This is a genomic window from Nocardia sp. PLKS1-43 (assembly GCF_059510335.1).
Window position 1 is genome coordinate 509,038 of sequence record NZ_JCAJZQ010000004.1, and the last position, 56,391, is coordinate 565,428.

The following is a 56,391-nucleotide window of genomic DNA, read 5'->3' on the forward strand; positions in this document are numbered from 1 at the left end:
TAGTCGGGTTCGGTACCGATAGTCTGGTGTGGTGCCGCACATCCACTCCGCCCGCTCGCCCGAGGTTTTCCGGGCCCGACCCGGACGAGGGTGCCGGTGAGCGTGCAGAGCGACGATATGGACAGCGGCTGGCCGGACTCGCTGCACCCCCGCGCCGAGGCGGCCCGCCCGCGGCCGAATCTGGTACCGGCTCCGGTTCCGCAGACGGCCGAACCGGCCGCGGTGCCGGTGCTGAACATCGCGAACATCCTGACCGTGCTGCGGATCCTGATCGTGCCGCTGTTCCTGGTGGCGCTGTTCACCGGGACCGGACACGATACGGGGTGGCGGATTCTGGCCGCCGCGCTGTTCGGGATCGCGGCCATCACCGACCGGATCGATGGCCAGGTGGCGCGCAAATACGGTCTGGTCACCGACTTCGGCAAGCTCGCCGATCCGATCGCGGACAAGGCGCTCATCGGCGCGGCGCTGATCGGATTGTCGGTGCTCGGAGACCTGGCCTGGTGGCTCACGGTGGTGATCTGTGCCCGTGAGATCGGAATCACGCTGCTGCGTCTGGCCGTGGTGCGGCGCGGCGTGATTCCGGCCGGTCGCGGCGGCAAGCTCAAGACACTCGTGCAGTCGCTCGCCATCGCGGTACTGCTGTTGCCGCTGTCCGGCGCGTTCGCCACCGCGGGGCTGTGGTTGATGTACGTGGCCGTCGTGCTGACGGTCGGGACCGGCCTGGACTACGTCGTACAGGCCGCGCGGCTCTGGTCGCGCTCGGCCACCTCGCGATGACCACGCCCGATCCGTTGACCGCGCGGGTCCCGGCGGCCGATCTGGTGCGACGTCTGCTGGCTGCCCGGGCGACGGTCGCCACGGCCGAATCGCTCACCGCAGGTCTGCTGTCCGCCACCATCGCGGGTGTGCCCGGCGCCAGTGCGGTGCTGCGCGGCGGCCTGATCGTCTACGCCACCGACCTCAAACACACCCTGGCCGGAGTGGACGAACATCTTCTGGCTACCGAGGGCCCGGTCGCGGCCGGAACCGCCGAACAGCTCGCGGCCGGGGCGCGGCGCGTGTGCGCGGCGGACTGGGGGATCGGCCTGACCGGGGTGGCAGGGCCGGATTCGCAGGACGGACATCCGGTCGGCACGGTGTTCCTGGGGGTGTCCGGCCCGGAAGGCACCGAGGTTTTGCGGTTGAAACTGGCCGGTGACCGGTGGACGATCAGATTGGGAGCGGTACACGCGGCCGTGACCGAACTCGCTCGCGGCCTGGGCGAGGGATGAGCGAGGCGGCGCGGGCCCGGTCCGTGTGGCACTCGTGACGCCGGGGCGCCGGCGAGCAGCGGCCACGGATGGGAACCAGCCGAGGGCATGTGACGTTGTCACTTGCATAGGCTCGGTCCGGCCAGGCATGAACCGTTAGGAGAACGAGATGACGCTGCTACGAGAGGCAATCGGAGACAGTTTGCGGCGTGCTCGGATCGCGCAGAGCCGGACCCTGCGGGAGGTGTCGACGTCCGCCCGGGTGAGTCTGGGATATCTGTCCGAGGTGGAGCGCGGCCGCAAGGAGGCGTCCAGCGAGCTGTTGGCGGCGATCTGCCAGGCCCTGGACGTGCCGTTGTCCGAGGTGCTGTCCGATGTGAGCATCACCATGGCGGAGCAGGATTTCGCCGCCGGGCGCACCCGGCGCGAACCGGCGGTGGCCGAGTCCGCCGCGGTCGCCGCACCGGCCGAGTCCGCCGTTCCGGCCCCGTCGGCCTTCGCCCGGATCCCGGGCGAGACCAGGATCGTCATTCCCGCGCCGAGCGCCGACAAGCTGGTGCTGGTTCAGGCGAACTGACCCGCGGGAAGTCATTCGATCGGCAAAGGTATGTGATCGGTATCGGCGAGGCTGTGCGACGGAACGGAAACGGATAGATTCTGTGATGAGCATCGGTCCCGGGCGAGTTCGCTTGCCCGGGGCGTCGGGCCATGGAGGATAGATACCACAGGGGTGCGTGACGGTCGCGCACTACAGTCGCGTTGGAGCGCGGCGCGTCAGATGGAGGCGGGATCAATCGATGGCTAATCCGTTCGTCAAGGCCTGGAAGTACCTGATGGCCCTCTTCGACTCCAAGATCGAGGAGCACGCGGATCCGAAGGTCCAGATCCAGCAGGCCATCGAGGAGGCTCAGCGGCAGCACCAGGCACTGTCGCAGCAGGCCGCATCGGTGATCGGAAACCAGCGTCAGCTGGAGATGAAGCTGAACCGTCAGCTCGACGAGGTGGAGAAGCTCAACTCCAACGCCCGTCAAGCGGTCATGCTCGCGGACCAGGCGACCACGGCGGGTGATACCGACAAGGCGATCCAGTACACCAACGCGGCCGAGGCATTCGCGGCGCAACTGGTCACCGCCGAGCAGGCGGTCGAGGATCTGAAGGTGCTGCACGACCAGTCGCTGCAGGCCGCCGCGCAGGCCAAGAAGGCCGTCGAGCAGAACGCGATGCTGTTGCAGCAGAAGGTCGCCGAGCGCACCAAGCTGCTCAGCCAGCTCGAGCAGGCCAAGATGCAGGAGCAGGTGTCCGCCTCGCTGCAGCGGATGGATTCGACGCTGTCCGCCCCGGGCAGCACACCGAGCCTGGACGCGGTGCGGGAGAAGATCGAGCGCCGGTACGCCAACGCGCTGGGTGCGGCCGAGCTGGCCGGTAACTCGGTGCAGGGCCGCATGCTCGAGGTACAGCAGGCCAGCGTACAGATGGCCGGGCACAGCCGGCTCGAGCAGATCCGCGCCTCGATGCGCGGTGATTCGCTCACCGCCGGAGATGCCACGCCGCAGGTCGCCGCTCCGACCCCGAATCCGGCCGCCGCGCAGCCGCAGACCAACCCCGGTCAGGCCGCGCAGCAGTAGTCCCGCAATCGGTAGTACCCGTGGCGCTCGCGGGGTTGGTTCGAAAGGCATCGAGGTGATGGGGAGATCGCGGGCAGACGAGCCTGCGACGGGCCGCACCCGCGGCCGGTCGTCCGGAGCGGTGCGCGCGCGGGTGGTTCGAGAAGTGTTGTCGCAGTCCGGGATCGAGCCCGAGCAGCTCGACCGGGCGCGGCGGCTGCCCGACACCCTGCGCGAGGCCGGGGAGACCGCGATGCACGCCGTGCGGGCGTGGGCCGATCCCCGCGAGCGGGAGTTGCGGCGGCGCAGGCGCGCCCGGCGGCGCAGCCTGCGGTGGAGTGCCGCCTCCGGCATCACGGCCCTGGGCGCGGCCGGGCTCGCCGTCGTCTCGGCTCCGGCGTGGGCGGTGATCGTTCTCGGCGGCGGTGCGGCGGCCATGGTGACCGGGGCCGCCGTCAGCACCCGGAATTATCTGCAACTGCGTCGAAATCCATTGCCGCGGGCGGCATTCGTGCCGCGCCGTCTGCCGCCGGTCCGGTCGGCGGCGCGCGCGCCGATCGCCCGCCTGGTGCGGGCCGAGGCGGCGTTGCACGCCCTGAGCGGCCGCATCGCGCAGGGGGGCCGGATGCCTGCGGAGGACCTCGTCGACACCGTCGAGACCGCGGCCTCCTGCGCCGCGGCGTTGCACGCCCTGGCCGCGGATGTCGTGGCGATGGAGAAGACGGCCGAGGCGGTAGGTGCGGCTGCTTCGATTCCGGGCCTGGATTTATCCGGTCGGGTGCGCGCGGAGACCTCCCGGCTCGATTCGGGCGTCACCGAGTACGAGGCCCTTGTCGCCGCCGCGGGCCGCATCCTGGCGGTGCCCGAATCCGCCGCCGTCCTGTCCGAAACCGATTGGGCGCTGCTGAATCTGCGCGAATCCGCCGACCGGCTGGACGGCTGGGCACAGGCCTTGACCGACCTCGCGGACAGCCGGTTTCGCGGATAGTCACCGGACCCGGTCCACCAGAGGCGACGAGGAGTTGCTGCGCTCGGATGCCTTTCAGCCGACGCGGCCGGCAGTCGATCGGCCGAGGCGGTGACGCGCACCCAGGCAAGCGCGGCAGTTGCGCGCTGGTGTCGGCCGACGGCGGTGTGCTGTCGAAGAATTCGGTGGTGATCTCGCATAGCTCGGGCCTCGTAGGCAGCCGGTCACACGGCCGGCTTTCGGGGGACAGTGATCAGCGGCCCAGGCTCGGTCGGCATCGAAGCCGATCGATCGGACCGATGCCGGCTGCGCGCTGATCGATCGGTTGGATGCAAAACGTTTGGGCGGCAACGTATCTCGTGTGCAGCCCATTCGGGTCCGGCATACCCGTGGGACGAGCTGCGACCGCTAGTCCCCGGCGGCCGTCCCGTGCTCGCGGTCGTATGCCGCGCGGGCGGCGGCGACGGTGTCGCGGTGACGGGTGGCCCATCCGGTGAGGCCCTGGAGGGAGTCCAGGAGTTCGGTCGCGATCTCGGTGAGGGTGTATTCCACGCGGGGCGGGACCGTGGGATACACCGTGCGAGTCAGCAGGCCGTCGCGTTCGAGTCTGCGGAGTTTGAGCGTCAGCATGCGGCGGCTGATTCCCGGCATGGCGCGATGCAGGTCGGCGAAGCGAACCGGACCCTGTGCGGCCGCGGTCAGGATGCTGATACTCCATTTGCCGCGTACGTGATCGATCACCTCGGCGACCGGGCATGCGCGACTGACCAGGACGGGTACATCGATGTGACTCCGGGACACGAAAGTGCCTTCTTCCGCTCGTACTGAACCGATACCACCATGGTCGCTGATACCGGAGAAGGAGCACTATGCGCATAGGCGTGAACATCGGTGGCACACCGCCGTTCGAAGAGATGATGGCCACGGTCCGTGCGGTCGCGGCGGCCGGTCTGGACGGCGTGTACTTCAATCAGGTGCTGGGCTGGGATGTGCTCACCCTCGCCGCGCTGGCCGGTCGTGCGGCGCCCGGACTCGAGGTCGGCACGGCGGTGGTGCCGACCTATTCGCGGCATCCGGTGGCCCTGGCGCAGCAGGCGCTGACCGTGGCGGCGGCCACCGGTGGACGCCTGGTTCTCGGGGTCGGGCCGAGCCACGCCGCGGTGGTGGAGCGGGTCTACGGAGTTCGGGCCGAACGGCCCGTGCGGCACCTGCGCGAATATCTCGCCGTGCTGCTGCCACTGTTGCGCGGGGAGAGTATCGAATTCCGCGGCGAGACGATGAGATCGACCGCCGCGGTGGCGGTTCCGGATGCGGTAGCGCCACCCGTACTGCTGTCCGCGCTGCGTCCGGCGATGCTCGAGCTGGCGGGCTCGTCCGTCGACGGCATCGTGACCGTTTGGGCCACAGCTGATTTCGTCGCGACGAATATCGCGCCCCGGCTCGCCGCCGCGGCCCATGCGGCCGATCGCCCACGGCCGAGAATCGCCGCCATCGTCACCGCCGCCGTCGCCGCCGATCCCGGCCGGGCCGCCCGGCAGTTGGCCGAACGCACCGCCGCCGCATCCGATCTCGCCAATTACCGTGCGCTACTGGAACTTCAAGGACTGACCGGCGTGCACGAGACGGCGTTGATCGGTACCGAATCGGCGGTGGCCGAAGGGCTGCGCGGCTACGCGTCGGCCGGTGTGACGGATCTGCTGATCAGTCTCGCCGGCGACGCGCCGGACCGCGCCCGCACCCTCGCGTTGCTCGCGGACCTGCGTCGCGACCTCGCGGCATCCGTCGATCACCAGGGCAACGGCCCGGAGATGTCGAAGTAACCTCCGGTCGGGCCGTCCGGCGGGGTCTGCGCCATCCGGACGACGATCTCGGCGGCCTGCTCGACGGTCTGGTGGCCGGAGTGGCCGTTGAGATCCGTCGCGGTGTAACCGGGTTCGACGACGTTGATGCGCATCGCCGGAAATGCCTTGGCGTACTGCACGGTGAGCATGTTCACCGCGGTCTTGGACGTCGGGTAGGCCAGGCCCGGATAGGCGTGGGCGGGGCTGTCCGGGGTCGAGACGGCGGTGAGCGAACCCAGACCGCTGCCAAGATTCACCACCACCGGGGCGGCGGAGCGCTGCAGCAGCGGCAGGAAGGCGTGCATCACCCGCACGACGCCGAATACGTTGGTGTCGAACACTTCCCGGATCATCTCGCCGGTGATCTCGGCCGCGCCGGGCACGCTGTTGTCCGGATTGCGGGTCTCGATGCCCGCGTTGTTGATCAGCACGTCCAGCCCGCCGTCGGCCTCGACGGTCTTCGCCGCGGCGGCGACCGAGGCGTCATCGGTGACGTCCAGTTGTACCAGCCGCGCACCGATCGGTTCGGCGGCCCGGCGGCCCCGCTCGGGATCGCGTGCGCCGATGTAGACGGTGTGTCCGGCGGCGATGAGCCGCCGGGCGGTTTCCAGTCCGATGCCCTTGTTCGCTCCGGTGATCAATGTTGTCGTCATGGCTCCAGCCTGATCCGGCCGTTCCCACTCAGCCAGTCGTCCGGATGTCCTGGGACTGGCGGTACCAGGCACGATGCGACCGGTTGCCGCAGACTGGAATCATGGCGACCTCGGAGTTCGGTGCGGCGATGCGGCGGTGGCGCGACCGGCTCGAGCCCGCGGACGCGGGGTTGCCCGCGGGCGAGCGGCGGCGTGCTCCCGGACTGCGCCGCGAGGAGTTGGCCCTGCTGGCGGGCATCTCGGTGGATTACATCACCCGTCTGGAGCAGGGGCGCGCGTCGAATCCGTCGGCGCAGGTGGTGGAGGCGCTGGCGCGGGCGTTGCGGTTGTCCGGCACCGAACGGGCGCACCTGTTCCGGTTGGCGAAGCTGCCGCTGCCGGATCCGGATCTGGTGCCGCGCCACATCACCGCCAGCGTGCAGCGCGTACTGGATCGTCTGACCGGAACGCCGGTCGCGGTCTACGACGCGACCTGGCAACTTCTGCTGGCCAATCCGCAGCATGCGGCATTGGTCGGCGATCAGTCCGGGCTGACCGCCATCGAGCGCAACGGGGTGTGGCGGCATTTCCTCGGGCCCGGACCCAACGCCCGCCGCAGCCCGGAGGCGCTCGCCGCCTACGAAACCGCGCTGGTGACCGATCTGCGCACCGCCGCGGCCCGCTATCCGGCCGACCGTCGGCTCCAGGATCTGATCACCACCCTGCACACCGGAAGTCCGCGATTCGCGCGGATCTGGGATTCGGGCGCGGTCGGCCGCCGTGACGCCGCGCCCAAGATCATCGATCACCCGCTGGTCGGCCCGGTGACCCTGGACTGCGACATCCTCACCGTCACCGGCAGCGATCTGCGCATCATGATCTACACCGCCGAACCGGGCACCGAGGACGCCGAACGCCTGGCGCTGATCACCGTTCTCGGGACGCAGACACTCACGAGATGAACGTGTTCCGCCGCCGCGGAAACACGGCGCACGGCCTCGCGCCGGGCTCGCGGCCGGGTTGTGAAGCGGGTCGTCCCAGCCGTCGGCGCCGAGCCTATCGTGCGGATCCATTCCCGAAGACGCCCCGTGCCGACAGCCCGGCCGTCCAGGATGAAGCCGTTCGGGCGCAACCACATTGCCGGGACTATCGGTCCACGCCGTGCGTACGGCGTGGCCGTGCGGAATCGCGGCCGGCAACGGGTAGGGTCCGCACCCGTCGGTGTCGTCGAGGGTGGGAGTGGGATTCATGCACGTCAGAGGAATACTCGCCGGAGTGCTCGTGCTCGCCGGACTCGCGGCGCCGGCCGTGACGGTGGCCGCGCCCGCCGCCGATGCGCGACCGGTCGCGCTGCAGCGGTACACCTGCAACGGACTGGACTGGTCCGGAAAGCCCTTGCGGCCGGTCACTTTCCAGATCCGGGGCAACGAGTACCGGGCGGCGCACCGGGCCCAGGCCGCCTGGCGCGGCGTGGCGAGGTTCGCCACCATCGTCTGCCGGCCGAGCTGAGCTCCCGGAGAACCGTGGCCCCCGGCGACCGCCGGCGGCCCGCCTCCTCGGGAAGTACCCTGATTTATCCCTGATATCGGGGTTGACCTGGTGATTTTCCTCGGCGGGATCGGCAGTATGGAGGGTGTCGGATGACGTAGCGGAGGTTCGACGGAAACCTTCGGGAGGAATGGACCAATGAGCATGTTCTGGAAGATTCTGGGCGTGGTCGCAGTCGTATGGCTCGTGTTGATCGTGGTCGGGGCGCTGGTGAAGGCGCTGTTCCCGATCCTGATGATCAGCCTGGTCGTCTTCGGACTCTACCTGCTGTACAAGGCGGTTTCGGGCTCGAAATCGACGGTCGACAAGCTGTAGATCTCGCTGCGCGGGCCGCACGGAATCCATTCCGTGCGGCCCGTTCGCATGTGCGGTGATTCAATGGGGGCCATGGATCAGGTACCCGAGGATTGGCAGACCGGACTCGTCATCGTCGCGCATCCGGGCGACATCGAGTACGAGGCTGCGGCCGTGGTGCACCGATGGGCCTTGCAAGGCAAGCGGATTCGCTATGTGCTGGCCAGTCGCGGTGAGGCCGGGATCGCCGGGCTGCCCCCGGCGCAGACCGGGCCGCTGCGCGAGCGAGAGCAGATCGCCGCGGCCCGGGCCGTGGGCGTGCAGGACGTGGAATTCCTCGACTACCCGGACGGCCGGATCGAGGAGAGCCTGATGCTGCGCCGGGACCTGGCCAGAGCGATCCGCCGCCATCGCCCGGAAATGGTCGTATTGTTCAACTTCCACGACACCTGGGCGCCCGGGCGCGCCAACAGCGCGGATCATCGCGCGGTCGGTCGTGCCGCGCTGGATGCGATCGCCGATGCCGCCAACGAGTGGATCTTCACCGAACTGAGCGGTCTGCCGATCTGGACGGTGCGCTGGGCGGCGGTGACCGGATCGGCCGTCACCCATGCCGTCGATGTCACCGATTCGATCGATGCGGCGACGAAATCGCTGCTGGCTCATGGTCGTTACCTCGCGGCGCTGGGCCCGGCGCCGGTTCCGGCACAGGCGCAGGCGATCGTGGCGGACGCGACCGCGCCGATCGAGGGGTTCCCCGCCGAGCGTGCCATCGGCTTCGAACTGTTCTACATCCGCGGCTGAGCCGCCGCGACCCGCTCGACCACCGGCCGCCAGGATTCCAACGGCGCCACCGCGAGCCCGACCACCTTGCCCGAGTCATCGGCCCGGCGCAGCGCCAGCGCGGCGGCGAAGTCCGGATCGGCCTCGAATTCGGTGGCCTCGGCGGCGGTCATCGGGCCGCCCTGGGCCAGGAGTGTGCGTCTGCTGGACGCGGACAGATTCGCCGTGTGCGCGGAATCGGTCGCCGCCAGATAGCGTTTCGCGACGACGTGCAGTTCGACCAGCCGCGCCACTCGCGCGCCGAGCAGCTCGCGCACGGCGTCCGCTCCGGTGCGTCCGTGGCCGGCGTCGTCGCCAGGGGCGAGCAGATGGCCGATATCGTGTACCAGGCCCGCGATCTGGAGTTCCTCGTCGTCAGGGTGATCGCGGCGCAGCAGTTCGGCGCATTGGCGGTCGTGATCGAGGATGTCGATCGGGTCGCCGCTGCGATCGGGCATATCCCAGACGTCGGCGCAGGCCGCCAGCAGGGATATCAGCTCGTCCACGGTGGCGGGAGCCGTTCGCATCACACGGTCGGTCTGCTCGGCCACGTTTCCTCCTCGCCGCGGTAGCTGTCCTGCCTGCCCGCGAACCCGCCCCGGGCGGTGCGCGGTGCGGCCATCGGACAAACGTCGTTGTACCACTGGCCGGTTCGCGACGGAATCGGGTACGGGTGCCCTCGACTCCCGGAATCGGTGTCGCAGCGAGGTGAGATGTGACCCCTGGTGTGCGTACCGCGGGAGCGCCGTCGCCGGACCGGCTGCCTGCCCCCCTCGCGACGATATGGCAGGCTGGGCGGATGCGAGTTGCTGTGGTCGCGGGACCGGATCCGGGACATGCGTTTCCGGCGATCGCGCTGTGCCTGCGGTTGCTGGCGGCGGGGGACGAGCCGGTGCTGTTCACCGGCCCGCGCTGGCTCGACGCGGCGCGGGCGCAGGGAATCGGGGTGCGTCGGCTGAAGGGGCTGGCGCCGCGGCCGCAGGACGACGACCTCGATGCCGGACAGCGCATCCACGAGCGCGCCGCGCACATCTCCACCGAGATCCTGCCCGAACTCGGGGCGATGCTGCCGGAATTGGTGATCGCCGATGTGCTCACCGTCGGCGGCGGTATGGCCGCCGAGCGGATCGGGGTGCCGTGGGTGGAGTTGTCCCCGCATCCGCTGTACCTGCCGTCGAAAGCGTTGCCGCCCATCGGAAGCGGACTCGCGCCGGGGGAGGGGTTGCGTGGCCGGGCACGGGATGCGGTGCTGCGCGGTATGACCGGCCGGGCGATCGCCCGCGGTGAACGGCAGCGCGCGGCGGCTCGTGCGGGAGTCGGCCTGCCCGAACAGGATCCGGGCCCGGCTGCCCGGCTGGTCGCCACATTGCCCGCGCTCGAGGTGCCGCGCCCGGACTGGCCGCGGGACGCGCATGTGATCGGTCCGCTGCTGTGGGAGCCGACCGCCGAGGTGCTGCCGTTACCGCCCGGGGACGGTCCCTTGGTCGTGGTCGCCCCCTCGACCGCGCACACGGGCGTATCCGGCATGGCGCAGACCCTGCTCGAAGCATTGGACGGGGCGGGTGTGCGGGTCGCGGTATCGACCCTGGACGCGCCGCCCGCGGATCTGCCGCCCTGGGCGACCGCGGGGCTGGGCCGCCAGGACGAGCTGCTGTCGCACGCATCGGTCGTGGTCGGCGGCGGCGGACACGGGCTGCTGGCGAAGTCGCTGCTGGCCGGTGTGCCGATCGTGACCGCCCCCGGCGGGGGAGACCAGTGGGAACTCGCCAATCGTGCTGTGCGCCAGGGCAGTTCGATGCTGGTGCGGCCCTTCACCGGGGAGGCCGCGCGAGACGCGGTGCACACCGTGCTCGCCGAGCCGTCCTTCACCGCCGCCGCCCGGGCCGCCGCGGCGACCGCCGGCCAGGTCGCCGATCCGGTCGAGATCTGTCATCGGGTCCGGGACCGCGCCCGTTCCCGCTGAGCCGTGGGGCGGCCTGTAGCCTCGGCACAGTGCGGTTGACGGAATTCCAGGAACTGTTGCATACCGAATTCGGGGTGTCCCGCGGCGATGTCCTGCTGTCCGACCACGTGCTACCCGCCATGGGCGGCCGCACCGGCGCCCAGGCCATCGAGGACGGCGTCGATCCGCGCGATGTCTGGCGCGCGCTCTGCAGCGAATTCGACGTCCCGCGCGCCCGCTGGTAGCGCCGAGGTGACGACCGCGCTGTAGCGCCGAGGCGACGCCGGCTGCCATCGCGCGTGATGTTCCGGTGGCTCGGGCCCCGGCTCTGCCCCGCACTTGTGGGGACGGCTTCGGTCGCACCGGCAGTCCGGATCGTGGCATAGACGGGTTCAGGATGTTCGATCTCGCCCCGGCCGCTCGATGACACGCGGATGTCGGGTGCGGACGGTGACGTGACGCGCTGAGCGCCCGTACCGGTGATGTTCGGCCGGGTTTGCCCAATAGCCGGGTGCTACGCGACCGCGGGGTGGATCATCATCGGCGGATCGGCCCGCATGTGCTGCCGACAGTCGTGTTGCCTTCGACATCGTCCGGGTAGTGCCGGTGCGATGCGCGGCGGCGGCCCGCGGCTCCGGCATGCGGATCGATCCGGTGTCGAGACGAACTGCGCACGGCCGGTGGTGGGCATCGGCGGGTAGTGAACGGACGGGGCAGCCGCGGCGTTGCCGAAGCCGTCCGGATGCCAAGCGCTGACTCGGTCGGCTGCAAAGTGAAAATGGAACTTCCCTCATGCGGAAATGGTACTCTCGTCGCCGATTCGAACTGGAAAACGTGCATGTTTGGTACTGGATGTGCATGCCGAGGTCTCGGTCGGGGGTTGGCGGGTGGATGTCGAGGGTGTTGCCCGGGGCCGAATGTTGCTACAGTAACTGTGTTACGGAGGTAACATTCTCGCCTGAGGAGAATGGCGCTTCCTACTCCAGGAGACGGAACGCCGGGGCAACCCCGGCGGATCCGCCTCACCGATGCCGGGCGAGTACGCCAGCCCTCGTGCTGCCCGAGCGCTCGGCATGCTGCGTCGGTCGCGCAACCCGCGGTTGCGGCATGGAAGTACGCCGGATCAGGGAGGAATCGATGACCGACAGTGCCGAATCCGTTGCGAGTGAAGCGAGGCCGTGATGAGCGCATCAGCGGCCGGGATGAATGCCGCCGGGCAGTCGGCGGTCGATGAGGTCAAGCGCTGGACGGGCGGCTATCTGCGCCGCCATCCGCTCGCGTCGCTGGAAACTGTAGGCGGACAGGTCATTCTCGCTGTGCAGGCCGTGCGGTATCTGTGCACGGACATCGCCACCGGGCAGTTCCCCTTCCGAGAGTTCGTGCAGCAGGCCACGTTCATGGCCAAGACCGCCTATGTGCCGACCGTCGCGGTGGCCCTGCCGATCAGCGCCACCATGTCGATCCAGTTCGGTCTGCTGGCCGGTCAGGTCGGCGCGACGTCGCTGGCCGGCGCCGCGGGCGGGCTCGCGGTGATCCGCCAGGTCGCCCCGCTGGTCACCGCCATTCTGCTGGCGGCCGCGGTCGGCTCGGCGATCTGCTCGGACCTCGGCGCGCGCACGATCCGCGAGGAGATCGACGCGATGGAGGTCATGGGCGTCTCGGCGCTGCGAATGCTGGTGGTGCCCAGGCTCGCGGCCGGGATCCTGGTCGCGATGGGTTTGACCGGTTTGAGCTGCTTCGTCGGATTCCTCGGCGGATATCTGTTCAACGTCTACGCCCAGAACGGCGTTCCGGGCAGCTATCTGGCGACGTTCTCCTCCTTCGCCACCATCGGCGATCTGTATCTGGCGATGGTCAAGGCGATCACCTTCGGGGTGATCGTCACGATCGTCTCCTGCCAGAAGGGATTGAGTACCAAGGGCGGGCCGGGTGGTGTGGCCAATTCGGTGAACGCGGCGGTGGTCGCCTCCATCGTGCTGCTGATGATCGTGAACGCCGGATTCACCGAGCTGTACACCCTGCTGTTTCCGAGGACGACACTCTGATGGCATCGCGATATTATTTTCCGGGCACGAAACCGGTGCTGGTCGCCGGGAACGCGGCGGCGGTCCCGGTCATGCGACTGGGCTATATGGCCACGTTCCTGTTCCGGATGATCGGCGGAATTCCGGTGGTGTTGCGGCATTATCGGGCCGAATTCCTGAAGATTCTCTCCAATGTCACCTGGGGTAACGGCTCCATCGTCGTCGGCGGCGGCACCGCGCAGGTGATCCTGGTGCTCGGGGCCGCGGCGGGCGTCGTGGTCGGCATCGAGGGGTTCAGCGCGCTGAAACTGCTGGGTATGGCCCCCGCGACGGGCATGATCGCCTCGACCGTGGCAACCCGCGAACTCGCGCCGATCATGGCCTCGATCGCGTTCGCCGCCCAGGCGGGCTGCCGGTTCACCGCGCAACTGGGGTCCATGCGGATCGCCGAGGAAATCGACGCGCTGGACGCGATCGCGATCCGGCCGATTCCCTATCTGGTGACAACTCGGATGCTGGCCTCGATCGTGGCGATGATTCCGCTGTACCTGGCCTGTCTGGCGGTCAGCTATCTGGGTGTGGAAATCGTGGTCGGGGTGGCGGGCGGTCAGTCGCCGGGCACCTACGAACACTATTTCCGGCTGGTGCTCAGCGGATCGGACATCATTTATTCCCTGGTGAAGGCGATCGTATTCGTCATCACCACCACGACGATCCAATGCTATTTCGGCTTCTACGCCTCGGGCGGCCCGCAGGGCGTCGGGGTGGCGGCCGGACGGGCGATGCGCGCGAGCATCACCGTGATGATCTTCGTGGATCTGATGTTGACCCTGACGCTGTGGGGTTTCAACTCCGGCGCGAGAATCAGCGGGTAGCCGATGTCCATTGCATTCGAATCCGACGGCAAAGTACTGGCCAACTGGAAATTGTTCCTGCGCGGACTGGGATTCCTGCTGGTGCTCGGGGTGATCGGGGCGGCGATGATCGCCCGGTCCCAGGGCGTGTTCGACAAGACCGTGCAGGTCACCGCCGACCTGGTCAACGTCGGCGACGGCCTGCCCGCCAAATCCGACGTGAAGTACGAGGGCGTGCTGGTCGGCATGGTGGACAGCGTCACCCCCGCGACCGACGGCGGCCCGAACCACGTGCACATCTCCCTGCTGCCGCAGTACTCCTCCGGGATTCCCGGCACGGTGACCGCGCGCGTGGTGCCCAGCAATGTCTTCGCGGTGCCCTCGGTGCAGCTGGTCTACAACGGCCAGGGCAAATCGCTGGCCTCGGGCGCGCACATCCCGGAGGACCGCAGCCTGGCGACGGTGCGGTTGCAGACCTCGCTCACCGCCCTGGACAAGATCGTCGCGGCCGCCGGGCGTTCGCAATCCGATCCCGTACTCGGCATCTTGACCACGGTCGAACAGGCCACCGCGGGACACGGCGCCAAGGCCGCGCAGGCCGGTGCGGATCTGACGCGAATCGCCCAGGCGCTCAACGGAGTAATGGCCCCGGACGGCACGGCCTCGACGCTCGGCACCCTCTCCGAGGCTCTGGCCGGACTGCGCGATTCGGCGCCGGATCTGCTCAGCGCCGTGCACAACGCGGTGGCCCCGCTGCGCACCGTGGCCGAACAGCGAGATCAGTTGACCGCCTTGCTCAGTGGCGGCCTGACCACTACGGGCACGATCGCCGCGGCGCTCGAGCACAACACCGGAACCATCACGAACCTCACCGGTGAGTTCTCCCCGGTTCTGGATGTATTCGCCAGGGGCAGTTCGAATTTCACGCAGATGACGACATCGGAGACGATCCTGTCGTCGAAGTTCCGCACACTGTGGCATCCCGACGTGCAGAACATGACCGCGAAGGTCGTCATCGAATTCACCCCGCACAAGCAGTACACCCGCGCGGACTGCCCGCGATACGGCAATCTGGCCGGCCCGAGCTGTGCTACCGGCCCGGCCGGCGCGCCCACCATCGTCGCGCCGCACACCGCGCCGGCGAGCTATACCGGCGGCAACGTCGGCGATACCGGCAGTGCCCGCGAACAGCGGCAGATCGCCGCGATTCTGGGTGGAAAGCCCAATGCCGCAACGGATCTGATCGTCGGACCGCTGGTGCGGAACAACTCGGTGACCGTCACCCCGGCCTCGGATACGCAGCCCGCCGACCCCTCAGGAGCGCATCGATGAGCTACCGCAAACCGTTGATCGGGCTGATCCTGTTCCTGACGGTCTCGATCCTGCTGACCTGGACGGTCTACATCACGTTGGCGCGCAGCGTATCCGGGCGCACCGACACCTACTCGGCGGTGTTCACCGACGTGTCCGGGCTGCACTCGGGCGATGACGTGCGGATGGCGGGTGTACGGGTCGGGCGCGTCAAGTCGGTCGAACTCGACGGGGTGAACGCCGCGGTGACCTTCGAGGTGCAGCACGATCAGGTGCTGTACGGCAATACCTCGGCGTCGATCACGTACCAGAATCTCATCGGGCAGCGCTATGTCGGGCTGTCGCTGGGAAATTACGGCGATCCTTCGGTGCTGCGGCCGGGCGGGCGGATTCCGCTCGCGCACACCGAGCCGTCCTTCGACATCTCCAAACTGCTCAACGGATTCGAGCCGTTGTTCAGCGTGCTCGATCCCCAGCAGGTGGACAACATCACCGCCGCGGTGGTTCGCGCGCTACAGGGCGACAACGGCGCGATCACCTCGCTGATCACCCAGACTTCCGCACTGGCACAAGCGTTTTCGGGTCCGGACCAGATCCTGGGGCAGATCATCGACAATCTCTCCGGGGTGATGTCGGATCTGGCGAGACAGAGTGGCAATCTGCAGACCGTCGTGCAGCAGACCCGCCGCATCTTCGACGGCCTCTCGCAGCACCGTGACGCGCTGTTCGGTGAGGTCAGTTCGATTTCGGCGGTGGTGGGCCGAGCGGCCACGGTGGTGCGCGGCGCGGCGCCGTCGATGAACGACTTCATCGTCCGCCAGCCAGGATTCGCCCAACACTTCATCACCAACAAACAGAAGTTCGCGTATCTGGGATTCAACCTGCCGTACATGCTGAAAGGTCTGTCCCGCATTACCAACACCGGTGCCTATCTGAACGCGTACGTCTGCAATGTGCAAGTGAGCGCCGTGCCGGGAATCGATCCGCTGATGTCGGAGATCCTCGGCGCGACGACACCGAGTGGCAAGGCCGAGAATTCGGCGATCTGTCGATAGGGATCATGGTGAGACGACTGAGGCAAATGTGGCAGCGGATGCGCGGGCGTCCGCTCGAGGAGTACGGCAAACTGCGTATCGGCGTCGCCGCGATGGTCGTCCTCGCGGTCGTCGTCGGCATCACGGTCTTCGTGAACTCCCTGCATGTGGGCGATGACACCTACACCGCGAATTTCGCTCAGGCGGCGGGCGTTTCGGCCGGTGACGCGGTGACGCTGGCCGGTATTCAGGTCGGCACGGTGACCGGAACCCGGCTCGACGGGGACCACGTCGTGCTGACCATGAAACTGCAGCCGAACCTGCCGCTGGGCAAGGACACCAAGGCCGCCATCAAACTGACCACGCTGCTGGGATCGCGCTACGTCGAGTTGCGGCCGGCGGGGCAGGGGCATCTGCACGACAACGTGATTCCGTTGTCCGACACCGAAGTTCCTTACGATCTGCAGACCGCGCTGGCCAATGCCACGACCACTTTCGGCGGTATCGACGCCGACCGGATCGCCGCATCCATGCAGGATCTGAGCACCCAATTGCAGGGGACGCCGAAGCTGGTGCCCGAGGTGTTGCGGAACGTCCAGGACCTCGCGACCGTCATCGCGGATCGGCGCAATCAGCTGGGCTCACTGCTGGCCAGCACCCAGCAGGTGACCGACGTGCTGGTGCAGCAGAAGGCCGAACTGGCCCGATTGATCGAACAGGGCCGGGATGTGTTGTCGCAGATCATCTCCCGGCAGGCGGCGGTGGTGAATCTGCTCAACGCCGCCACCACGCTGATCCAGCAGCTCGAACCGATCGCGGTGGGCGACCGCGCCGAAATCCAGCAGCTGCTCACCAATCTGCGTCAGATGACCGGAATGCTGGCCGGCCACGACGATCTGCTGCGCAATCTGTTCCAGATTCTCCCGGTGCCGTGGCGACTGTTCGCCAATGCCACCGGAACCGGTCAGGAATTGGTGGGCAACGGCCCCGACGGCGCGTTCATCGACTCGTTCATGTGCGCACTCAGCGGATACGCCCAGAAGGTCAATCGTGCTCCGTACCTGAAGGATTGCCGGTGAGTTCCGTGAGTCGCGTGCTGAAGTTGCTGATCGTCGTGATCGCCGGTGTCGCGGTGGCCGGGTGCTCGAGCGGCCCGGTGGGCGGCCTGGTGGACTCCTCGATCACCGTCACCGCGCAGTTCACCTCCGCCAACGGTCTGTACAACGGCAATACCGTTGCGGTGCTGGGGATGAAGGTCGGCAAGGTCGTCTCGGTCACGCCGCATCCGACCCACGTCGACGTGACGATGAAGGTGGACAAATGGGTCAAGATCCCGTCCGACGCGATGGCGGTCACGGTCTCGGATTCGCTGCTCACCGATCGGCACGTGGAATTGACGCCCGTCTACCACAGCGGCCTGACCCTGCGTGATCACGCAGTCCTGGGCACCGACCGCACCCGCACGCCGGTGGAGTTCGACAGCCTGCTGGCGATGGCCGACAAGCTGTCCCAGTCGCTGGGCGGGGACGGTGAGGGCAACGGGCCGGTCGCGGGTCTGCTCGACGTCAGCTCGCAGATCGCCACCGGTAACGGCAAACAGATGCGCGATGCGATGACCGAGTTGTCCCGCGCGCTGCGCCTCGGTTCGGACAACGGCGCCGCGACCCGGGATGCGGTGACCACGATCGTGCGCAATCTGGACACACTGAGCTCGGCCGCGTCCCGCAACGATCAGCAGATCCGCCAATTCGGTTCGGGCGTGGACCAACTCAGCGCGATTCTCGCCGACCAGCACCTCGGCAGCGGGGACACCGGCAGGAAACTCGTCGAGATCCTCGTGCAGGTCACCGATCTGTTGCAGCGCAACCGGGATAATCTGCACGGCCTGGCGACCAATGCGAACACCGTCACCAAGTCGATGGCCGACTACAACGACAACCTGGCCGAGTTCCTGGACATCTTCCCGATGGTCACCGACAACGTCTACAACGCGCTGGACACGAAGAACGGCGCGTTGCGCGGCACCGTCGGCCTGGACAAATTCCTGCTGGACGGCCAGATGGTCAAGTCGGTCTGCAACCTGCTGCAACTGCACAATCTGGGCTGCGCGACCGGCACGATGCGCGATATGGGGCCGGACTTCGGCATCGGCCAGATGCTCACCGCGATGGCTGGAGCCCCGGCGAAATAGCAAGGGATACCGAGAAAAATGATGACATTCGGACCGAGACGACGCGTCGCCGCCCTCGCCGCGGCGGTGGCGTTGTCGACCACCGCGTGTTCGGTGAGCCTGGACAGGCTTCCGCTGCCCGCCCCGGGCGTCGGCCCCGATTCGTATTCGCTGACAGCCACTTTCGCCAACGCGCTCAATCTGCCGACCAAGGCGAAGGTGCGGCTGAACGGCGCCGATATCGGTGAGGTCGAATCGATGCAGGCGAAGAACTACACCGCCGTGGTGCACATGCGGATCAAGGCCGGGGTGCTGCTGCCCACCGGCACCTCGGCCGAATTGCGTTCCGCCACACCGATGGGCGATGTCTTCGTCGCGCTGACCCCGCCCGCGCATCCGGACCCGGACGCGCCCCGGCTGGCCGACGGCGCGAGCATTCCCGAACAGTCGACCGCCGCGGCCGCGACCATCGAGGAGGTGCTCACCCGCGCCGCCCTGCTGGTGAACGGCGGGGCGATCGAGAACGTCACCACCCTGGCCAACAGCCTCGGCGAGGCGGTCGGCGGGCGCGGCGATCGCCTCGCCACCATGATCCAGCAGACCCGTCAGCTGGTGGACAGTCTGCTCGCGCGCACCGATCAGATCCGCCGGACCCTGGCCACCACGAAGGAGTTGAGCGCGACCCTGGCCGCGCACCGGCCCGATGTGGACGGGGCGGTGGCCGCGGCCGGACCGGCGTTGCAGGTCATCGGCGACAACACCCAGCAGATCGTGGACCTGGTCGGTCAGCTGAACCGGATCAGCGCGCAGCTGTCGCGGTATCCCTCGGTGCGGGGCACCAACGACCTGAGCCTGATCAAGTCGGTCAACGAGATGGCCGCCAATATGAATGCCGCGGCGAACAATCCGAAGGCGAATCTGGATCCGCTCATGGCGATCCTGCCGATCGTGGTGAAGGTGACCGACGCGCAGTCCGCGCACGTGAACGTCGACGTCGCCCGCCTGGCGGTGGGTGCGGGGGCGGACCCGGGATATCCGGGCGATCCCGGCGCCACCGCGCCGACACCCACCGATTGGACGAATTTCGTCGGCTCGCTGGAGTACAGCCTGAACAGATTGAAGGACCGCGTGACGCCACCTGGGCCGGCGCCCGCACCCGGGCCGGTGGCGGGGCCGGGACGAGTGACGGGACCGGGAAGATGAGTACCTCCGCAGTGTTCGAACCGCCCGCGCGAGTTCTGGTGTTCGGCGCGCGGCAGCTCGCCCGGCATCGGCTGCTGACCTCGATGATCGGCCTGACGCTGGTGTTCGTGGTCGGCGCGGGGTATCTGCTGCTGGGGTCGCTGCAGATCGATCCGCTGCATTCGCAGTTCCACGTGCGGGTGGAGCTGGCGCAGTCCGGCGGCCTGCTGCCCAATCAGGACGTGACGTTGCGGGGTGTGCCGGTCGGGCGGGTGCAGTCGGTCGGCGTGGACGGCGACAAGGTCGTCGCCGTCGTCGATATCGACGCCGGGGTGCGCATTCCGGTGGGCGGGGACGTGCGGGTCGCGGCCCTGTCGGCGGCGGGGGAGCAGTATCTGGATTTCCTGCCCACCACCGACAAGGGGCCCTATCTGACCGACGGTGCGGTGGTCACCCCGGAGCGGACCACGACCCCGGTGCCGTTGGCGACCCTGCTCGATCACCTCAACGGCCCACTGCGACAGCTGGATCCGGCGAAACTGAAGGCCATCGAGGCCGAACTCGGGGTGGGGCCGCAGGGGCCCGAGAAGTTGTCGGCGATCCTGGACGGCGGCATGTTCATGCTCTCGACGCTGGATTCGGTGCTGCCGCAGACGGTTTCGATGCTGCACAACAGCAAGACGGTGCTGACCACGATGAGTCAGGTGAGCCCCGGGTTGCGGGCGACGTCCCGGAATCTGGCCCAGATCATGGCCGGGGTCGGCTCGATGACCGGCGGCTACCGGACCATGGTGAACACCGTGCCGGGAATGACGACCGCACTCGATCAGATCATCGCGGACAATTCGCCGACCATGGTGCAGCTGCTCGGGAATCTGACGACCACCGCGCAGATGGCGTACGTGCACATTCCGGCGCTGAACGAGTTCTTCTGGCCGCAGCAGCGCGCCGGCTCGGCCCTCGACGCCATCTCCTCGGCGTTCCACGACGGCGGGGTCTGGGCCGAAGTCAGCATCTATCCCCGGACCCCTTGCGATTACAACGTCCCGCGGCTGCCGGGATCGGTGCCCGATTCCCCCGAACCGTACCTGAACGTGCGGTGCACCAGCGCGGCTCCGAATCTGGTGCGCGGCGCGGCCAATGCGCCCCGGCCGCCGGGCGACAACACCGCCACCGCACCGCCCGGCTCGAATCCGTTGCAGCGATCGGATCCGACTCCGACCGGACCGCTGTCCATTCCGACCCCGTACGGCGGCCCGCACGCGTAGGCCGAAGCGTCGCAGGGTGACCCGCACGAGGCCCGTCGATAGGAGATTGAGATGAACGAGCGAACCACGGTGGTGACACCGGACGAGGACACCGAGCTGTCGGGGCGGGTCGACGAGGCCTCGGCTCCCGTCGGCGAGCCCGCCTCCGGACCCGTTCCGGCGGTGCCGGATTCGGGCCTCGAACAGGACCGCGAGACCGCCGGACCGTCGACGAGCGCAGACGAGGAGCCGGAGAGATCGGCGGTCGCGAAGCGTTCGGCTCCTCAGGACGAGAAGGGGTCCGCGAGCACGTCGGTGGCTGCGAAAGAGCCCGCCACCGTGGAGAAACCGAAGGCCGAGGAGAAAGCCTCGGTGGACGAGGAGCCGGAAAGCGCCGCTGGGGAAGATGATTCGGACCGAACCGCCGATACCGGTGCGAAATCCCGGTGGCGCACTCTGATTCCCCGGCCCGTGACCGCGGTGCTGGCGGTGCTGCTCGTGGCCGCGGTGGTATGCGCGGCGGTATTCGGCTGGAAACTGAAGGCGCGCAACGACGACGAGGCAGCCGGGCAAGCCGCCATGGCCGCGGCGAAGGATTACGCCGTCGCGCTGACCAGTATCGATTCCGCACATATCGACGCCGATTTCGCGACCGTGCTGAACGGGGCGACCGGTGAGTTCAAGGATATGTACAGCCAGTCCGCCACTCAGCTCAAACCGCTTCTGTTGCAGGCGAAGTCGGTCAGCAAGGGGCATGTGGTGGCCGCGAGCGTGCAGTCCGTATCGGGCGATCACGCCGTGGTGATGCTGTTCGTCGACGCGCAGATCACCAACGTGACCAATCCGGATCCCCGGGTCGACCGCAACCGCATCCTGATGACCATGGACCGGGTCGGCGGACGCTGGCTGGCCAGCAAGGTGGACCTGCCCTGACAGCTGCTCGTAGCCGGAAAACCGTTGCGGTCAGCGGGCTTTCGCGTAGGGTGCGCTGACGGCGGGGGTGGCGACGCCCACCTCCACGCGCACCCGGTCCTGATAGAACGCGATGTGCCCGCGGATCAGCTCGACCTCGGGATAAGGTTCGGCGTATTCCCAGGCGATCGGCTCGTCACCGTCGATCGCGCGCCAGTACCGCGCGGTGCCCTTGAACGGGCAGCGGCTGGTCGTCTCCTCGTCGGCGACCAGCTGATCGAAACGAACGTCGGCCCGCGGCAGGTAGAACGCTATGCCGTGATCCTGCTCCGCGACGAGCAGCCCCGCGCTCGTCTCGGCCAGGACCCGGTCCCCGGCGGTGACCCGGATCAGATTGCGGACCCGGCGCACGTCCACGCGGTAGTCCGGCCAGTCGGCATACCCCGATGGCTCCATGATCGTGCCTTTCTCGTGGGTGATCGCGGTGCCGGGCGGCACCGGACAACGCGGGAACCCGGCACCGGAGTTTCCGGTACCGGGTTCACGATAGCTGTGCGCCCGGGTCAGCTCGCCCGCTGCGCGTAGGCCGCCGCGTACTCCTTGCGCGAGGTGGTGGAGGTGTCCACGTCCTTGGCCTGGGCGCGCAGCGCACCGACGGTCGCCTGCTCCTTCGGGATGTGCGCGAACGGATCCCAGTTCAGGAAGCGGCAGGCGTTCTGCCAGGTGATCTTGTCGATATCCGAGTCGTCGGCGTCCACGGCCTGCAACTCGTCCAGCACGAATTCGGGCGCGTTGGGCCAGATCGAATCCGAGTGCGGGTAGTCGCACTCCCACGCGATGTTGTCGATGCCGATCTCGTGCCGCAACTTCAGCGACGTCTTGTCGGTGACGTAGCAGGCGACCGTGTGCTCGCGGAACACCTCGCTGGGCAGCTTGCCGCCGAAGTCGCGGCGCAGCCAGCGCTGGTTGGTGTAGTGCCGGTCCGAGCGGTCCAGGAAGAACGGGATCCAGCCCACGCCGCCCTCGGAGAAGGAGACCTTCAGACCCGGGTAGCTGCGGAACGCCGGGCCCCACAGCAGATCCTGGGCGGCGATCAGCGAGACGCTGGGCGCGAGCACCATCAGATTGTCGATCGGCGCGTTGGGCGCGAGGTTCAGCACCCGGAAGCCTTGTCCGATATGCAGATTCATCACGGTGCCGTGATCGGACAGTGCCTGGAACACCGGGCCCCAGTACTCGATGTCGTGGTAGCTGGGCAGGCCGTCCAGATGCGGCAGCTCAGGCATGGACACCGAGTGACAGCCCTTCTCGGCCACCCGCTCGATCTCCGCGACGGCCAGCTTCGGATCCCACAGCGGCAGGATCGACAGCGGGATGAACCGCCCCGGGTACGCCCCGGCCCAGTCCTCGATGTGCCAGTCGTTGTAGGCCTGGATCATCGCGACGGTGATCTCGTCCTTGAAGTAGGCCAGATGTCCGGCGCTGAACCCGGCGAAGGTGGGGAAGCACATCGAGGCGAGGATGCCGTTGGCGTTCATATCGCGGACGCGCTCGTGCACGTCGTACACCCCGGGCCGCATCTCGGCGTAGCCGGCCGGATCGTAACCCCACTCCTCGGCCGGCCAGGAGACCACGGCGTTGAGGCCGGTGACGCCGGTCGGGCGGTCACGGTAGACCCACCTGTCGATGCCCTTGTCGTCGACGATCACCTTCGGGGCCAGGTCGGCCCACTTCTTCGGGACATGGCCGTCGAACATGTGAATCGGCTCGACCACATGGTCGTCGATGCTCACCAGGATCATGTCGTCGATATTCACGGGACTCCTCGCTAGTTCGTGCGGAATGTCGTATGGGTCGACCTCGGCTGACCTGACTATTGGAGACTAGCAATCTCCATTGGAGAGAATGATACTCTCGCGCACCGCCCGGCCGCCAGGGTGGCCGGACGATGGGCCGGACGGAGCGCGTGTCCGATCGTGGTCGAAACCCTCCATTACCGTATGAGAGAATGCTATTCTCATTTGAGTTATACGAGTGCGCTGCCGGAGGCGTTTTCGGCCGGTGTCGTTCTCGTCGGAGTTCCCCGCAAGGCCGGATGGATGGAGAAAGACGTGCGGACGATGACGTACAGCGCGCGGGCGGAGACCCTGAACGCGCTCCGCGAGGCCCTGCGGGTGCAGGCCACCCGCACGGTGGTGCTCTATTCGGCGGTCGCGGCGGATCTCGGTATCACGGTCGCGGATCTGACCTGTCTGAACCTGTTGTGGATGCGCGGGCGGCTGACGCCCGGCCGGCTCGCGGAGTTGCTGGGCATCGCGCGCGGCGGCGCGATCACCGCGGTGATCGACCGGCTCGAGCGCGCGGGTTACGTTCGGCGGACCCGTGATTCGCAGGATCGCCGCAGGGTGTGGGTGGAATTGGTCGCGGTGCGCGCGGAGGTGGCCGTCGCCCCGCTGTTCGGCGAACTCGCCGCGCTGGACGAAACCCTGCCGCAGGACGAGGAGAGTCTGGCGTCGCTGGTGGGCTTCGTCCAGGAAGTCAATGCGGCGCTGGCACAGGCGACCGCGCAGGTTTCGCGCAACCGCGCGCTGTGAGCGGGTGGGACGTCATGGTCACACGGAAACCCGCGCCGTCCGAAAAGGCGCCCGGCGAGCCGAATTCGGTCGCGGGCCGGCGCGCGCACGCCCGCAAGCACCTGCTGCGGTACCGGCTCGCGGTGGTCGCCTCCGATGCGGTGCAGGCCGTCCGGTACGTCGGCGGCTGGATGTACGACCGGTCCATGGCCGGGTGGGAGGTGACCGTCCTGCTGGCCGAGACCGCCGACCCGCGCCCGCTGCGCATCCTGGGTGCGGCGGTGCTGGATCTGGAGGATTCACTGGCCTCGCCGGTGCACGACATCTGGCCGCATGCGGTGGCCGTGGCGCCGGAGTTGATGGCCGACGACCCCCGGGTGCGTCGCGGCGTGCTCGACTCCCTCGATCAGCGCCGCACCGAGGTGGCGCTGTGGGGTGCGGACCTGCCCGCCGAACTCGACGGGCGACTCGACCTGGCCCAGCATCGGCTCAGTGCCGCCGCGCGGGCGTTCAAGGGTGCCGCGCTGGCCGCCGCGGGTGCGCCGGTGACCGAGGTCGGCGGCGTGGAGGTATTCCACTGCGGCGAACTGTTGCTGACCGGGCTGTGGGGCGGCGCCGACCTCACCAAGTGACGGATATGTTATTCTCCTTTAGAGAGAATGGCGATATCGCAAGGTGGCGGCACCCGGCACGAGGCGGTGTCGTGGCGAAGTCGGATGCGGTCGTCGTGGCCGAGGAAAGGATCGCAATGGTCAAGAACGGCAATCGGCTACGGAGCCAGGTGTGCGATACGGAGGTGATCGTCGTGCGGGCTTCGGACAGCCTGGATGATCTGCGCGCCGGAGGCGTGCCCATGATCCCGATCGACGGGAAGCCGGAACCGGGCGTATCGGCGGCCGCGGAGTTCAGCGACGGCAATCTGCTGGGCAAGCGGTATGTCGACGAGTCCGGCGCCGAGGTGCTGGTGACCAAGGCCGGGGCGGGCACCCTGAGCATCGGTGCGACGCCGCTGGCGCTCAAGGAAGCCAAACCGCTTCCCGCCAGCGACTGACCCGAAAGGATTCAGTCATGAACTCGAAGATGCTCGTATTCTCCAATGCCGTTGCCGGACAGGACGATGCGTTCAACGACTGGTACGACAACCAGCACCTCGCCGATGTGCTGAAGGTGCCCGGTGTGGTCGGCGGCGAGCGGTACGACCTGGTGCCCAGCGCCCTCGGCGGCGGCGGTGAGCCCGCGCATCGCTATCTCGCGGTGTACGAGCTCAGCGGTGCTCCGGAGGAGGTGGCCAAGGCGTTCGGAGCGAAGGCGGCCACCGGGGAGATGCAGCTCAGTCCCACGCTGGACATGTCGACGCTCGCGGTCCAGATCTGGCGCGCCCGCGACACCGGCGAGAGTGCTGGCTGAACATCCGGGATACCCGAAAAAGCCTGTGGCCCGGCGGTATACGCCGGGCCACAAGCTTTTCATGTTGCGACACAGCGGGTTCGCCCCTGTGTCGCGGGTTGCGACACCACGTCCGGAAACGGGTGTCGGAGAGGCGCCGCGGATTCGCGCCCGCCCCGCACCGAATTCGGTCAGTTGTTGCGGAAGCCGGACGATCCGGTCGTCGCGGTGTCCGAAAGCTGCCGGTGGGCCGTCCGGTCGCGGAGCCGGGTTGGGCGGCCCGACCGAAGCCGCTGCGATGGTTCAGCTTTCGGGTTCCGTGACCCGCGTGATGGCGTGCGCCGGGCAGTCCAGCAGGGCGCGCATCACCCCGTCGCGGTCGCCGGGTTCGACCACGCCGTCACCCTCGAGCGAGGCGTACCCCCAGTCGTCCAGGGAGAAGTAGCCGGGTGCGTGCCGGGCACAGATGCCGAATCCGTCGCACAGCGTCCGGTCGAGTCGAATCTTCACGGCACCAGTACCTCTCGTGCGTCGAACGGCCGATCGGCCAGGTAGGTCCGCTGTGCGCAATCCGGGCACCGGCCGTGCAGATGGGCGTCGACCTCGGCGCGGAACCGGCTCAGCACAGTGGCGGCGGCATTGCACGCGCCGTCCAGCGTGCCGCAGGCGCCGCGCCCGCGCAGCACCACCGACCAGCGTTGCAGGCGTTCGATATCCGCGTCGGTGGCGCGTCCGTCGCGCAGTGCGGCCGCCACCGCCGCCATGGCCGCGGTGCCGTTGAAGCAGGAACCGCACTGTCCGGCGTTCTCCCGGTCGAAATATCCGAGCACCGCGGCTGCGACGGCGACCGGACATTCGGCGGTGATCAGCGATATCGCGCCGCAGCCGAGGCCGTAGCCCAGGCCGCGGATCGTTTCGTGATCCAGCGTGGCGTGCAGGATCGCGCGATCGGCGATACCCGCGAAGTACCCGCCCATCAGCGCCCCGCGCACATCCTGCGGCGAAATTCGATGCAAGGCAAGTAAATCGGCGAATCGCGCACCGTGCGCGAGCTCGTAGAGGCCGGGGCCGCGGCCGCCGCCGGTGACCGTCACCAGGAAGGTGCCGGGCGATCCGGACGTGCCCTGCTCGCGGAACGCCTGCCCGCCGTGCCGGTGGATGAAGGGCAGATTCGCCAGGGTCTCCACGTTGCAGACCGCCGTGGGCAGCTCGTCCACGCCCGATTCGAACGGTCGCGGCGGCTTGTCCGAGGGTTTGGCCGGCCCGCCGTTGATCGCGCGGATCGCCGCGGTCTCCTCCCCGGCGACGTAACCCGGTGCGACGGTGACCAATTCGATCCGCACCCGGGTGATGTCGGTGCTGTCCAGCTCGGTCAGTGCCGCGTCGACGCGCTGCGCGGCCTCGGGGTCGGAGACGTAGACGTACGCCCGGCTCGCACCCGTGATCGCGGCGGCCAGGCGCAGGCCGTCCAGTACCAGATGCGGGCGCCGGCACAGCAGCCAGCGGTCCTTGACCGAGGCGGGTTCGCCCTCCTCGCCGTTGGCCACGACCACGGTCGCGCTGCCGCGCAACCGCGCGTCGCGCACCGAGCCCAGTTTGATCGCCGCCGGGAACGCCGCCCCGCCGCGGCCGCGCAGCCCGCTGTGCCGGATTTCCCCGAGCAGATCGGCTGCCGAGTCGAGCGTGCGGTACCCCCCGCTCGCGCGGTAGGCGGCAAGATCCTCCACCTCCGTTCCAGGGCGGAGCAGGCGGGGTTCCACACCGGGTGCGGCGACCGCGGCGAGTTCCGCGGCGGGGTCGAAAATCTCTTGCATGACAACCTCTTTCGGCTGGAAACAGGCCGGTGGATGGAAGCGGGGCCGCTGGTTGCGGTTACGCTTGCCGATATGAGAACGGCGGTGCTGCGAATCGATGTCGACCCGGCCCGGGAGCTGTCCGCGGCCCGGTGGGCGGAAGGGCTCAGCGCCCTGCGCGAACATGCCGCGACGATCCGGGCCGAGATCCTCGGCGGCGGTGCGGATCTTCCGCCGCGACGGGAGGTGCAGATGCTGGTCGACACCGAGGACGCCGATACCACTGTGCGCGAGGTGGTTCGCCGGTGCGCCGCGGCGTTCGGCACCGACCCGGTGGCCGCCGCGGTGACCTACGTCAGCCGCGGCACCGACGACGACGCGCACGGCGTGCTGGCCGGTTTCGGCCTGACCGCCGAGGTCGAGCGCGAGGCGGGGACCGATGGCTTCGACATCGTGCACGTCACGTTGCCCGCCGCCGACCTCGAACGCGTTGCCGAGAGCCGCATCCACACCGCGCTCGAGGCGGCGCTCAACTGCGAGGTCCGCATCAGCACCCGGTGATCGGCGGGCGACCGGTGCGAAGGCCTGCGTCATCAGCGGCCCAGGAAATCCAGGATCGGCGGGGCCGCCTGCACCCAGGTGTCGAACAGGTTGAAGTGATCGACGCGCCCGCTGCCCCGGTCCTCGACCGCGCGCTCCCAGGCGTCCTCGGGCCACGGCGGGTCGATGATCGTCGAGCCCTCGATCAGGCAGCTCACCTCGAGCGAGGTCCGCTTCGGATGGTCCAGATCGCCGACGCCACCGCGAATGATCAAGGTGGGCACGGTGATTCGGTCGAACATCTCGTCGTCCACCCCGGCGATGGTCTGCCCGGGTCTGGGCACGTACGCGTTGAGCCAGCGCAGCGACAATTTGATGAACTCGTCCCGGTCCAGCTCCCGCAGGCGCTGCTCGTTGCGCGGATTGGCCGCGACCCGCTCGCGCCACTCCCGCATCTTCAGCAGGGCCTCGGTCCCGCCGCCGCGCACGGCCTGCAGGCTGGGCAGCACGTAGAACGCGCCCAGATTGAACAGTCCGTAGACCCCGCCGACGATATTCCAGAGCGCGAGCCTGCTCACCCGCTCGGGATACAGCATCGCGGTGAGCATCGAATCGCGTGCGCCGCCCGAGCCGCCCGCGAGGACGCACGGTCCGGCGTCCAGCGCGCCCAGCAGGCCGTTCAGCGTCTCGGCTCGCATATGCGATTCGGATCGACCGTAGAACTGCACGTCCGACGCGCCGCAGTTGGGCCGATCCCACAGCAGTACCGAATAGCCGCCGGCGACGATCGCCTCGGCCAGCGGGCGCAGCCCGGGAATATCCTTGCCGAATCGGCCGCCCGGCGTCAGGACGACCAGATCGCCTGTGTCGCCGAGGATTTCGTAGACGACCTCGCCGCCGTGCACCGTCACCGAGGGCATGGGACATCCTTTCTCACGCCAGCACGACGACGGAATCGCCGACGATCCGCACCGGATAGGTGCGGATACTCCATTCCGGTTTGACCGCCGTCGTTCCGGTCGCCAGCTCGAAACCCCACTGGTGCCACGGGCAGTAGATGTACTCCTGATCGCGGACCATGACCTGGTCGCCGGGCACGGACTCGTCGACGATCGTGCGCCCGCGCGCCCGGCCCGAACACAGCGGACCGCCTTCGTGCGGACAGTAGTTCGCGATCGCGTAGAACGTTCCGTTGACGTTGTAGACCCCGACGCCGTGCCGCCCGATCGGTACCACCTTCGACGATCCGGGCGGGATCTCCTCGACCGTCGCGACGACGTGCTCGCGGCCCTGCGCCAGGCGGGGCGGATCCGGTTGTGCCGCTTGGTGTTCGGCGGCCATCAGAACACCGGCCTGCGGCCGTCGATGGCGGGCACGGTCTCGGGCAGGTGATAGGTCTCGATTCCGTTGAGGTACATCACCTTGTCGCGCGCGTGCACCGGCAGATGTTTCACCAGCCAGCGCGGATCATCGAACGTCCAGTGCGGATAGTCCGAGGAGTAGAGCAGGATCTTGTCCGCCTCCATCCACTCGAACGCCCGGGTGAGTTCGGTCTTGTCCTCGGGGTAGTCCAGCGGCTGGGTGGTGAACCGGATGTGCTCCTTGACGTACTCCGAGGGCCTGCGCCGAATCCCGGTGAAGGACTTGCGCGCGGCGTAGATCGCGTCCATCCGCCACATCAGCGGCAGAATCCAGGTGAACGCGTGTTCCACGAAGACGATGCGCAGCTTGGGATGCCGGTCGAAGACGCCGTCGAAGATCAGGCTCATGATCTGATTCGCCGCCAGCAGCGAGTAGGTGACCATGAAATCGTGGTTGTAGCTGGGGAATCCGACCGGCGGCATGGGCATGGTCTCGTACGCGCCGCGACCGAGATGACAGCTGACCACCAGATCGTGTTTGGTGGCCGTGGCCCAGATCGGGTCGTATTTCGGATCGCCCCACGACGGTCGCGGTTCGGCCTTGATCAGGATCTGCGCCATGAACGGATGTCCGGCCCACTGCTCGATCTCGCGCACCGCCTGGGCCGGATCGTCGATGGCCGCGCAGATCGAGCCGCGCCACCGCTGATGCCAGTTGTTCTTCGCGTCCAGCCAGTGGTTGGCCAGCCAGTGGTTGATGCCGGTGGCCATCGCCGAGGTCGCCTCGGGCAGGCGGGTGGCCTTCACCGTCGGCTCCAGGATGGCGATATCGGACCCCGCGTCGACGATCAGCTGCCGGAACGCCAATTCCGGGTCGCTGCCGGGGAATTCGCCGCCCTCGGGGAAGGTGTCCGCGCGCATCGCGTAGGTGTGCGCGTAGTCCGGGGCGTCGTAGATGATGGTGTCGCCGACGCGGTGGCTCAGGAAGTACGAGCTGCGGTACGGCTCGGGAAGGTATTCCACGAGCTCGCCGCGGCGTGGCACCGGATGCACGTCCGAATCGACCACCCGAACCGCGGTCCGCTCCGCGGCCGGTGCCCGATGCTGCTGATGAGCCAGGGTCATTGGTCCCCTCCTTCAGACGGTGGCCGAGGTGGCCGGGACGTCGATTCCGTAGAGGCGAGATGCGTTGCGCCAGCAGACTTTTTCGCGTTGTTCGGTGGTGAGCGCGGAGGGCAGCTGGTCGATGTCGCCGCAGTGCCAGTGCGGATAGCTGGAACCGAACATCACCATGTCCTGTTTGCCGGTGAAGTCGAGCCATTCGGCGGCGAAGTCGACCTCGCCCGGACCGTCGAGACTGTTGTGCACGAAGTACACGTGTTCGGGCAGATAGTCGCTCGGCATCCGCGGCGCCCAGGGGGTCTGCTCGAGATGCGGGCGCCCGAAGGTGTCCATCCGCCAGGTGAAGGGCGTGAGCATATCCGCCGCGCCGTCGGCCCAGACGAACTTCAGCTCCGGGACCCGCTCGAAGACGCCCTCGGCGATCATGTTCATCAGGTGATAGATGTAGTTCAGCGAGGTGAATCCGAGGTACTGCTCGTAGGTGCGGGTGTGCCCGGACGGGGTCGGCGGGAACGCGATGCTTTCCCCGGTCTCGCTGTGCACCGCGACCGGCAGGCCGGCGTGCGCGGCGGCCTCCCACAGCGGCCAGAACTGGGGTTTGCCGTACAGTTCCCGCGACTGCAGCGGCACCCCGAGCTGCACGACGCCGGGATGGCTTGCCCACCTGTCGATTTCGCGCAGCGCACCGGTGATGTCCTCCGGATTGACCCGGATCGTGCCGCGGAACCGGTCGGCGTACGGATTGGCTTCCAGCCACCGCGAGACCATCATCTCGTTGTGCGCGGCCAGCATCGCCGTGGTCAGGTACCGGTCGGGCAGGATGCCGCGGGTCATCGGATGCAGCACCGCCACATCCACCCCGCGCCCGCCGAACAGCGCCTCGCCGACCAGTTCGGGATCCGAGCCCGGATACTGCTTGGCCGGTCCGCGGGTGCCCGGGGCGTACTCGCCGCCCGGCGCGCCGTACCAGTCCATCTCCACATCCGGGATGCCCCGGCTGGCGAACGGCTCACGCAGGAATCCGCGCATATCGCGGTTCGATCCGAAGAAGATGTGCACGCTCGCGTCGATGACGGGGATACGGGTCCCGTCGGCCAGTAATCTGCTCATCCGCTCTCTTCCGGGTGTGCCGTCCGCGTCAGTCGATGCGCGCGATATCGGGCCGCTCCGTCACCGGCGCGGCGAGTTCCTGTGTGTCACAGATCTTCTGGAGCTTCTCCAGGGTTTCCTCGAGTCCCGCGCCCTGGCGCTTGCCGGGGGTGAAGGTGGCCGGCAGATGCCGCATTCCCTGGATGACGCCGATGGTCTCGTAGTGCACGGTGCCCTCGGGATCGCATCGGTAGTCCGGCATCCGGTCCAGCACCGCGGTGAGCATCTTCTTGAACACCGCACGCGCGACGTTCGAGCCGATGCAGCGGTGGATGCCGAGCCCGAAGCTGAAGTGGCGGTTGCCCCTTCGGTCCAGGATCACATCGTTGGGGTCCGGGAACACCTGCGGATCGCGGTTGGCCATCGCCCAGGACAGCCACAGCCGATCCCCCTCGGCGAATTGGGTGTCCGCGATGGTGACGTCCTCGGAGATGGTGCGGCCGTCGCCCGGTGCGGGGGTGAAGTAGCGCAGGAATTCCTCGGTGGCCGAATCGAGCAGGTGCTCGCGCTCCTTGCTGAGCGTCTCGCGCTCGTCCGGATGTTCGGACAACCATTCCAGCGAGTGCGCGGTCAGCGCGGTGGTGGTGTCGAATCCGCCGCCGATGAGCAGGCCGAGCATGCCCAGGATCTCGAGATCCGGCGCGGGTTCGCCGTCGATGCGGAGTTTGATCAGGCCGTCGACCAGGCCCGGCCGCGGCTTCTCCTTGATCTCGACCAGGTTGTTCAGCAGGTCCAGGCCCATCGCGCGGTGCATCTCGGCGACGCGGGCGGCGTCCGGGGAACTCTCCGGGGTGTAGACCGCGGCGTGCACCGGTTCGCTGTAGAGCGACCAGCGCCGCAGCGGAATGCCGAGCATGGCCAGCGTCAGTACGGCCGGAACGATATTGGCCAGATCGTCCACGAAATCGATGTGGCCGGACTCGATCTTCTCGTCCAGGCTCGCGCGCACGATCTCGTCGATGACCGGATCCCAGCGCTTGACCGCGGCGGGGGACAGATACGGGTTGAGCACCTGCCGGTACAGCCGGTGCTCGGGATCGTCCATCTCCAGCATGCCGCCGCGCACGGCCTGGGCACGCTGCGCGGTGGGGATCGAAATGCCTTTGTAGCCTTTGCGTTCGCCGTGGAGGTCGTGGTCGTTGGACACGTGCGGGCAGCGGGCCAGTTCGAAGACCGACGTGCTGTCCGCGGCCACCCAGTGCCCGCCGTGTGTGTCGCTCCAGGCGACCGGGCACTTGGCCTGCATCTCCTGGGTGATCTCCTCGAACCGGTGCCGGTATTCGGGGGTGTGCCGGTCGAAGCTGTACCGGACCTTCTTGCGGTCCTGCTCGGCGGTGGTGTCTTCGATGCTCACGTTGTTCTTCCTCCGCTGCTCACGGATTCGGTGCGCCCTCGCCGGCACCGCGTGTGCGATGCGCGGCGAGGGCGCGGCCGGGGGCGATCACATGTGGTAGTCGTACAACTTCAGATAGCCGCCACCGTCGACACGCAGCTGCGAGCCGGTGACGTACCGGGCCTCGTCCGAAGCCAGATAGAGCACGGCGTTACTGATGTCCTCGGGTTCGACGTACGGAATGCGCATGGACTGCTGCACGCCGAACACCGGCTCCGCGTCCGCGCGGGTCGGGTGTTCGAGGTCCGGGCGGAACGAGCGATACATCGGTTCGCTCTGCAGCATCGGCGTATTGCAGTTGGTGGGGTGCACGACGTTGGCGCGGATGCCGCGCTCGGCGAGCTGGCGCGCGAGTTCATAGACGTAGGCGGTCAGTGCCCGCTTGGAGTGCACGTAGGCCGAGCCGCCGGGATCCTTGCCCGGCTGATCGACCTTGGAGATGTCCATCAGCGCTGCGGTGGACCCCGTCGCGATGATCGAGGCGCCCTCGCTCAGGTGCGGAAGCGAAACCTGGATGGCGTTGATGGTGCCGATCAGGTTCGTATTGATCACATCGGTCCACGCCTGCATGGCGGGCTGGCCCTTCATACCGGCCACACCGGCTTGGGCGACAACGATATCCAGCCGTCCCAGTTCGGCGATGCCGGTCTCGAGCGCCGTCTGCAACTGTTCGGCGCTGCGCACGTCCGCCTTGGCGGTCACCACCCGGCGGCCCGCCGCGGTAACCAATTTGGCGGTCTGCTCGAGGTCCTCGGGCCGCGCCAGCGGGTATCCGATGGTCGAGATGTCCTCGCACAGATCCACCGCGATGATGTCGGCGCCTTCCTCGGCGAGGCGGACCGCGTGACTGCGGCCCTGCCCGCGCGCGGCACCGGTGATGAACGCGACCTTGCCTTCAACACGTCCCACAGCTGACTTCCAATCTCTCTCCCCGGGTGGCGCTGCCGCCGCGACGGTTCACCCGTCCCCGCTGGTTGCCGCAGCGGCCGATGCGCACGACATCGGCCCGCTTCATGATCTCGCCATAGAAGAATTTTCCTTGCGGTGGAAGAGAACACTACTCTCGCACCGAAGTTGCCGCAAGGTCCCGAAGATGGCGACCGGCAACGTAATCCGAGGGGCATTTTCAGGCTGAAGCGCCAACGTTTCGAGGGATTTCCGGGCATTTTCTGCGAAAGTGACCTTTGCATCTGACGAGAACGATATTCTCGTCGCCATCGAAGAGGGATGCTCCGACGGCCGAGCGAGGGAGAGCTGAGATGCGAACCATCCCCGAGGAATTGAGACGCCGCTACGAGCACGCGGGTTGGTGGCGCCCCGAGACGCTCGGCGATCTGTTGAGCCGCGGCCTGGCCGCCGCGCCCGAGGCCGAATTCCGGGTGCATTCCCAGGTCAGGCCGTGGTCCGGCACGCTGGGCGAGGTCGAACGCACCGCGCGGCGGCTCGCGGCCGGACTGCGCGCCCGCGGCGTGCGGCCCGGCGACGCGATCGCGTTCCAGCTGCCCAACTGGATGGAGGCCGCCGCGACCTTCTGGGCCGCATCCTTTCTCGGCGCGGTGGTGGTGCCGATCGTGCACTTCTACGGCGACCGCGAGGTCGCGCACATCCTGACCACGGTTCGCCCGGCGGCATACCTGACCGCGGAGCGCTTCGGCGCGCGCGCCTTCGATCCCGCACTGGCGGCGCAGGTTCCGGTGGTGGGCGTGGTCGGACGCGATTTCGACGCGCTACTGGCCGACGAGCCGATGACCGGCACGGTCGCGGTGGATCCCGCGGGTCCGGCGCTGATCGCCTTCACCTCCGGAACCACCAGCGCGCCGAAGGGCGTACTGCACAGTCACCAGACATTGGGTTGTGAGGCAAGGCAATTGGCCGAGCAGAACGCTCTTGACGACGGAGATCAGCTCACCGCTACCCCGGTGGGCCACTTCATCGGCATGCTCGGCGCGTTCCTGCTGCCGGTGCTGAGCGGCAAGGCGATTCATCTGCTGGATGTTTGGGAACCGGGTCACGCGCTGGCGCTGATGAGTGAATACGGACTGTCGGTCGGCGGTGGTCCGCCCTATTTCGTCACCAGTCTGCTCGATCATCCGGACTTCACGCCCGCTCATCTCGATCACGTCCGGTATGTCGGCCTGGGCGGTTCGGCGGTTCCGGCGGCGGTCACGCGCCGGCTCGCCGATCTGGGGCTGATCGCCTTCCGTGCCTACGGCAGCACCGAACATCCCTCGATCACCGCATCCCGTTACGCCGCACCGGAATTCGAGCGGCTGTGCACCGACGGGCGGCCGCTTCCCGGCGTGGAGATCCGCTTGGCCGACGACGGCGAAATCCTCAGTCGCGGACCGGATCTGTGCCTGGGCTACACCGATCGGGAGCTGACCGAGCAGGTGTTCGACGCCGACGGCTGGTACCACACCGGCGATATCGGCGTACTGCATCCGGACGGTCATCTGACGATCACCGATCGCAAATCCGACGTCATCATCCGCGGTGGCGAGAACGTCAGCGCGGTGGAGGTGGAGGAGGTGCTGGCCGCGCTGCCCGCGGTGGCCGAGGCCGTCGTGGTGGCCGTCCCGGACCAGCGGCTCGGCGAGACCGTCGGCGCGGTGCTGCGGATCCGGCCCGGTTGTGTCATGCCCTCGGTCCAGGCCGTGCGCAGGCATTTCCAGGCCGCCGGCGTCGCACTGCAGAAGTGGCCCGAGCGGCTGTTCGAGGTCGCGGACTACCCGCGGACGCCGAGCGGCAAGGTGCGCAAGCGGCTGATCCGGCAGCAGATTGCCACATCCAACTGACGAGAATATGATTCTTCACATTCGCAAATGGAGGTCTCATGGCTAGTCGTGCAATCGACGACGGCACATCCGAATCCGAGGTCGACGTCGTCGTACTGGGCAGTGGCGCGTCCGGTCTGACCGCCGCGTTGACCGCCGCGGCCCACGGCGCCTCGGTGGCGATCGTGGAGAAGGCCGTTACCGTCGGAGGGACCAGCGCGGTTTCCGGTGGCATCGCGTGGATTCCGGCCCACGACCGATCTCCGGACGGGCCGCTGAGCGTCGAGGACGCGCTGCGCTATCTGCATGCCCAGTCGCTGAATTCGATGGACGACGAGTTGGTGGAGACCTTCGTGCGCACCGGCGCCCGGATGGTCGAATTCGTCGAGAAGCACAGCGGCCTGCGCTTCGAGATCGCCGACGGTTTCCCGGATTACAAGCCCGAGTTGCCCGGGGGGCGGCCCGGCGGCGGGCGTTCGCTGAGTCCGGTCGCCTTCGACCGGTCCCGGCTGGGGGAGTGGCGCGATCGGATCACCGCCTTCCCGGAGGATTGGAGCAACGTCGGCTTCGACGCGGAGACCCGGGCGCGCTTGCACGCCGGAACCGATACCGAGTCCACGGATCTGGTCGTCGCCGGGGCCGCGCTGGTCGCCGGGCTGCTGTTCGGCGTGCTCGAGGCCGGAATCGTGCCGCGCACGAAAGCCCGTGCGGTGGAACTGCTTTCGGAAGGGCGGACGATCACCGGGGTGCGGATCGAAACGCCCGGAGGCGAGTCGATTCTGCGGGGCCGCAAGGGTGTGGTGCTGGCGACCGGCGGTTTCGAATGGGACCCGGGACTCGTCCGCGCCTATCTGCGCGGCCCGATGTCGGGCCCGGTCTCCCCGCCCAACAACACCGGTGACGGCCTGCGCATGGCGATGGCACACGGCGCGGACCTGGGCACCATGAGCGAGGCGTGGTGGGTTCCGGTCGTGCAGATCCCGGGTGACACCATCGAGGGCAAACCGCGCAGCCGCAGTGTGCGGCTCGAGCGCACCCGGCCGCGCAGCATCATGGTCAACCGCGCCGGGCGGCGGTTCGTGAACGAGGCCTCGGAGTACAACTCGATGGCCGGTGCGTTCCACTACCTCGATCCCAAGGGCGGCTACGTCAACGATCCGGGCTGGATCGTGTTCGACGCCGAACATCTGCGCAGGTACGGCTTCCTGGGCGTCGCACCCGGCGAGCCGGTGCCCGAATGGTTCTGTGAATCCAGGGATTTCGACGAACTGGGCGCGAAGACCGGCATCGACCCACAACGCCTGGCCGCGACGGTCGAGACCTGGAACCGCAATGTCGCCGCCGGCGTCGATCCCGATTTCGGCCGCGGGTCGAGCGCGTACGACGGCTGGTGGGGCGATGAGAACGCGACCACGGCCGCGGGCCGCACCCTCGGCCCGATCGATAACGCGCCCTACTACGCGGTGCCGATCACGGTCGGCGCGATGGGCACCAAGGGCGGGCCGCGCACCGATCGCGACGGGCGGGTGCTGCACGTGGACGGCGAGGTCATCCCGGGCCTGTTCGCGGTCGGCAACGCGATGGCGGGCGTCACCGGCCGGGCCTACGGCGGTGCGGGCGGAACCATCGGCCCCGGCATGGTGTTCGGCTTCCGGGCCGGGCACGCCGCCGCGACCGGAACGTCAGCGGACGTCTGAACAGCGAAAACATCTATCGCGCCCGATCGAGCCGACGGGACGGGCAGGTGCGGATCATGGAGGTTACGAGTTGTCGGAGTACGAGAGCATCTGGAGCGATCTCCAGGGCGTCGCGTTCGCCCAGGGGTATCTGGACGTCGGCGGTGTGCGCACCCGCTACCTGCACGCGGGCGACCGCGACAAACCGGCGCTGGTGCTGCTACACGGATCCGGCGGACATGTCGAGGCATACTCCCGGAACCTCGAGGCGCATGCCGAGCACTTCTCCACCTGGGTGATCGATATGCTCGGGCACGGCTACACCGCCCGGCCGGGCCACCCGCTCGAGGTGAAACACTATGTGGCGCACCTGATCGCGTTCCTCGACGCGGTCGGCGTCGAGCGGGCGCACATCAGCGGTGAATCGCTCGGCGGCTGGGTGGCCACGCGCACCGCGATCGATCATCCCGATCGCGTCGACCGGCTGGTGCTCAACACCGCCGGGGGATCCCAGGCCGACCCCGAGGTGATGCAGCGCATCGTCACCCTGTCCATGGCCGCGGTCTCCGATCCGACCTGGGAAACCGTGCAGGCCCGGATCCGCTGGCTGATGGCCGACAAGACCAAGGATTACGACGACGTCGTCGCGAGCCGCCAGCGCATCTACCGCCGGCCCGGATTCGTCGCGGCGATGAAAGACATCATGGCGCTGCAGGATCCGCAGATCCGGCAGCGAAATCTGGTGTCCCCCGAGGACTACGGCCGGATCACCGCGCCGACTCTGGTGCTGTGGACCAGTGACGACCCCACCGCCGACGTCGCCGAGGGCCGCCGCATCGCCTCGATGATCCCGGGCGCGCGCTTCGAGGTGCTGCCCGACTGCGGGCACTGGCCGCAGTACGAGGACCCGAAGAGTTTCAACGCGCTGCACATCGACTTCCTGCTGGGCGGCTGAGCGTGAGTGAGCCGAGCGATTCCGTACCGGCCGGTGCTGGGGACGGCGATTCCGGACCCGGCGGGCCGGACCTGGGTGAGGCAGGGCTGGGCAGTGGAAACACGCTCGGCCCGAATGGATCCGAGCAGGGCGGTGCGGATCCGGGAGACGTGCGCAAAGGTGAGCGCGGCGCGAACGGGCCCGATAAGGGCAGTGCGGGGCCGGGGGCGGCCGGAAAGAGGCATCCCGGCCCGAATGGCTACGAGCAGAGCGGTTCTGGCCCGGACGACTCCGCGGACCAGGGCTCCGGAACGACTGGATCGACGCAGATCCCTGCATCGCCAGCACATTCCGGGTCTACCATCGACATGGACGTGGTGGTCGTCGGCGCGGGCCCGGTCGGGTTGACGCTGGCGAACATCCTGGGCGGGTACGGGGTTCGCACCACCGTGGTCGAGGAGCGTCCCACGCTGATCGACTATCCGCGCGGGGTCGGGCTGGACGACGAATCGCTGCGCACCTTCCAGTCCATCGGCCTGATCGAGCAGATCCTGCCGCACACCACGCCGAATCAGTTCATGCGCTTCGTCGACGGCAGACGGCGACTGCTCGCCGAAATCGCCCCCACCGACGCGCAATTCGGCTGGCCCAAGCGCAACGGCTTCGTGCAGCCGCTGGTGGATGCCGAACTGCTGGCCGGGTTGTCCCGGTACCCGCACGTCGAGGTGCGCTGGGGTGCGGGGATGAGTTCGGCGACCGATTCGGGTGATCGGGTCAGCGTCGAACTCGCCACGGCCACAGGCACTTGCACCGTCACCGCCCGCTATCTGATCGGCTGTGACGGCGGGCGCAGTGCGACGCGCCGGCAGATGGGCGTCTCCTTCGAGGGCACGACCTCACCGACTCGCTGGCTGGTGGTCGACCTGGCGACCGATCCGCTGGGCCATCCGAACCTCGAGGTGGCCGCCGACCCGGCCCGGCCGAACGTGTCGGTATCGATCGCGCACGGCATCCGGCGCTTCGAATTCATGATCCACGACGACGAATCCGATGAGCTGGCCGAGGATCCCGCCTTCGCGCAGCGGCTGATCGCGCCGTTCGTCCCGCATCCCGACCGGCTCGAGGTCATCCGGCGGCGGGTGTACACGCACCACTCGCGGATCGCGGGTTCGTTCCGCAAGGGCCGCATGTTCCTGGCCGGTGACGCCGCGCATCTGATGCCGGTATGGCAGGGGCAGGGCTACAACAGCGGTATCCGGGACGCGGCCAATCTCGGCTGGAAACTCGCCGCGGTGGTGACCGGCAAGGCCGGGGACGGTCTGCTCGACAGTTACGACCTCGAACGCCGCAAACACGCGCGGGCGATGATCGACCTGTCCACCATGGTCGGCAAGGTGATCTCGCCGACCGACCGCAAGGTCGCCGCGGTGCGCGATGTGCTGGTCCGCGCCGCGGCCGCGGTCCCGCCGGTGCGCCGCTACGTGCTGGGCATGCGGTTCAAGCCGATGCCGAAGTACGAACGCGGCGCGGTCGTGCACACCTGGTCGCGCACACCGAAATCCGCGGTGGGCACATTGTTCATCCAGCCCCGGGTGGACACCCGCGAGCGGTCGAATGTGCTGCTGGACGACGTGATCGGCCCCTGGTTCGCGGTGCTGTGCTGGAACAACGCGCCGCGCCGGGTGCTCGGCGACGCGGCGTTCGAACAGTGGAAAGCGTTGGGCGCCGGCTTCTTCGAGATCCTGCCGGTGAACCAGTTGCACTGGACCGGCCACGACGATCCGGACGTCACGGTGCTCGCCGATCGCGGCGGCGCGCTGAAGAAATGGTTCGACGGACAACAGGATTCGGTGTTGTTCCTGCGCCCGGACCGCTGCATCGCCGGCGCGACCATCGCCCAGCTCGCACCGGAGCTGAGCGCGGATCTGCTGCGCACCCTCACCGCCGTGCCGGAAGGAGGACACCATGCCGCTGGCCCTGTGCTGCGTCTCGCACAGCCCTCTACTTGACCTGCCCGGCCCCGAACGCGAACTGCTCGACGATATCGGCGCGGCCCTGAACCGGGCCGCGGAGTTCGTCCGCGAATTCGATCCCGAACTGGTCGTGACGTTCTCCCCGGATCACTACAACGGGTTCTTCTACAAGCTCATGCCCCCGTTCTGCGTCGGCGCGGCGGCCTCGGGCGTCGGCGATTACGGCACCCATTCCGGACCGCTGGACGTGCCCGCGGACCTGGCCCGCGAGCTGGCCGAATCGGTACTGGACTCGGGCGTGGACGTCGCGCTGTCGATGACGATGGAGGTCGACCACGGCACCGTGCAGCCGTTGCAGCGGCTGCTGGGTTCGGCCACCGCGCGGCCGGTGATCCCGATCTTCGTCAATTCGGTCGCGGTACCGCTCGGACCGCTGCGCCGGGCCGCCGCGCTGGGCGCGGCGGTCGGCGATTACCTCGAGGGCCTGGGCAAAAGGGTGCTCGTGGTGGGCTCGGGCGGGCTGTCCCACGATCCGCCGATGCCCGCGCTGGCGACCGCGACCGGTCCCGCACGTGAGCGAATTCTGCACGGCGGCACCATGTCCGGGCAGCAGCGCGCCGCGCGGCAGGACCAGGTGATCGCGGTGGCACGCGAATTCGCCTGCGGGAGCGGGCAGTTGCGCGCACTCAACCCCGACTGGGACCGCCGGGTGCTCGCCGCGCTCGACGACGGACGGCTGGACGAGTTCGAGGACTGGTCCAATCGGTGGATCACCGACGTGGCGGGCAATTCCGCGCACGAGGTGCGCACCTGGGTCGCCGCCTTCGGCGCGCTGGCGAGCGCGGGCCGCTACCGGACCATCGAGCGCTACTACCGGCCCGCCCCCGCGCTCATCGCAGGGTTCGCCGTGCGCACCGCGCTCCCACAGCGCGATCTCGATTCGACCAGCAGGAGGCAGCCGTGACAGCAGAGAACATCGGCACCGGCACGCCGGAAAACGGTGCCGCACACCAGGATGACGCCTTCGACCGCACCGTCGACGTTCTGGTGGTCGGCTCCGGCGGCGGCGGTATGACCGCGGCTCTGGCCGCGCAGGCGGCGGGACTGCGCACGCTGATCGTGGAGAAGTCCGCGCACTACGGCGGGTCCACCGCGCTGTCCGGCGGCGGTATCTGGGTGCCCAACGCTCCCGCGCAGGTACGCGACGGCTACAGTCCCGACCCCGAGGGCGTGGTCGAGTACCTGCGCACCATCACCCAGGGGCTGGTCACCGAGGAGCGGTTGCGGGCCTACGTGGAGCGCGCGCCGGAGATGATGGCCTTCCTCGAGCGCAGCAGCGATTGGCTCGAATTCGTCTGGAAGCCCGGCTATGCCGACTACTACCCGGAACTTCCCGGCGGGTCGGGCGAGGGCAGCACCATCAACGTCCCGCCGATAGATCTGCGCGAGCTCGGCCCCGACGAGGAACGGCTGCTGCATCCGCTGGCCCTGGCGCCGAAGGGAATCTGGCTGGGCCCCAAGGATCTTCGGCTGTTCTATCAGGTCCGGCAGAACTGGCGGGGCAAGGCGGTACTGGTCAAGCTGGTGTGGCGGATGTTCCGCGCCAGGGTGTTCGGCGACCGCATCGCCGCAATCGGCCAGTCGCTGATCGCCCGGATGCGCCTGGCGCTGCGCGAACACGATGTGCCGCTGTGGCTCGAGGCCCCGATGACCTCGCTGATCACCGGCCCGGCCGGCGAGGTGCTCGGTGCGGTCGTCGAGAAGGACGGCCACGAACTGCGGGTGCGCGCCGAGGGCGGGGTCATCCTGGCCACCGGCGGCTTCGAACACGACATGGTGTGGCGCAAGGAATTGTGCCCGGAAGTGGACCAGGACTGGAGTTTCGGCAATCCGGCCTCGATGGGCGACGGGATTCGCGCGGGTCAGCAGGTCGGCGCGGATACCGATCTGCTGGACGAGGCGTGGTGGTTCCCGTCCATCCAATGGCCCGACGGCCGAATGCAATTCATGCTCAACGAGCGGATGATGCCCGCGCAGTTCATCGTCAACGGCGCGGGCAAGCGGTACATCAACGAGGCCGCGCCCTATATGGACTTCGGCCACGCGATGATCGAGGGGCAGCGATCGGGCGTCACGCACATCCCGAGCTGGCTGATCACCGATGCGCGCTCCTGGCACCGGTACGTCGTCGCCGGCCATCTGCCCATCCCGAAGGTCCCGTTCGCGCCGGTGCCCACCGGCTGGAAGATGCCGCGGGCCTGGCTGGACTCGGGTGTGGTGAAGCAGGCGAACTCGTGGGCGGAGCTCGCCGCGAAGATCGACGTGCCCGCGGACCAATTGGCCGCTACCGCAGAGCGTTTCAACGAACTCGCACGCAAGGGCCACGACGACGACTTCCAGCGCGGGGACAGCGTCTACGACAACTACTACGGCGACCCCACGCTGCCCAACCCCAACCTCTACCCGCTGGGCAAGCCGCCGTACTACGCCTTCCGGATGGTCCCGGGCGATCTGGGCACCTCCGGAGGTCTGCGCACCGACGAGTTCGCCCGGGTGCTGCGGGCGGACGGGACGGTCGTGACCGGTCTGTACGCGACCGGGAATACGACCGCGGCGGTGATGGGCCGCAGCTATGCCGGAGCCGGAGCCACCATCGGCCCCGCGATGACCTTCGGATACATAGCGGCCCAGCACATTTCGGGGAGAGACCGAGCCGGCGACAGCGGTTCGGCACAGCTGACGACCACCGATTCCGATGGAGGAAGTAAATGAAGATATCCCTGTTCTACGAATTCGCGCTGCCGCGGCCGTGGGTTCCCGACGACGAGCGGCAGATGTTCCAGGACGGGCTGGACGAGGTGGAGGCCGCCGACAAGGCCGGTTTCTCCACCGTCTGGCTGACCGAGCACCACTTCCTCGAGGAGTACTGCCACTCCACCGCGCCCGAGATGTTCCTGGCCGCGGCGAGCCAGCGCACCAAGGACATTCGGCTCGGTTTCGGCGTCATGCACCTGCCGCCCGCGATCAACCACCCGGCCCGCGTGGCCGAGCGGGTGTCCACGCTCGACCTGATCTCCAACGGACGGGTCGAGTTCGGCACCGGCGAATCGTCGTCGGTGGGTGAGCTGGGCGGATTCAACATCGACCCCGCCGATAAGCGCGGCCAGTGGGAGGAGGCGCTGGACGTCGCCATCCGCTGCATGATCGAGGAGCCGTTCACCGGCTTCAAGGGCAACCACATCGAGATGCCCCCGCGCAACGTCGTGCCCAAGCCCGCGCAGCGCCCGCATCCGCCGGTGTGGGTGGCCTGTACCCGCCCGTCCTCGGTGCAGATGGCGGCCCAGAAGGGTATCGGCGCACTGAGTTTCGCGTACACCGGCCCCGGGCCGCTGGCCGAGCGCGTGCGCGGCTACTACCAGGAGTTCGAGGACAAGGCCGAGCCGACCGTCCCGATCCTGAACCCGAACATCCTGGCCATCGGCGGCGATCTGTCGATGATGGTCGCCCCGACCGACGAGCAGGCCCTGCAGCGCCTGGGCGTCGGCGGCGGGTTCTTCTCCTTCGGCATCATGCACTACTACATGACCGGCCAGCACACCCCCGGCCGCACCGGCGTGTGGGACCGCTACCTGGAGGCGGTCCAGGAGGACGAGACCCTCGCCTACGGTCCGGGCCGCGGTGCGATCGGCTCGCCGGACACCGTGCGCGAATTCCTGCGCGGCTACGAGGAGAGCGGGGTCGACGAGATCATCCTGCTGCTGAACCCGCGCAGTCACGAGGGAACCATGGAGTCCATCGAACTGATGGGCAAGCACGTGCTGCCGGAATTCATCGAGCGCGACGAGAAGCAGGTCGCGGCCAAGGCCAAGCGGCTCGAGCCGATCATCGAGAAGGTGGAATCGCGCCGAAAGCCGCTGGCGTCACCGGAATTCGACGAGAGCTACGCCTTCGGCGGGCTGCCCACCGGCCGCGGCGGCAAGTTCACCGCGAGTGAGATTCCCGAGGCGATGGCCGAGATCAACGAGGGCCGGGTGCAGGCCGCCCAGCGCGCCAAGGAAGAGCAGTAGCCGCACGGCGAAGACGAGGTATCCGAGATGGGACGAACAGAGCAGCTGTGGCGGTACGACGGGCGCCGGGTCGTGGTGACCGGGTGTTCCTCGGGCATCGGCGCGTGCGTGGCCGGGCAGGTCCGCGACCTCGGCGGCACGGTCATCGGCCTGGACCTGGCCGAGCCGTCCGGTGAACTCGACGAGTTCCACCGGGTGGACATGGCCGATGCCGCGTCCATCGACCACGCGGTCGACGCGATCGGGGATTCGGTCGACGCGCTGTTCAACGTCGCCGGGGTCTCCTCGGGTATCGGCGATCCGATCAAGGTCGTCACCATCAATTTCCTGGGTCTGCGCCACTTCACCGAGGCGCTGGCGGCGGGAATGGGCCCGGACTCGACGATCGTGAGCGTGTCCTCGCTCGCCGCGTCCGGGTACCTCGACCACCGCGAGCAGTCCGACGGACTGCTCGCGACCACCGGCATCGATGACGGGATCGCTTGGTGCACAGGTAATCCCGACGCGATAGCCGACGGCGGATACCGGTTGTCCAAGGAAGCGATCATCTACTACACGATGCGCAACGCCGTACCCCTCGGGGCGCGAGGCATCCGGATCAACTGCACCGGGCCGGGGGTCACCGAGACCCCGATCCTGGACCAGCTGCGCTCTGCGTACGGTCCGCAGTATCTCGACACCATCCCCAAACCGCTCGGCCGCGTCTGCGAGCCGGCCGAGCAGGCGGCCGTCCTGGTGTTCCTCAACAGCCAGGCCGCCAGCTATGTGCACGGCCAGGTGCTGTGGGTGGACGGCGGCAATGTGGCCGCGCGAATCGCGGGCGCATCCACCACAGAAGGAGAGGCATAGTGGCCACCCTGACCGAATTCCGGCGCGTCGCCGAACAAGTGCGCAACTGGGGCCGCTGGGGCGCGGCCGACGAACTCGGCACGCTCAACTTCATCACCCCGGACAAGATCGCCGAGGCGGCGAAGCTGGTGCGGCACGGGCGGGTGTTCCCGCTCGGGGTCGACTTCGACTCCTCGGGTCCGCAGGGGGCGTTCAAGTTCCGGCAGAACCCGGTGCACGTGATGACCGTCGACGGCGGCGACGCCCGCACGATGGCCGAGTACGGACCGCAGTGGGCGCGTAACGGATTCGGTCAGGAGTTCGGCGGTTTCTTTGCCGGAGAAGACAATCCGTTCCGGTTCAACGACGACATGATCGTCATGCCGTTGCAGGCGGCCACCCAGTGGGACGCGCTGTCGCACGTCTACTACGACGACAAGCTGTACAACGGTTTCCCGGCCGATTCGGTGACCAGCGCCGGCGCGTTCCACTGCGGTATCGACAAGGTCGACGGCAAGGGCATCACCACGCGCGGCGTGCTGCTGGATCTGGTCCGGCATCGCGGCGCGGACGTCTTCCTCGAGCCCGGAAACCCCATCACCCCGGACGAATTGGACGAGGTGGCCAAGGCCCAGGGCGTCGAGATCGGGCGCGGTGACATCGTGCTCGTGCGCACCGGCTGGTGGTCCCGGTTCCAGGAGACAGGTGACGGCGCGGAGCCGTATTCGGGCCTGGACTGGATGTGCGCCAAGTGGCTGCACGAGCGTGAGGTCGCGGCCGTGGCCGCGGACAACCTGATGGTCGAGGACGTGGTGTCCGGCGTCGAGGGCACCTTCCTGCCGATGCACATGCTCTGCCTGCGCGATATCGGCATGATGCTCGGCGAGTACTGGGACCTCACCGCGCTCGCGCAGGACTGCGCCGCCGACGGCGTCTACGAATTCCAGCTCGTCGCACCGCCTTTGCGGGTGGTCGGCGCGGTCGGCTCCCCGATCAACCCCATCGCGATCAAGTAGGGAAACCAGGAGGGTTTCGAGATGACCGCAAGTACGACCAGTGCGATTCCCGCGATCGCGGATCAGGACGGACGCCGGTTCGTCGTCGGGCTCGGCGGGACGTTGCGCGCGGGCTCGTCGACCGAGCGGGCACTGCGGCACTGCCTCGCGGCCGTCGAGCGCCAGGGCGGGCGCACCGCGTTGTTCTGCGGTGCGGATATCAATCTGCCCATGTACAACCCGCACGATCCGGCGCGCACGCCGCAGGCGGTCGCGCTGATCGAGGCGTTGCGGCGCGCGGACGCGGTGGTGATCGGCTCGCCCGGCTACCACGGCGGCATCTCCGGACTGGTGAAGAACGCCCTGGACTACATCGAGGACCTGCGCGGCGATCCGACGGTGTATCTGGACAACAAACCGTTGGGCTGCATCACCTGTGCCTACGGCTGGCAGGCCGCGGTGGGCACGCTGGGGCAGCTGCGGGCGATCGGGCACGCGCTGCGCGCGTGGCCGACTCCGCTCGGCGTGTCGATCAATTCGGCCGACCCGATCTGGGATGCGGACGGGAATCTGTCCGACGACACCGTCGCAGCGCAGCTGGAACTGCTCGCGACCCAGGTGCTCACCTGCGCCCCGGCGGGCGGTGTGCGAGGGTGAGTGCCCGGACACCGGATCCGGCCGCGGTGCGCGCGGCGATCACCGCGCTGCGCCGCGGTCGAATGGTGTTGCTGGTCAGCGAGATCGACGGCGGGTATCGCGGTGATCTGGTGCTCGCGGCCGAGCGCGCGACGGCCGAGTCGGTCAATCTGCTGAGCGGTATCGGGCGCGGGCTGGTCCATGTCGCCATGCGGTCGGCGGAGCTGGATCGGCTGGAGATACCGCCCGCCGATCCTTGCGCGACCGATCGGGTCCGGAATCGGTTCCGGGTGCCGGTCGGCCCGGTGGGCTCGGCCGCGGCCGGGGTCTACGCCTCACAACGCGCGAAAACCATTCGCGCTCTGGCTGATCCGTCGAGTACCGCGCGCGAGTTCAGTCGGCTCGGACATGTGTTCCCGCTCGGCTGCGCCGAGCAAGGCGTACTGGACGCACCCGCGCCGCCCGAGGCCGCGATGGATCTGGCCGGGCAGGCGGGTATGTCGCCCGCGGGCGTGCTGTGTGAGGTCTGCGGGGCCGACGGGGAAGCGGCCCGGCTCGCCGAACTGCTCGAACTCGGTGCGGCGCATGGGCTGCCGGTGGTTTCGATCGAGGATCTGGTGGACTACCGGTGGCGTGCATTGTGCCGGGTGGAACGGCGTGGCGTGGCACGAATCCCGTTGCCGGTCGGTGAGTTTCGCGCGGTCGGATACAGCGACGGACTGGGCCGCGACCATATCGCGTTCGTTCACGGCCGGCCCCGGACCGATCACGTACCGCTGGTGCGGGTGCACGTGGAGTGCCTGTTCGGCGATACGCTGGGTTCGCTGTTCTGCGACTGCGGCGCGAGATTCGAGCGTGCGCTGGAGCTGATCGCCCGCGCGGGTCACGGGGTGCTCGTCTACGTGCATTCGCACGACGCCGTGCTGCGCGGCCTGCCCGCCTCGTCCGCAGGAGAAAGCCGGACTGCCGCAACGCATCCGGTGGACCGGGCCGACCTACTCTCCGCGTTCGAGATCCTGGACGACCTGGGCCTGCACGAGATCCGCCTTCTCACCGCCCCGGACGAGGACCACTTCATCCCCGATCAGGTCCGCATCCTCGACCGGATCGCACTGACCGAGGATGTCGGCGAGGTATGCGCCCGGCCGATGTTCCGGCCGGACGCCGCGGCAGTCGCAGATCCCATGGGAAAGGTCTCGTGATGAGCCGATACAGTGCGCAGCTTCGCGTCCCCGAGATCAGGATGGCGCCCGAGAACGACCGAAAACGTCCACGCCGCAGGTTCGATGGTGCCGGGCTGCGGCGATGCGGTGCGGGCGGGCAAATGCTCTCGATGAGAGAGAACCGCGTGCCGGCGTGGTCTCCCGGGGAGTGGAACGCACATGGGTGCCACCGAGAACATCTGTGGCACAGGGATTGTGCTGATCGCGTACGCGGTCGGCGTGTGAGTGCCGTGGGGCCGGTAGCAGAAGGGGATCGTCGATGAGCCGGGAGTCGTCGGTAGGGCGGCAGGCAGTCGGGGCACAGCGTAGAACCTTGATCGCGGACGGCTTGGTGACCAGCTACCTGGAAGCCGGCACCGGCGAGCCGGTGGTGCTGCTGCACGGCGGCGAATTCGGCGCGGGCGCCGAAATCGGCTGGGAACACACCATCGACGCGCTCGCACAACGCTATCGCGTGTTGGCCCCGGACATGCTGGGGTTCGGCGAGTCGGCCAAGGTCGTCGACTTCACCGACGGCCGGGGTCTGCGAATCCGGCACATCGCACGGTTTCTCGCGCTGCTGGGCGTGGAATCGGCGCATTTCGTGGGTAATTCGATGGGTGCGGTGAACATGTTCGCCGACGCCACCTCGGCCACCCCGCGTCTGCCGATGCGCAGTATGGTCGCAATCTGCGGCGGCGGGGAGATCCAGAGCAACGAGCACATGCGCGCGCTCTACGACTACGACGCCACGCCGGAAGCAATGCGGCGCATCCTCACCGCGCTGTTCCATTCGGACAAGTATCCGGCCGACGAGGAGTATGTGCGCAGGCGGTACGAGGCCAGTATCGCGCCCGGGGCGTGGGAAGCGTTGGCGGCGGCCAGGTTTCGCCGCCCGGGTGCCGACGCGCCGCCCACGCCATCGAGTCGCCGTGCATACGAACGCATCTCGATCCCCGTCCTGGTGGTCGAGGGCGGTTGCGACAAGCTGCTGCCGCGCGGCTGGGCCGCCGAGATCGCCGCGCAGCTCGCGGACGCGCGACACGCGGTTGTCCCGGAGGCCGGGCACTGCCCGCAGATCGAGCAGCCCGAGGCGGTCAACGAGCTGTTGCTGACCTTCCTGGACGAGCAATCCCGCACCACCACCGAGTGTGACCGGCCCGCGCGGGCCTGATCACCGCAGACCGTGAGTTCAGCTGCGGCCGAACCAAATCGAAAGGATCTCGAGCATGATCGACGAACTGGCCGGAAAGGTCGCCGTCGTCACCGGCGGAGCCTCCGGAATCGGCCGCGCGACCGTGACGAAACTGGTCGCCGAGGGCGCGAAGGTGGTCATGGGCGACCTGGACCCCGAGCGCGGTGCGGAGGCGATCGCCGAACACGGCGACGCGGCGGTCTTCCTGCAGACCGACGTCTCCGACCCGGCGCAGGTAGAGCGGCTGGTCGATCATGCGGTGGCGACGTTCGGCGGGCTGCATGTGATGTGCAACAACGCGGGAATTCCGGGAAAGATGCATCCGAGCCTGCTGCTGGACGATCTCGGCGATTTCCACCGGGTGCTCGGGGTGAATCTGCTGGGCGTCATGGCGGGCACCAAATTCGCCGCGCGGCATATGGCCGAGCACGGCGGCGGGTCGATCATCAACGTCTCCTCGGTCGGCGGCGTGCTCGCCGGCGGGGGAGTGCAGACCTATCGCGCGTCCAAGGCCGCGGTGATCCACTTCACCAAATCGGCCGCGATCGAGTTGGCGCAGTACGACATTCGGGTCAACTGCCTCGCGCCCGGCAATATCCCGACCCCGCTGCTGACCACCTCGGCCGCCGGGATGCCGCCGGACAAGGTGGAGCGATTCGCCAAGGCGGTGCGCGCGTCGATGAACAGCGACCGGCCGTTGCCACGCGAGGGCGAGCCCGAACATGTCGCGGACGCGGTGGTGTACCTGGCCGGTGACCGGTCGGTGTACGTCACCGGCACCGTGCTGGCGATCGATGGCGGCACGACCGCCGGTAAGCCGCTCAAGCCGCGCAAGAAACCCGAGGAGAGCAAGCCCGCCGAACCGGATCCGGCCGGACAGCCGGTCGCGTCGCAGAACTGAGCTGCGGCGGACCCGTGTTTTTAAGTCAATCAGTTGACTTAAGCCCCTGTGAGGCGTTGACTGGAGGTAATCCCGTGATCGGAATCGAGAATGTGATTCTGCCGCGTTCGCTGAGCCGGGGTCGGCTCGCGGGCCGGGCGGGAAATCCGAAGGGGCACATGATGGGATCCGTTCGTTCCGAGCGCGTGGACACCACGCGCGAAGCCATCCTCACCGCCGCGGAACGCCTGTTCGCCGAGCGGGGAATCGCGGCGGTGTCGAACCGTCAGGTGAGCGAGGCCGCGGGCCAGGGCAACAACGCCGCGGTCGGTTACCACTTCGGCGGTAAGGCCGATCTGGTGCGTGCGATCGTGCGCAAACATCACGCGCACACCGAACGGCTGTGCCGGGGAATGGTTGCGGGCCTGGACGATTCGGCCGGCCTGCGAGATTGGGTGGGCTGTCTGGTCCGCCCTGTCACCGGACATCTCGCGGCACTGGGGAATCCGACGTGGTACGCGCGATTCAGCGCCCAGCTCATGCCCGATCCGGTCTTCCGCGACCTGATCTCGGACGAGTCGCTGGCCTCGCCGTCGGTGGTGCGCATCGTGGAGGGGCTGCAGCGGTGCCTGCCGGAGCTGTCTGCGCAACTGCATCGGGAGCGAAACGCCATGGCGCGCTTGCTGATCGTGCACAGCTGCGCCGAGCGCGAGCGAGCGCTCGCGGACGACACCCTCGTGTACCGCACGAGCTGGGACCAGGCCGCGGTCGGGCTGATCGACGCGATCATCGGGTTGTATTCGGCCCCGGTCACTCGAGAGGAAGCGCTATGATCACATCCACCCGGGCCCGGCGCACGGGGGTGCTGGTCGTCGGAGCCTCGGTTTCGGGGCTGAGCACGGTGGAGGCATTGCGCCGCAGAGGTTTCCGCGATCGCATCACGGTCGTCGGCGACGAGCCGCATCTGCCCTACGATCGTCCGCCACTGTCCAAGCAGATCCTCTCCGGCGCTTGGCGCGCGGAACGCACGCTGCTGCGCGCTCCGCGCATGCTGGCCGGTCTGGATGTGGAACTGCGGCTGGGGCAACGCGCCCTGTCGTTGGATCTGCCGGGTCGTACGGTGCTGACCACGGCCGGGCCGATCACCGCGGACACCATCGTGATCGCCACCGGCGCGGCTCCGCGAACACTGCCCGTGCCCGACGGAGTGCGCGGGGTGCACGTCCTGCGCACCCTCGACGACGCCCTTGCCCTGCGGAGCGAATTCGCCGCGGGCCCACGCGTGGTCGTCGTCGGCGAAGGTGTGCTCGGCGCCGAAATCTCCGCCACGGCACGGCAATGCGGCCTCGCGGTCACCATGACCGGACCGCTGCACGCGCCGATGGCCGCACAACTCGGCGATCTGGTCGCCGCGCATCTGGCCGCACTGCACACCCGGTACGGGGTCGAGTTGCGGCTGGGGGCCGGGGTGCAGCGCATCCTCGCTCATGATGGCCGGGTATCCGGTGTGCGCCTGGCGGATTCGCGGACGCTGCCCGCCGATCTGGTGGTCGTGGCCATCGGCGCGGCGCCCGCGACCGACTGGCTCAACGGCAGCGGCCTGCGCCTGGACCGCGGTGTGGTCTGCGATGCGAGATGCCGTGCGGCCGAGGGCGTCTACGCGGTCGGCGACGTGGCCCGCTGGCCCGCTCGCGGCGCGAATTCCGCTGTCCGGCTGGAGAATCGGACGCACGCGGCCGAACAGGCCGCGGTAGTCGCGGCCAATATCCTCGGCGCCGAGGAGCTCTACCAGCCGATTCCGTACTTCTGGACCGATCAGTTCGAGGTCAAGATCCAGGTGCACGGCACCGTCACCCCCGACGCCCGGGCCACTGTCGTGCAGGGCGATCCCGCACAGGGGCGCTTTCTCGTGCGGTACGAGCGCGACGGGATTCCGACCGCCGTGCTCGGCTGGAATATGCCCAAACAAGCCCGCATGCAGCGCCGGATCCTGGTGGACGCGCAGTCCGCCACCGGCCCGGCGCTGACCTCTGCGCACTCATCCTAGGAAGTAGGTCCCGATGAAAGTGACTGTCGATCAAGTCAAATGCATCGCGGCCGGGCACTGCGTCATGCACGCGGGCGCGGTGTTCGATCAGCGCGACGATGACGGCATCGTCATCCTGCTCGACGAGAATCCGCCGGCCGAACTCGCCGAGGACGTGCGCCACGCGGCGGCGATGTGTCCCGCGATGGCCATCCAGATCGAGGAATGAACCGAGGATCTGCGGTTCGCCCCGCAGCCGATCATCAGGAGTGAGAAGTGTCCGAAGCGTTGACCGATGGGACCACCGCGACCGCGCAGGTCCCCGAATATCCGATGCTGCGGTCGTCGGGGTGCCCGTTCGCGCCGCCGCCCGAGGCCACCCGGTTGGGCCGGGAAAAGCCGCTGAACCGGGTGCGGATCTGGGACGGCAGCACTCCCTGGCTGGTCACCGGCCATGCCGAATTCAAGGCGCTGATGTCCGATCCGCGGGTCAGCGTGGACGACCACGTCGCCGGATTCCCGCACTGGAACGAGGGTATGGCCGCGATGGTCGACACCCGGCCGAAATCCCTGTTCACCACCGACGGCGAGGAGCACAGCCGGTACCGCCGGATGCTCACCAAACCGTTCACCTTCAAGCGGGTCGAGGCGCTGCGTCCGGCGATCCAGCGGATCACCGACGATCACATCGATAAGCTGCTGGCCGGTCCGCAGCCCGCGGATCTGGTTGCGGGACTGGCACTTCCGGTGCCGACGCTGATGATCAGCGAGATGCTCGGCGTGCCCTACGAGGATCACGAGTTCTTCCAGCAGCAGGCCGTCACCAGCGTCGACCGCTTCGCCACCAAGGAGCAGGCCGAGAAGAGCCGGATGGGCTTGGCGCGCTACCTGATCGATCTGGTCAAGAAGAAGCTGGACGACCCCGCCGAGGATCTGGTCTCCGATATCGCCGAGCGCGTGCGCGCGGGGGAGATCGATATGAAGGAGGCCTCGCAGCTGGGCACCGGCGTGCTGATCGCCGGACACGAGACCAGCTCGAACATGATCTCGCTGGGAGCCCTTGCGCTGCTGCAGAATCCGGACCAGTTCGCGCTGCTGCGCGATACCGACGATCCCAAGGTGGTCGCCAACGCGGTCGAGGAGCTGATGCGCTATCTGAGCGTCATCCAGAACGGCCAGCGGCGAGTCGCGTTGGCGGACATCGAGATCGCGGGGGAGACCGTCCGCGCGGGCGATGGGCTGATCCTGGACCTGGCTCCGGCGAACTGGGACGAGAAGGCCTGGGACCAGCCGGACAAGCTGGATCTGACCCGTCCCGCGGCGCAGCACGTGGGCTTCGGTTTCGGCCCGCACCAGTGCGTCGGGCAGCAGCTCGCGCGCGCGGAGTTGCAGATCGTCTTCCACACGCTGGTGCGCCGCATTCCCACACTGCGGCTGGCGATTCCGTTCGATCAGGTGGAATTCAAGCACGACCGGCTCGCCTACGGCGTCTACGAGTTGCCCGTGGCCTGGTAGCGCCCGGACTTCGGCCCCGCCCCCGACCCCCGTGCCAGCTCGGGTCGGGGGCGGGCTGTGTTCTGCCTGGTCATCGACGAGAATCAGACTCTCAAGATTTGAGAAGATCAGTTGCAACAATGTGTTATCACATTTACACTGAGTAGTACTTCCCGATGACTCGGTCCCGGCTGATGCCCGCCCGCACCGAGCGCGATGACTTTTTCTGCGAGAGGTGAACCTCTGTGACCACCAGCGCGGCCAGTGACGTCTACTACGACCCCTACGACGTACAGCTCAACGCGGATCCCTATCCGATGTTCAAACGGCTGCGCGAGGAGGAACCGCTCTACTACAACGAGCAGCACGACTTCTACGCGCTGAGCCGGTTCGAGGACGTGAATGCGGCGTTGCTGGATCACGGCACCTACAGCTCGGCCAAGGGCGCGATCATCGAGCTGATCAAGGCCGACATCCCGATTCCGCCGGGCGTGCTGATCTTCGAGGATCCGCCGATCCACGACATTCACCGGAAGTTGTTGTCGCGCATGTTCACTCCGCGCAAGATCCGGGAACTCGAGGACAAGATCCGGGAATTCTGCGCACGCAGCCTGGACCCGAAGGTGGGCACCGGCAAGCTGGATTTCATCGCCGATATCGGCGCGCAGATGCCGATGCGTGTGATCGGCATGCTGCTGGGCATTCCGGAACAGGACCAGGAGGCCATCCGCGACTTCGCGAACGAGCAGATGCGCACCGAGGAGGGCAAGCCGATGAAGGCCGCCTCCGAGGGGATGGACGGCGGTGACATCTTCGGCGCGTACATAGACTGGCGGGTCGAGCACCCCTCCGACGACATCATGACCGAACTGCTGAATGTCGAATTCGCCGACGAGACCGGCACCGTGCGGCGGTTGACTCGAGAGGAACTGCTGACCTACGTCAACGTCGTGTCCGGCGCGGGTAACGAGACCACGACGCGGCTGATCGGCTGGGCCGGAAAGGTTCTCGCCGAACATCCCGATCAGCGCCGCCAGCTGGCCGAGAACCCGGCGCTGATCCCGAACGCCGTGGAGGAACTGCTGCGCTTCGAACCGCCCGCACCGCACGTCGCGCGGTACGTCACCCGCGACGTCGAGCTGTACGGCCGCACGGTGCCCGAGGGCAGCGCGATGATGCTGCTGATCGGCGCGGCCAATCGCGACCACCGCCATTTCGCCCCCGACGGCGACGTATTCGACATCCACCGCGACACCCGCCAGCACCTGACCTTCAGCGTCGGCACGCACTACTGCATGGGTTCCGCGCTGGCCCGGCTCGAGGGCCGGATCGCGCTGGAGGAGATCCTGAAGCGATTCCCGGAGTGGGAGGTCGACCTGTCCGCGGCCGAACTCTCGCCCACCTCGACCGTCCGCGGCTGGGAGACCTTGCCCGCCATCACCCGCTGAGCCGATCAGCTTCGGCCGGGGCGTCGTTCGCCTCGCCGGGCGGCACGCAACCAGCGTTGTCCGGTGTCGATGGAACGGCGGATCTTGCGCACGGTGGGCACCTGCGTGAGCAGGTGCCGCTGATACTGCCACGGCACCTGCAGCCCGTGCCGAACCGCCATCGCATAGGCGAACTGCACTGCGTTCCGGTCGAGATAACGGTCGGCGTGCTCGAACCAGACCATGCTGGTGCGGGCGGCGGCCTGGATCGGGCGCAGTGCGGCGCGCCGCTGCGCGTCGTAATTCTCCAGCGCGTCGGCGAGCGCGTCGTGCTCGTACAGGTTCTGTGCGAGCGCCACGGCGTCGACGATCGCCAGCCGGGTGCCCGAACCGATGGTGAAATGCGTCGTGTGCGCCGCATCGCCGAGCAGCACGACGTTGTCGTGGTACCAGCTCTCGTTGGTTACCTCGGGAAAGCGGCCCCACCTTGCGAATTCGCCTCGTGACTTGCTGATCAGCGAGTGACCGTCGAGTCGGCGCGCGAAGATCTTCTCGAGCACCCGCGGGCTCTGCCGGTTGTCCATCGAATCGAAGCCCAGCCCCTGCCAGGTCCGTGGTTGACACTCCACGATGCAGGTACTGATCTGCCCGGCGATCGACGGGTAGGCGTGGAACCAGATCCACCCCGCCGCGGTGTGTTCGAAGGCGAAGGTGAACCGGGTGAAGAGCTTGTTCGTGCCGAGCCAGATATACCGATTCTCGCCGAATGTGACGGATGTGCCGAAGCGTTGATCGCTCAGCCGGCGCACCTGGCTGTTCGCGCCGTCGGAGGCGACGAGGAGATCGAAGTCCTCGAAGCCGGACAGATCCCGGACCTCGCGCCCGTGCCGGATATCCACGCCCAGATCGCTCGCCCGCCGGGAAAGTATGTCGAGCAATGCCGTGCGTCCCATGCTGAACCCGTAGCCCCCGAAATACGCGGTTTCGTTGTCGCGCACATGGATTGCCTGATCACGCCACAGCACGGACCCGGCGCGCACCGCCTCGGCGCTGTCGGGGTCGTTCCGGTACAGAATGTCGAGCAGGTCGTCCCAGTACACGACGCCCCAGCCGTACGTGGACCCGAGGGGATCGCGGTCGATCACCGTGATGTCGTGGGCCGGGTCGCGCCGCTTCATCGAGACAGCGAAGTACAACCCGGCCGGCCCGCCACCGATGCACACGATCTTCATCTCGCCACCAGCTCAGCCCCGGTCGCTCGAACCTGGCCGCACAGAACGGCATTCGATGCGATCGAGCCCGGCACGCTGTGCGTGTCCGGGCTCGACCA

At 68.1% G+C, this 56,391-nt stretch carries 58 protein-coding genes; 44 read left to right on the forward strand and 14 right to left on the reverse strand.

Annotated features, from left to right (window positions below; translation table 11 throughout):
• Positions 1-96 precede the first annotated feature (96 nt).
• The 5 genes from pgsA (at position 97) to pspM (ending at position 3,845) form a co-directional block, all read left to right on the forward strand.
• Positions 97-780: a CDP-diacylglycerol--glycerol-3-phosphate 3-phosphatidyltransferase gene (pgsA, locus tag AC5WS7_RS17980; RefSeq protein WP_495955637.1), complete on the forward strand. Its 684-nt coding sequence runs from the start codon at positions 97-99 to the stop codon at positions 778-780.
• On the forward strand, positions 777-1,274 hold the full coding sequence (locus AC5WS7_RS17985; RefSeq protein ID WP_495955638.1) for a CinA family protein: 498 nt from the start codon (positions 777-779) through the stop codon (positions 1,272-1,274). Before pgsA ends, AC5WS7_RS17985 begins: the two co-directional genes overlap by 4 nt.
• 148 nt (positions 1,275-1,422) lie before the next feature.
• Positions 1,423-1,830, forward strand: coding sequence for a helix-turn-helix domain-containing protein (locus AC5WS7_RS17990; RefSeq protein WP_495955639.1), 408 nt, complete (start codon positions 1,423-1,425; stop codon positions 1,828-1,830).
• Between the two features lie 220 nt (positions 1,831-2,050).
• Positions 2,051-2,878 (forward strand): PspA/IM30 family protein, encoded by an 828-nt coding sequence (locus AC5WS7_RS17995; protein ID WP_495955640.1) that lies wholly within the window; start codon positions 2,051-2,053, stop codon positions 2,876-2,878.
• Between the two features lie 145 nt (positions 2,879-3,023).
• A complete protein-coding gene (pspM, locus tag AC5WS7_RS18000) occupies positions 3,024-3,845 on the forward strand; it encodes a phage shock envelope stress response protein PspM (RefSeq protein ID WP_495955641.1) in 822 nt (273 codons plus the stop codon).
• Positions 3,846-4,232: 387 nt separating this feature from the next.
• Here the strand turns inward: pspM and AC5WS7_RS18005 are convergent, their stop codons facing one another.
• Positions 4,233-4,625 (reverse strand): winged helix-turn-helix transcriptional regulator, encoded by a 393-nt coding sequence (locus AC5WS7_RS18005; RefSeq protein ID WP_495955642.1) that lies wholly within the window; start codon positions 4,623-4,625, stop codon positions 4,233-4,235.
• 68 nt (positions 4,626-4,693) lie between these two features.
• On the opposite strand from AC5WS7_RS18005, the gene AC5WS7_RS18010 reads away from it, so the two are divergent.
• Positions 4,694-5,644 carry a TIGR03564 family F420-dependent LLM class oxidoreductase gene (locus tag AC5WS7_RS18010; protein WP_495955643.1) on the forward strand — a complete coding sequence of 317 codons (951 nt, stop codon included), beginning with the start codon at positions 4,694-4,696 and terminating at the stop codon, positions 5,642-5,644.
• Here the strand turns inward: AC5WS7_RS18010 and AC5WS7_RS18015 are convergent.
• Positions 5,611-6,318, reverse strand: a complete 708-nt coding sequence (locus tag AC5WS7_RS18015; protein ID WP_495955644.1) for an SDR family NAD(P)-dependent oxidoreductase — start codon at positions 6,316-6,318, stop codon at positions 5,611-5,613. The two genes, AC5WS7_RS18010 and AC5WS7_RS18015, sit on opposite strands and share 34 nt — an antisense overlap.
• Before the next feature lie 101 nt (positions 6,319-6,419).
• On the opposite strand from AC5WS7_RS18015, the gene AC5WS7_RS18020 reads away from it, so the two are divergent.
• From AC5WS7_RS18020 to AC5WS7_RS18035, 4 genes are all read left to right on the forward strand, one after another.
• Positions 6,420-7,259: a helix-turn-helix transcriptional regulator gene (locus AC5WS7_RS18020; protein WP_495955645.1), complete on the forward strand. Its 840-nt coding sequence runs from the start codon at positions 6,420-6,422 to the stop codon at positions 7,257-7,259.
• Between the two features lie 286 nt (positions 7,260-7,545).
• Entirely contained in the window at positions 7,546-7,806 is a 261-nt protein-coding gene (locus AC5WS7_RS18025; RefSeq protein ID WP_495955646.1) for a hypothetical protein, read from the forward strand.
• Positions 7,807-7,983: 177 nt separating this feature from the next.
• Positions 7,984-8,160 (forward strand): hypothetical protein, encoded by a 177-nt coding sequence (locus AC5WS7_RS18030; protein ID WP_157116702.1) that lies wholly within the window; start codon positions 7,984-7,986, stop codon positions 8,158-8,160.
• Positions 8,161-8,232: 72 nt separating this feature from the next.
• Entirely contained in the window at positions 8,233-8,943 is a 711-nt protein-coding gene (locus AC5WS7_RS18035) for a PIG-L deacetylase family protein (RefSeq protein ID WP_495955647.1), read from the forward strand.
• On the opposite strand, the gene AC5WS7_RS18040 is transcribed toward AC5WS7_RS18035, so the two are convergent.
• Positions 8,928-9,512 (reverse strand): HD domain-containing protein, encoded by a 585-nt coding sequence (locus AC5WS7_RS18040; RefSeq protein ID WP_495955648.1) that lies wholly within the window; start codon positions 9,510-9,512, stop codon positions 8,928-8,930. The two genes, AC5WS7_RS18035 and AC5WS7_RS18040, sit on opposite strands and share 16 nt — an antisense overlap.
• A 248-nt stretch (positions 9,513-9,760) precedes the next feature.
• On the opposite strand from AC5WS7_RS18040, the gene AC5WS7_RS18045 reads away from it, so the two are divergent.
• From AC5WS7_RS18045 to AC5WS7_RS18095, 11 genes are all read left to right on the forward strand, one after another.
• Complete coding sequence (locus tag AC5WS7_RS18045) at positions 9,761-10,924, forward strand: glycosyltransferase (protein ID WP_495955649.1); 1,164 nt, start codon at positions 9,761-9,763, stop codon at positions 10,922-10,924.
• Positions 10,925-10,953: 29 nt separating this feature from the next.
• Entirely contained in the window at positions 10,954-11,148 is a 195-nt protein-coding gene (locus AC5WS7_RS18050) for a DUF3046 domain-containing protein (protein ID WP_495955650.1), read from the forward strand.
• Positions 11,149-12,084: 936 nt separating this feature from the next.
• Positions 12,085-12,948 carry an MlaE family ABC transporter permease gene (locus AC5WS7_RS18055; RefSeq protein ID WP_495955651.1) on the forward strand — a complete coding sequence of 288 codons (864 nt, stop codon included), beginning with the start codon at positions 12,085-12,087 and terminating at the stop codon, positions 12,946-12,948.
• Entirely contained in the window at positions 12,948-13,802 is an 855-nt protein-coding gene (locus tag AC5WS7_RS18060; protein WP_495955652.1) for an ABC transporter permease, read from the forward strand. Before AC5WS7_RS18055 ends, AC5WS7_RS18060 begins: the two co-directional genes overlap by 1 nt.
• Before the next feature lie 3 nt (positions 13,803-13,805).
• Entirely contained in the window at positions 13,806-15,113 is a 1,308-nt protein-coding gene (locus tag AC5WS7_RS18065) for an MlaD family protein (protein WP_495955653.1), read from the forward strand.
• Positions 15,110-16,147 (forward strand): MlaD family protein, encoded by a 1,038-nt coding sequence (locus AC5WS7_RS18070; protein WP_495955654.1) that lies wholly within the window; start codon positions 15,110-15,112, stop codon positions 16,145-16,147. The genes AC5WS7_RS18065 and AC5WS7_RS18070 overlap by 4 nt, the downstream gene beginning before the upstream one ends.
• Positions 16,148-16,185: 38 nt before the next feature.
• Positions 16,186-17,205, forward strand: a complete 1,020-nt coding sequence (locus AC5WS7_RS18075; RefSeq protein ID WP_495955655.1) for an MCE family protein — start codon at positions 16,186-16,188, stop codon at positions 17,203-17,205.
• Entirely contained in the window at positions 17,202-18,317 is a 1,116-nt protein-coding gene (locus AC5WS7_RS18080; RefSeq protein ID WP_495955656.1) for an MCE family protein, read from the forward strand. Before AC5WS7_RS18075 ends, AC5WS7_RS18080 begins: the two co-directional genes overlap by 4 nt.
• Positions 18,318-18,335: 18 nt before the next feature.
• Complete coding sequence (locus tag AC5WS7_RS18085) at positions 18,336-19,499, forward strand: MCE family protein (protein WP_495955657.1); 1,164 nt, start codon at positions 18,336-18,338, stop codon at positions 19,497-19,499.
• On the forward strand, positions 19,496-20,746 hold the full coding sequence (locus AC5WS7_RS18090; protein WP_495955658.1) for an MlaD family protein: 1,251 nt from the start codon (positions 19,496-19,498) through the stop codon (positions 20,744-20,746). Before AC5WS7_RS18085 ends, AC5WS7_RS18090 begins: the two co-directional genes overlap by 4 nt.
• Positions 20,747-20,797: 51 nt before the next feature.
• On the forward strand, positions 20,798-21,658 hold the full coding sequence (locus AC5WS7_RS18095; protein WP_495955659.1) for an Rv1363c family protein: 861 nt from the start codon (positions 20,798-20,800) through the stop codon (positions 21,656-21,658).
• 30 nt (positions 21,659-21,688) lie between these two features.
• On the opposite strand, the gene AC5WS7_RS18100 is transcribed toward AC5WS7_RS18095, so the two are convergent.
• Positions 21,689-22,093, reverse strand: a complete 405-nt coding sequence (locus AC5WS7_RS18100) for a DUF427 domain-containing protein (RefSeq protein ID WP_495955660.1) — start codon at positions 22,091-22,093, stop codon at positions 21,689-21,691.
• A gap of 107 nt (positions 22,094-22,200) precedes the next feature.
• On the reverse strand, positions 22,201-23,454 hold the full coding sequence (locus AC5WS7_RS18105) for an amidohydrolase family protein (RefSeq protein WP_495955661.1): 1,254 nt from the start codon (positions 23,452-23,454) through the stop codon (positions 22,201-22,203).
• A 204-nt stretch (positions 23,455-23,658) separates the two neighbouring features.
• Here AC5WS7_RS18105 and AC5WS7_RS18110 point away from each other — a divergent pair, with 204 nt between their 5' ends.
• The 4 genes from AC5WS7_RS18110 (at position 23,659) to AC5WS7_RS18125 (ending at position 25,617) form a co-directional block, all read left to right on the forward strand.
• Positions 23,659-24,231, forward strand: coding sequence for a MarR family winged helix-turn-helix transcriptional regulator (locus tag AC5WS7_RS18110; protein WP_495955662.1), 573 nt, complete (start codon positions 23,659-23,661; stop codon positions 24,229-24,231).
• A gap of 104 nt (positions 24,232-24,335) precedes the next feature.
• On the forward strand, positions 24,336-24,842 hold the full coding sequence (locus tag AC5WS7_RS18115) for a hypothetical protein (RefSeq protein WP_495955942.1): 507 nt from the start codon (positions 24,336-24,338) through the stop codon (positions 24,840-24,842).
• A 116-nt stretch (positions 24,843-24,958) separates the two neighbouring features.
• A complete protein-coding gene (locus AC5WS7_RS18120) occupies positions 24,959-25,261 on the forward strand; it encodes a hypothetical protein (protein WP_495955943.1) in 303 nt (100 codons plus the stop codon).
• A 17-nt stretch (positions 25,262-25,278) separates the two neighbouring features.
• Positions 25,279-25,617: a hypothetical protein gene (locus AC5WS7_RS18125; RefSeq protein ID WP_495955663.1), complete on the forward strand. Its 339-nt coding sequence runs from the start codon at positions 25,279-25,281 to the stop codon at positions 25,615-25,617.
• 282 nt (positions 25,618-25,899) lie between these two features.
• Here the strand turns inward: AC5WS7_RS18125 and AC5WS7_RS18130 are convergent, their stop codons facing one another.
• Both AC5WS7_RS18130 and AC5WS7_RS18135 read right to left on the reverse strand, forming a co-directional pair.
• Positions 25,900-26,106, reverse strand: coding sequence for a ferredoxin (locus tag AC5WS7_RS18130; protein WP_495955664.1), 207 nt, complete (start codon positions 26,104-26,106; stop codon positions 25,900-25,902).
• A complete protein-coding gene (locus tag AC5WS7_RS18135; protein WP_495955665.1) occupies positions 26,103-27,410 on the reverse strand; it encodes an NADH-ubiquinone oxidoreductase-F iron-sulfur binding region domain-containing protein in 1,308 nt (435 codons plus the stop codon). The genes AC5WS7_RS18130 and AC5WS7_RS18135 overlap by 4 nt, the downstream gene beginning before the upstream one ends.
• Positions 27,411-27,482: 72 nt before the next feature.
• Here AC5WS7_RS18135 and AC5WS7_RS18140 point away from each other — a divergent pair, with 72 nt between their 5' ends.
• Positions 27,483-27,950, forward strand: coding sequence for a YwdI family protein (locus AC5WS7_RS18140; protein ID WP_495955666.1), 468 nt, complete (start codon positions 27,483-27,485; stop codon positions 27,948-27,950).
• A gap of 32 nt (positions 27,951-27,982) precedes the next feature.
• On the opposite strand, the gene AC5WS7_RS18145 is transcribed toward AC5WS7_RS18140, so the two are convergent.
• The 6 genes from AC5WS7_RS18145 to AC5WS7_RS18170 all read right to left on the reverse strand — a co-directional run bounded on the left by AC5WS7_RS18145 (position 27,983) and on the right by AC5WS7_RS18170 (position 33,863).
• Positions 27,983-28,849 carry an alpha/beta fold hydrolase gene (locus tag AC5WS7_RS18145; RefSeq protein WP_495955667.1) on the reverse strand — a complete coding sequence of 289 codons (867 nt, stop codon included), beginning with the start codon at positions 28,847-28,849 and terminating at the stop codon, positions 27,983-27,985.
• A gap of 13 nt (positions 28,850-28,862) precedes the next feature.
• Positions 28,863-29,270, reverse strand: coding sequence for a Rieske (2Fe-2S) protein (locus tag AC5WS7_RS18150; protein WP_495955668.1), 408 nt, complete (start codon positions 29,268-29,270; stop codon positions 28,863-28,865).
• Entirely contained in the window at positions 29,270-30,415 is a 1,146-nt protein-coding gene (locus AC5WS7_RS18155) for an amidohydrolase family protein (protein WP_495955669.1), read from the reverse strand. Before AC5WS7_RS18155 ends, AC5WS7_RS18150 begins: the two co-directional genes overlap by 1 nt.
• Positions 30,416-30,427: 12 nt before the next feature.
• Complete coding sequence (locus AC5WS7_RS18160; protein ID WP_495955670.1) at positions 30,428-31,522, reverse strand: amidohydrolase family protein; 1,095 nt, start codon at positions 31,520-31,522, stop codon at positions 30,428-30,430.
• Positions 31,523-31,550: 28 nt separating this feature from the next.
• The gene (locus tag AC5WS7_RS18165) at positions 31,551-32,915 is read right to left on the reverse strand and encodes a cytochrome P450 (RefSeq protein WP_495955671.1); all 1,365 of its coding nucleotides are present in this window, start codon (positions 32,913-32,915) and stop codon (positions 31,551-31,553) included.
• Positions 32,916-33,002: 87 nt separating this feature from the next.
• Positions 33,003-33,863, reverse strand: a complete 861-nt coding sequence (locus AC5WS7_RS18170; RefSeq protein ID WP_495955672.1) for a mycofactocin-coupled SDR family oxidoreductase — start codon at positions 33,861-33,863, stop codon at positions 33,003-33,005.
• Between the two features lie 350 nt (positions 33,864-34,213).
• On the opposite strand from AC5WS7_RS18170, the gene AC5WS7_RS18175 reads away from it, so the two are divergent.
• From AC5WS7_RS18175 to AC5WS7_RS18260, 18 genes are all read left to right on the forward strand, one after another.
• Positions 34,214-35,749: an AMP-binding protein gene (locus AC5WS7_RS18175; RefSeq protein WP_495955673.1), complete on the forward strand. Its 1,536-nt coding sequence runs from the start codon at positions 34,214-34,216 to the stop codon at positions 35,747-35,749.
• A 38-nt stretch (positions 35,750-35,787) separates the two neighbouring features.
• A complete protein-coding gene (locus AC5WS7_RS18180; protein WP_495955674.1) occupies positions 35,788-37,425 on the forward strand; it encodes an FAD-dependent oxidoreductase in 1,638 nt (545 codons plus the stop codon).
• A 70-nt stretch (positions 37,426-37,495) separates the two neighbouring features.
• Positions 37,496-38,359: an alpha/beta fold hydrolase gene (locus AC5WS7_RS18185; RefSeq protein ID WP_495955675.1), complete on the forward strand. Its 864-nt coding sequence runs from the start codon at positions 37,496-37,498 to the stop codon at positions 38,357-38,359.
• Positions 38,360-38,706: 347 nt separating this feature from the next.
• Positions 38,707-40,347, forward strand: coding sequence for a bifunctional 3-(3-hydroxy-phenyl)propionate/3-hydroxycinnamic acid hydroxylase (locus tag AC5WS7_RS18190; protein ID WP_495955676.1), 1,641 nt, complete (start codon positions 38,707-38,709; stop codon positions 40,345-40,347).
• On the forward strand, positions 40,304-41,275 hold the full coding sequence (locus AC5WS7_RS18195; protein WP_495955677.1) for a 3-carboxyethylcatechol 2,3-dioxygenase: 972 nt from the start codon (positions 40,304-40,306) through the stop codon (positions 41,273-41,275). The genes AC5WS7_RS18190 and AC5WS7_RS18195 overlap by 44 nt, the downstream gene beginning before the upstream one ends.
• 11 nt (positions 41,276-41,286) lie before the next feature.
• Positions 41,287-43,083, forward strand: coding sequence for an FAD-binding protein (locus AC5WS7_RS18200; protein WP_495955944.1), 1,797 nt, complete (start codon positions 41,287-41,289; stop codon positions 43,081-43,083).
• A complete protein-coding gene (locus AC5WS7_RS18205; protein ID WP_495955678.1) occupies positions 43,080-44,378 on the forward strand; it encodes an LLM class flavin-dependent oxidoreductase in 1,299 nt (432 codons plus the stop codon). The genes AC5WS7_RS18200 and AC5WS7_RS18205 overlap by 4 nt, the downstream gene beginning before the upstream one ends.
• Before the next feature lie 27 nt (positions 44,379-44,405).
• Entirely contained in the window at positions 44,406-45,227 is an 822-nt protein-coding gene (locus AC5WS7_RS18210) for a coniferyl-alcohol dehydrogenase (RefSeq protein ID WP_495955679.1), read from the forward strand.
• A complete protein-coding gene (locus tag AC5WS7_RS18215) occupies positions 45,227-46,222 on the forward strand; it encodes a cyclase family protein (protein WP_495955680.1) in 996 nt (331 codons plus the stop codon). The genes AC5WS7_RS18210 and AC5WS7_RS18215 overlap by 1 nt, the downstream gene beginning before the upstream one ends.
• A gap of 21 nt (positions 46,223-46,243) precedes the next feature.
• Positions 46,244-46,858, forward strand: a complete 615-nt coding sequence (locus tag AC5WS7_RS18220) for an NADPH-dependent FMN reductase (protein ID WP_495955681.1) — start codon at positions 46,244-46,246, stop codon at positions 46,856-46,858.
• Positions 46,855-48,039, forward strand: a complete 1,185-nt coding sequence (locus AC5WS7_RS18225) for a 3,4-dihydroxy-2-butanone-4-phosphate synthase (protein ID WP_495955682.1) — start codon at positions 46,855-46,857, stop codon at positions 48,037-48,039. Before AC5WS7_RS18220 ends, AC5WS7_RS18225 begins: the two co-directional genes overlap by 4 nt.
• A 280-nt stretch (positions 48,040-48,319) precedes the next feature.
• Entirely contained in the window at positions 48,320-49,213 is an 894-nt protein-coding gene (locus AC5WS7_RS18230; protein WP_495955683.1) for an alpha/beta fold hydrolase, read from the forward strand.
• 55 nt (positions 49,214-49,268) lie between these two features.
• Entirely contained in the window at positions 49,269-50,135 is an 867-nt protein-coding gene (locus tag AC5WS7_RS18235; RefSeq protein ID WP_495955684.1) for an SDR family NAD(P)-dependent oxidoreductase, read from the forward strand.
• Positions 50,136-50,293: 158 nt separating this feature from the next.
• On the forward strand, positions 50,294-50,947 hold the full coding sequence (locus AC5WS7_RS18240; protein WP_495955945.1) for a TetR/AcrR family transcriptional regulator: 654 nt from the start codon (positions 50,294-50,296) through the stop codon (positions 50,945-50,947).
• Positions 50,944-52,161, forward strand: coding sequence for an NAD(P)/FAD-dependent oxidoreductase (locus AC5WS7_RS18245; RefSeq protein WP_495955685.1), 1,218 nt, complete (start codon positions 50,944-50,946; stop codon positions 52,159-52,161). The genes AC5WS7_RS18240 and AC5WS7_RS18245 overlap by 4 nt, the downstream gene beginning before the upstream one ends.
• 13 nt (positions 52,162-52,174) lie before the next feature.
• Positions 52,175-52,369 (forward strand): ferredoxin, encoded by a 195-nt coding sequence (locus tag AC5WS7_RS18250; RefSeq protein ID WP_495955686.1) that lies wholly within the window; start codon positions 52,175-52,177, stop codon positions 52,367-52,369.
• Positions 52,370-52,416: 47 nt separating this feature from the next.
• Positions 52,417-53,655 (forward strand): cytochrome P450, encoded by a 1,239-nt coding sequence (locus tag AC5WS7_RS18255; RefSeq protein ID WP_495955687.1) that lies wholly within the window; start codon positions 52,417-52,419, stop codon positions 53,653-53,655.
• 224 nt (positions 53,656-53,879) lie between these two features.
• Positions 53,880-55,082 carry a cytochrome P450 gene (locus tag AC5WS7_RS18260; RefSeq protein ID WP_495955688.1) on the forward strand — a complete coding sequence of 401 codons (1,203 nt, stop codon included), beginning with the start codon at positions 53,880-53,882 and terminating at the stop codon, positions 55,080-55,082.
• A 5-nt stretch (positions 55,083-55,087) separates the two neighbouring features.
• Here the strand turns inward: AC5WS7_RS18260 and AC5WS7_RS18265 are convergent, their stop codons facing one another.
• Positions 55,088-56,293, reverse strand: a complete 1,206-nt coding sequence (locus AC5WS7_RS18265; RefSeq protein WP_495955689.1) for an FAD-dependent monooxygenase — start codon at positions 56,291-56,293, stop codon at positions 55,088-55,090.
• Between the last annotated feature and the right edge of the window lie 98 nt (positions 56,294-56,391).

Excerpts from the sequence above, each read along its gene's own strand:
- AC5WS7_RS17985 (WP_495955638.1), top strand. The coding sequence starts at position 777 with ATGACCACGCCCGATCCGTTGACCGCGCGGGTCCCGGCGGCCGATCTG.
- AC5WS7_RS17990 (WP_495955639.1), top strand. The coding sequence starts at position 1,423 with ATGACGCTGCTACGAGAGGCAATCGGAGACAGTTTGCGGCGTGCTCGG.
- AC5WS7_RS17995 (WP_495955640.1), top strand. The coding sequence starts at position 2,051 with ATGGCTAATCCGTTCGTCAAGGCCTGGAAGTACCTGATGGCCCTCTTC.
- AC5WS7_RS18010 (WP_495955643.1), top strand. The coding sequence starts at position 4,694 with ATGCGCATAGGCGTGAACATCGGTGGCACACCGCCGTTCGAAGAGATG.
- AC5WS7_RS18015 (WP_495955644.1), bottom strand. The coding sequence starts at position 6,318 with ATGACGACAACATTGATCACCGGAGCGAACAAGGGCATCGGACTGGAA.
- AC5WS7_RS18020 (WP_495955645.1), top strand. The coding sequence starts at position 6,420 with ATGGCGACCTCGGAGTTCGGTGCGGCGATGCGGCGGTGGCGCGACCGG.
- AC5WS7_RS18025 (WP_495955646.1), top strand. The coding sequence starts at position 7,546 with ATGCACGTCAGAGGAATACTCGCCGGAGTGCTCGTGCTCGCCGGACTC.
- AC5WS7_RS18030 (WP_157116702.1), top strand. The coding sequence starts at position 7,984 with ATGAGCATGTTCTGGAAGATTCTGGGCGTGGTCGCAGTCGTATGGCTC.
- AC5WS7_RS18035 (WP_495955647.1), top strand. The coding sequence starts at position 8,233 with ATGGATCAGGTACCCGAGGATTGGCAGACCGGACTCGTCATCGTCGCG.
- AC5WS7_RS18045 (WP_495955649.1), top strand. The coding sequence starts at position 9,761 with ATGCGAGTTGCTGTGGTCGCGGGACCGGATCCGGGACATGCGTTTCCG.
- AC5WS7_RS18055 (WP_495955651.1), top strand. The coding sequence starts at position 12,085 with ATGAGCGCATCAGCGGCCGGGATGAATGCCGCCGGGCAGTCGGCGGTC.
- AC5WS7_RS18060 (WP_495955652.1), top strand. The coding sequence starts at position 12,948 with ATGGCATCGCGATATTATTTTCCGGGCACGAAACCGGTGCTGGTCGCC.
- AC5WS7_RS18065 (WP_495955653.1), top strand. The coding sequence starts at position 13,806 with ATGTCCATTGCATTCGAATCCGACGGCAAAGTACTGGCCAACTGGAAA.
- AC5WS7_RS18070 (WP_495955654.1), top strand. The coding sequence starts at position 15,110 with ATGAGCTACCGCAAACCGTTGATCGGGCTGATCCTGTTCCTGACGGTC.
- AC5WS7_RS18075 (WP_495955655.1), top strand. The coding sequence starts at position 16,186 with ATGCGCGGGCGTCCGCTCGAGGAGTACGGCAAACTGCGTATCGGCGTC.
- AC5WS7_RS18085 (WP_495955657.1), top strand. The coding sequence starts at position 18,336 with ATGATGACATTCGGACCGAGACGACGCGTCGCCGCCCTCGCCGCGGCG.
- AC5WS7_RS18090 (WP_495955658.1), top strand. The coding sequence starts at position 19,496 with ATGAGTACCTCCGCAGTGTTCGAACCGCCCGCGCGAGTTCTGGTGTTC.
- AC5WS7_RS18095 (WP_495955659.1), top strand. The coding sequence starts at position 20,798 with ATGAACGAGCGAACCACGGTGGTGACACCGGACGAGGACACCGAGCTG.
- AC5WS7_RS18100 (WP_495955660.1), bottom strand. The coding sequence starts at position 22,093 with ATGGAGCCATCGGGGTATGCCGACTGGCCGGACTACCGCGTGGACGTG.
- AC5WS7_RS18120 (WP_495955943.1), top strand. The coding sequence starts at position 24,959 with ATGGTCAAGAACGGCAATCGGCTACGGAGCCAGGTGTGCGATACGGAG.
- AC5WS7_RS18125 (WP_495955663.1), top strand. The coding sequence starts at position 25,279 with ATGAACTCGAAGATGCTCGTATTCTCCAATGCCGTTGCCGGACAGGAC.
- AC5WS7_RS18135 (WP_495955665.1), bottom strand. The coding sequence starts at position 27,410 with ATGCAAGAGATTTTCGACCCCGCCGCGGAACTCGCCGCGGTCGCCGCA.
- AC5WS7_RS18140 (WP_495955666.1), top strand. The coding sequence starts at position 27,483 with ATGAGAACGGCGGTGCTGCGAATCGATGTCGACCCGGCCCGGGAGCTG.
- AC5WS7_RS18145 (WP_495955667.1), bottom strand. The coding sequence starts at position 28,849 with ATGCCCTCGGTGACGGTGCACGGCGGCGAGGTCGTCTACGAAATCCTC.
- AC5WS7_RS18150 (WP_495955668.1), bottom strand. The coding sequence starts at position 29,270 with ATGGCCGCCGAACACCAAGCGGCACAACCGGATCCGCCCCGCCTGGCG.
- AC5WS7_RS18155 (WP_495955669.1), bottom strand. The coding sequence starts at position 30,415 with ATGACCCTGGCTCATCAGCAGCATCGGGCACCGGCCGCGGAGCGGACC.
- AC5WS7_RS18160 (WP_495955670.1), bottom strand. The coding sequence starts at position 31,522 with ATGAGCAGATTACTGGCCGACGGGACCCGTATCCCCGTCATCGACGCG.
- AC5WS7_RS18175 (WP_495955673.1), top strand. The coding sequence starts at position 34,214 with ATGCGAACCATCCCCGAGGAATTGAGACGCCGCTACGAGCACGCGGGT.
- AC5WS7_RS18180 (WP_495955674.1), top strand. The coding sequence starts at position 35,788 with ATGGCTAGTCGTGCAATCGACGACGGCACATCCGAATCCGAGGTCGAC.
- AC5WS7_RS18190 (WP_495955676.1), top strand. The coding sequence starts at position 38,707 with ATGGACGTGGTGGTCGTCGGCGCGGGCCCGGTCGGGTTGACGCTGGCG.
- AC5WS7_RS18195 (WP_495955677.1), top strand. The coding sequence starts at position 40,304 with ATGCCGCTGGCCCTGTGCTGCGTCTCGCACAGCCCTCTACTTGACCTG.
- AC5WS7_RS18205 (WP_495955678.1), top strand. The coding sequence starts at position 43,080 with ATGAAGATATCCCTGTTCTACGAATTCGCGCTGCCGCGGCCGTGGGTT.
- AC5WS7_RS18210 (WP_495955679.1), top strand. The coding sequence starts at position 44,406 with ATGGGACGAACAGAGCAGCTGTGGCGGTACGACGGGCGCCGGGTCGTG.
- AC5WS7_RS18220 (WP_495955681.1), top strand. The coding sequence starts at position 46,244 with ATGACCGCAAGTACGACCAGTGCGATTCCCGCGATCGCGGATCAGGAC.
- AC5WS7_RS18230 (WP_495955683.1), top strand. The coding sequence starts at position 48,320 with ATGAGCCGGGAGTCGTCGGTAGGGCGGCAGGCAGTCGGGGCACAGCGT.
- AC5WS7_RS18235 (WP_495955684.1), top strand. The coding sequence starts at position 49,269 with ATGATCGACGAACTGGCCGGAAAGGTCGCCGTCGTCACCGGCGGAGCC.
- AC5WS7_RS18240 (WP_495955945.1), top strand. The coding sequence starts at position 50,294 with ATGATGGGATCCGTTCGTTCCGAGCGCGTGGACACCACGCGCGAAGCC.
- AC5WS7_RS18245 (WP_495955685.1), top strand. The coding sequence starts at position 50,944 with ATGATCACATCCACCCGGGCCCGGCGCACGGGGGTGCTGGTCGTCGGA.
- AC5WS7_RS18250 (WP_495955686.1), top strand. The coding sequence starts at position 52,175 with ATGAAAGTGACTGTCGATCAAGTCAAATGCATCGCGGCCGGGCACTGC.
- AC5WS7_RS18265 (WP_495955689.1), bottom strand. The coding sequence starts at position 56,293 with ATGAAGATCGTGTGCATCGGTGGCGGGCCGGCCGGGTTGTACTTCGCT.